The 57,671-nt window shown below is 62.7% G+C and carries 41 protein-coding genes and 1 pseudogene (1 of these 42 only partly in view); 16 read left to right on the top strand and 26 right to left on the bottom strand.

Annotation, left to right across the window (positions count from 1 at the left end; translation table 11 throughout):
- Positions 1–351: 351 nt before the first annotated feature.
- Both DX905_RS13610 and DX905_RS13605 read right to left on the bottom strand, forming a co-directional pair.
- Complete coding sequence (locus tag DX905_RS13610; protein ID WP_162875641.1) at positions 352–963, bottom strand: Crp/Fnr family transcriptional regulator; 612 nt, start codon at positions 961–963, stop codon at positions 352–354.
- 303 nt (positions 964–1,266) lie between these two features.
- Positions 1,267–1,989: a Crp/Fnr family transcriptional regulator gene (locus tag DX905_RS13605; RefSeq protein WP_240320851.1), complete on the bottom strand. Its 723-nt coding sequence runs from the start codon at positions 1,987–1,989 to the stop codon at positions 1,267–1,269.
- A gap of 173 nt (positions 1,990–2,162) precedes the next feature.
- Here DX905_RS13605 and DX905_RS13600 point away from each other — a divergent pair, with 173 nt between their 5' ends.
- Positions 2,163–2,450: a hypothetical protein gene (locus DX905_RS13600; protein ID WP_116091827.1), complete on the top strand. Its 288-nt coding sequence runs from the start codon at positions 2,163–2,165 to the stop codon at positions 2,448–2,450.
- 46 nt (positions 2,451–2,496) lie between these two features.
- On the opposite strand, the gene DX905_RS13595 is transcribed toward DX905_RS13600, so the two are convergent.
- On the bottom strand, positions 2,497–2,772 hold the full coding sequence (locus DX905_RS13595) for a DUF6894 family protein (RefSeq protein WP_162875640.1): 276 nt from the start codon (positions 2,770–2,772) through the stop codon (positions 2,497–2,499).
- Positions 2,773–3,031: 259 nt separating this feature from the next.
- Between DX905_RS13595 and DX905_RS16465 the strand changes: the two genes are divergently transcribed.
- Together DX905_RS16465 and DX905_RS13585 are read left to right on the top strand one after the other, a co-directional pair.
- Positions 3,032–3,274: a DUF6894 family protein gene (locus DX905_RS16465; RefSeq protein ID WP_116091825.1), complete on the top strand. Its 243-nt coding sequence runs from the start codon at positions 3,032–3,034 to the stop codon at positions 3,272–3,274.
- A gap of 536 nt (positions 3,275–3,810) precedes the next feature.
- Complete coding sequence (locus DX905_RS13585; protein WP_116091824.1) at positions 3,811–4,008, top strand: hypothetical protein; 198 nt, start codon at positions 3,811–3,813, stop codon at positions 4,006–4,008.
- 289 nt (positions 4,009–4,297) lie between these two features.
- Here DX905_RS13585 and DX905_RS13580 read toward each other — a convergent pair whose 3' ends face one another.
- Complete coding sequence (locus DX905_RS13580; protein ID WP_116091823.1) at positions 4,298–5,164, bottom strand: SDR family oxidoreductase; 867 nt, start codon at positions 5,162–5,164, stop codon at positions 4,298–4,300.
- Positions 5,165–5,269: 105 nt separating this feature from the next.
- On the opposite strand from DX905_RS13580, the gene DX905_RS13575 reads away from it, so the two are divergent.
- Positions 5,270–6,157: a LysR family transcriptional regulator gene (locus DX905_RS13575; RefSeq protein WP_116091822.1), complete on the top strand. Its 888-nt coding sequence runs from the start codon at positions 5,270–5,272 to the stop codon at positions 6,155–6,157.
- 195 nt (positions 6,158–6,352) lie between these two features.
- Here DX905_RS13575 and DX905_RS13570 read toward each other — a convergent pair whose 3' ends face one another.
- The 9 genes and pseudogenes from DX905_RS13570 to DX905_RS13535 form a co-directional block, all read right to left on the bottom strand.
- Positions 6,353–8,770, bottom strand: coding sequence for a S9 family peptidase (locus DX905_RS13570; protein ID WP_116091821.1), 2,418 nt, complete (start codon positions 8,768–8,770; stop codon positions 6,353–6,355).
- 113 nt (positions 8,771–8,883) lie between these two features.
- Entirely contained in the window at positions 8,884–11,529 is a 2,646-nt protein-coding gene (locus tag DX905_RS13565) for a TonB-dependent receptor (RefSeq protein WP_162875638.1), read from the bottom strand.
- Positions 11,530–11,672: 143 nt separating this feature from the next.
- Positions 11,673–12,722 carry a FecR family protein gene (locus DX905_RS13560; RefSeq protein ID WP_116091819.1) on the bottom strand — a complete coding sequence of 350 codons (1,050 nt, stop codon included), beginning with the start codon at positions 12,720–12,722 and terminating at the stop codon, positions 11,673–11,675.
- The gene (locus DX905_RS13555) at positions 12,719–13,252 is read right to left on the bottom strand and encodes an RNA polymerase sigma factor (protein WP_240320966.1); all 534 of its coding nucleotides are present in this window, start codon (positions 13,250–13,252) and stop codon (positions 12,719–12,721) included. The genes DX905_RS13560 and DX905_RS13555 overlap by 4 nt, the downstream gene beginning before the upstream one ends.
- Positions 13,253–14,617: 1,365 nt before the next feature.
- Positions 14,618–17,209 (bottom strand): S9 family peptidase, encoded by a 2,592-nt coding sequence (locus DX905_RS13550; protein ID WP_162875636.1) that lies wholly within the window; start codon positions 17,207–17,209, stop codon positions 14,618–14,620.
- Positions 17,206–19,821, bottom strand: a complete 2,616-nt coding sequence (locus DX905_RS13545; RefSeq protein WP_116091816.1) for a TonB-dependent receptor — start codon at positions 19,819–19,821, stop codon at positions 17,206–17,208. Before DX905_RS13545 ends, DX905_RS13550 begins: the two co-directional genes overlap by 4 nt.
- Before the next feature lie 74 nt (positions 19,822–19,895).
- Positions 19,896–20,783, bottom strand: coding sequence for a FecR family protein (locus tag DX905_RS13540; protein ID WP_240320850.1), 888 nt, complete (start codon positions 20,781–20,783; stop codon positions 19,896–19,898).
- Positions 20,784–20,936, bottom strand: a pseudogene (locus DX905_RS16460) (FecR/PupR family sigma factor regulator); the annotation flags it as partial. It lies immediately after the preceding gene.
- Positions 20,933–21,616 (bottom strand): RNA polymerase sigma factor, encoded by a 684-nt coding sequence (locus DX905_RS13535; RefSeq protein WP_240320849.1) that lies wholly within the window; start codon positions 21,614–21,616, stop codon positions 20,933–20,935. The pseudogene DX905_RS16460 and the gene DX905_RS13535, both read right to left, overlap by 4 nt.
- Before the next feature lie 352 nt (positions 21,617–21,968).
- On the opposite strand from DX905_RS13535, the gene DX905_RS13530 reads away from it, so the two are divergent.
- The 4 genes from DX905_RS13530 to DX905_RS13515 all read left to right on the top strand — a co-directional run bounded on the left by DX905_RS13530 (position 21,969) and on the right by DX905_RS13515 (position 28,318).
- Complete coding sequence (locus DX905_RS13530) at positions 21,969–22,550, top strand: RNA polymerase sigma factor (RefSeq protein ID WP_116091813.1); 582 nt, start codon at positions 21,969–21,971, stop codon at positions 22,548–22,550.
- Positions 22,547–23,512, top strand: coding sequence for a FecR family protein (locus tag DX905_RS13525; protein WP_116091812.1), 966 nt, complete (start codon positions 22,547–22,549; stop codon positions 23,510–23,512). Before DX905_RS13530 ends, DX905_RS13525 begins: the two co-directional genes overlap by 4 nt.
- A 79-nt stretch (positions 23,513–23,591) precedes the next feature.
- A complete protein-coding gene (locus DX905_RS13520) occupies positions 23,592–26,198 on the top strand; it encodes a TonB-dependent receptor (RefSeq protein ID WP_162875635.1) in 2,607 nt (868 codons plus the stop codon).
- Positions 26,199–26,203: 5 nt separating this feature from the next.
- A complete protein-coding gene (locus tag DX905_RS13515) occupies positions 26,204–28,318 on the top strand; it encodes an Atxe2 family lasso peptide isopeptidase (RefSeq protein WP_162875634.1) in 2,115 nt (704 codons plus the stop codon).
- Between the two features lie 354 nt (positions 28,319–28,672).
- Here DX905_RS13515 and DX905_RS13510 read toward each other — a convergent pair whose 3' ends face one another.
- From DX905_RS13510 to DX905_RS13490, 5 genes are all read right to left on the bottom strand, one after another.
- Positions 28,673–30,889 (bottom strand): TonB-dependent receptor, encoded by a 2,217-nt coding sequence (locus tag DX905_RS13510; protein WP_162875633.1) that lies wholly within the window; start codon positions 30,887–30,889, stop codon positions 28,673–28,675.
- 128 nt (positions 30,890–31,017) lie between these two features.
- Entirely contained in the window at positions 31,018–31,764 is a 747-nt protein-coding gene (locus DX905_RS13505) for an ABC transporter ATP-binding protein (RefSeq protein ID WP_116092559.1), read from the bottom strand.
- The gene (locus tag DX905_RS13500) at positions 31,761–32,609 is read right to left on the bottom strand and encodes an ABC transporter permease (protein WP_116091808.1); all 849 of its coding nucleotides are present in this window, start codon (positions 32,607–32,609) and stop codon (positions 31,761–31,763) included. Before DX905_RS13500 ends, DX905_RS13505 begins: the two co-directional genes overlap by 4 nt.
- Complete coding sequence (locus DX905_RS13495; RefSeq protein ID WP_116091807.1) at positions 32,610–33,650, bottom strand: ABC transporter substrate-binding protein; 1,041 nt, start codon at positions 33,648–33,650, stop codon at positions 32,610–32,612.
- Positions 33,637–34,695 (bottom strand): ABC transporter substrate-binding protein, encoded by a 1,059-nt coding sequence (locus DX905_RS13490; RefSeq protein ID WP_162875632.1) that lies wholly within the window; start codon positions 34,693–34,695, stop codon positions 33,637–33,639. The genes DX905_RS13495 and DX905_RS13490 overlap by 14 nt, the downstream gene beginning before the upstream one ends.
- A 266-nt stretch (positions 34,696–34,961) precedes the next feature.
- Between DX905_RS13490 and DX905_RS13485 the strand changes: the two genes are divergently transcribed.
- Positions 34,962–35,453: a MarR family winged helix-turn-helix transcriptional regulator gene (locus DX905_RS13485; protein WP_162875631.1), complete on the top strand. Its 492-nt coding sequence runs from the start codon at positions 34,962–34,964 to the stop codon at positions 35,451–35,453.
- 133 nt (positions 35,454–35,586) lie between these two features.
- On the opposite strand, the gene DX905_RS13480 is transcribed toward DX905_RS13485, so the two are convergent.
- The gene (locus DX905_RS13480) at positions 35,587–36,894 is read right to left on the bottom strand and encodes a dienelactone hydrolase family protein (protein ID WP_116091805.1); all 1,308 of its coding nucleotides are present in this window, start codon (positions 36,892–36,894) and stop codon (positions 35,587–35,589) included.
- 22 nt (positions 36,895–36,916) lie between these two features.
- On the bottom strand, positions 36,917–40,021 hold the full coding sequence (locus DX905_RS13475) for a TonB-dependent receptor domain-containing protein (RefSeq protein ID WP_116091804.1): 3,105 nt from the start codon (positions 40,019–40,021) through the stop codon (positions 36,917–36,919).
- A 572-nt stretch (positions 40,022–40,593) separates the two neighbouring features.
- Here DX905_RS13475 and DX905_RS13470 point away from each other — a divergent pair.
- Together DX905_RS13470 and DX905_RS13465 are read left to right on the top strand one after the other, a co-directional pair.
- Positions 40,594–41,538, top strand: coding sequence for an amidohydrolase family protein (locus DX905_RS13470; protein ID WP_116091803.1), 945 nt, complete (start codon positions 40,594–40,596; stop codon positions 41,536–41,538).
- A 53-nt stretch (positions 41,539–41,591) separates the two neighbouring features.
- A complete protein-coding gene (locus tag DX905_RS13465) occupies positions 41,592–42,707 on the top strand; it encodes a pectinesterase family protein (protein ID WP_116091802.1) in 1,116 nt (371 codons plus the stop codon).
- 109 nt (positions 42,708–42,816) lie between these two features.
- On the opposite strand, the gene DX905_RS13460 is transcribed toward DX905_RS13465, so the two are convergent.
- Positions 42,817–45,798, bottom strand: a complete 2,982-nt coding sequence (locus DX905_RS13460) for a TonB-dependent receptor domain-containing protein (protein WP_116091801.1) — start codon at positions 45,796–45,798, stop codon at positions 42,817–42,819.
- Positions 45,799–46,419: 621 nt separating this feature from the next.
- On the opposite strand from DX905_RS13460, the gene kdgD reads away from it, so the two are divergent.
- The 5 genes from kdgD (at position 46,420) to DX905_RS13435 (ending at position 52,993) form a co-directional block, all read left to right on the top strand.
- Positions 46,420–47,367 (top strand): 5-dehydro-4-deoxyglucarate dehydratase, encoded by a 948-nt coding sequence (gene kdgD, locus DX905_RS13455; RefSeq protein ID WP_162875630.1) that lies wholly within the window; start codon positions 46,420–46,422, stop codon positions 47,365–47,367.
- A 67-nt stretch (positions 47,368–47,434) separates the two neighbouring features.
- Positions 47,435–48,328 (top strand): LysR family transcriptional regulator, encoded by an 894-nt coding sequence (locus tag DX905_RS13450; protein ID WP_116092556.1) that lies wholly within the window; start codon positions 47,435–47,437, stop codon positions 48,326–48,328.
- Between the two features lie 233 nt (positions 48,329–48,561).
- Complete coding sequence (locus DX905_RS13445) at positions 48,562–49,899, top strand: MFS transporter (protein ID WP_116091800.1); 1,338 nt, start codon at positions 48,562–48,564, stop codon at positions 49,897–49,899.
- A gap of 27 nt (positions 49,900–49,926) precedes the next feature.
- On the top strand, positions 49,927–51,864 hold the full coding sequence (locus tag DX905_RS13440) for a DUF8034 domain-containing protein (RefSeq protein ID WP_205412259.1): 1,938 nt from the start codon (positions 49,927–49,929) through the stop codon (positions 51,862–51,864).
- Complete coding sequence (locus tag DX905_RS13435; RefSeq protein ID WP_116091799.1) at positions 51,851–52,993, top strand: L-talarate/galactarate dehydratase; 1,143 nt, start codon at positions 51,851–51,853, stop codon at positions 52,991–52,993. The genes DX905_RS13440 and DX905_RS13435 overlap by 14 nt, the downstream gene beginning before the upstream one ends.
- A gap of 248 nt (positions 52,994–53,241) precedes the next feature.
- On the opposite strand, the gene DX905_RS13430 is transcribed toward DX905_RS13435, so the two are convergent.
- The 5 genes from DX905_RS13430 to DX905_RS13410 all read right to left on the bottom strand — a co-directional run.
- On the bottom strand, positions 53,242–53,610 hold the full coding sequence (locus DX905_RS13430; protein WP_116091798.1) for an alpha/beta hydrolase family protein: 369 nt from the start codon (positions 53,608–53,610) through the stop codon (positions 53,242–53,244).
- A 116-nt stretch (positions 53,611–53,726) separates the two neighbouring features.
- Positions 53,727–55,712, bottom strand: a complete 1,986-nt coding sequence (gene rlxS / locus DX905_RS13425) for a relaxase/mobilization nuclease RlxS (RefSeq protein WP_116092555.1) — start codon at positions 55,710–55,712, stop codon at positions 53,727–53,729.
- Between the two features lie 320 nt (positions 55,713–56,032).
- Positions 56,033–56,575 (bottom strand): hypothetical protein, encoded by a 543-nt coding sequence (locus DX905_RS13420; protein ID WP_116091797.1) that lies wholly within the window; start codon positions 56,573–56,575, stop codon positions 56,033–56,035.
- A gap of 20 nt (positions 56,576–56,595) precedes the next feature.
- The gene (locus DX905_RS13415) at positions 56,596–57,258 is read right to left on the bottom strand and encodes a lytic transglycosylase domain-containing protein (RefSeq protein WP_116091796.1); all 663 of its coding nucleotides are present in this window, start codon (positions 57,256–57,258) and stop codon (positions 56,596–56,598) included.
- Positions 57,246–57,671: the 3' portion of a S26 family signal peptidase gene (locus tag DX905_RS13410; protein ID WP_240320848.1), read on the bottom strand. It continues 84 nt past the right edge of the window; only the last 426 of its 510 coding nucleotides appear in the window; its start codon lies off the right edge, out of view; the stop codon is at positions 57,246–57,248. Before DX905_RS13410 ends, DX905_RS13415 begins: the two co-directional genes overlap by 13 nt.

Below are 57,671 nucleotides of genomic sequence, written 5' to 3'. Positions count from 1 at the left end.
ACAGTGCCCACACGGCGAGGGTCGCAGGGGCCGGTTACAGAGAATTCGCGTGACCGCGATCCGCCGCCTTCCCCAATGCGTAAGGCGCCCTGAAATTGGCGCCCCGGTAGGCTGCACGCTGTCGCCGTCGTATCGGGGGGATGCCGCGAGGCGAATCGTTGCCCCTGACCGCTACCGCTTTGCATACCGCGCCTGCTCGTCGCCGTGCCGCAAAAGCACGCTCCACGAAATGCCTAACCACCAGCATCGTCAAGCACGCCACGGGTAAATACCACTTCGTCAGCGGTCCAAAGAAGAGTTGCCAATATACGTGATATCAATCGTGATAGAGATCCCTGGCGACCTGGGTTTTTACTGAAGGTTCAGATAGGTCGGGCTGAAATGACCGGCATCCTGCAAGGCCTGCCAATTGAGAATGGTGATCGAACTCAAGTCTGTTTCGATCAAACCGGAAGACATCAAACCGTGGATCGTCCGATTGACGTGGACGGGCGTCAGCCCGGTCGCGTCGCCGACCTGCTCTTGGCTAAACGGCCATTGGATCGTCAGCTTCTCCCGTTGCTCCACGCGTGCTTGGCGTAACGCCACTTCGCAAATCAGATGTGAAATGCGCTGGCGAGCATCCCGCTGTCCGACGTTGGCTATCCACTCGCGTGCGATCGAAGCTTCGACCAGCGTCTCGCGCCAAAGCGCTCGACCGACGTTCGGATACTGAAACGCAAGGTCGAGCAGGGCCTGATTGGACACGAACGCGACGTCCGATAGCGAGAGGCTCCGGACGCTATAATCGACCGTTTGGAGCAATACGCAATCGAAGCCGAGAAGGTCGCCTTGGAAATGCACGGCCAGGATCTGCCGCGATCCCAGGTTCGCAGTCTTCTCGCGACATCCGGCCCCGGATAGCAGCAAGCAGGCATTCTCGGGCGGTTCCCCTTCCTGTATGAGGTAGGCGCCGGCCGGCACGGTCTCCGCGCGTACAGGCAGAGCAAGCACCGCGGCACCCTCTTCCTGAGTAAATGTCGAACAGAGAGACAGCTTGGCAAGTAGCGGCGCTAGGCTAAAAGGCCGGGATTGAAGCATTAAGCTCACCCATTTTTTGAGGGAGCAGGCGTCCCTTTGCCGCCGCAACTACAGCGCTGAGACGTTGGCTCTGTAGGGGAGTAATATGGCGGGATGTGCAACATGGATCACTGTTTTCGCACTCAGGCGCGATAAGTAACGGAATATGCGTCCGAAATCTCAGGAGCAGCGGGCCAGTGCGACCGTCTAGGCTGCGCTTCGCAGCCGACGATGAAGGTAGTTCTCGTCGAACCCCGCGATCTGAACGAGCTTGCCGGTGTCTGTGATGAGGAGGCTGCCACGCTGCAGGGTCATGGCACCGTGCATGCGAAGCTCTTTCAGGACCCGGTTTAGATGGACCGGCGTCATGCCGAGAGAGTCGGCCAGCAGCAGCTGCGAAAGCGGCAACTTGAGGCTGACCTCGTCCGCGAGACCGATGTTCCGGGCGCGGAGATACAGTTCGCACATCAGGTGGGCAGCGCGTTCGATGCTGCTGCGCCGGCCCATGCTGGTGATCCAGGCCCGCATTGTACCCTCGTCGATAAGCTGCCCCCGATACATCGCCCTCGCTACCGCGGGGTGATCATCCATGATCCTGTCCATGTCCTCGCGCCCGACCGTGGCCACCAGCGCGGGCGTGACGGTCTGTATGCTGTGATCCATTTCCGCGAGCAGGCCGACATGGAGATCGCACGCGTCTCCGGGCATGAGGTAGGCCAACACCTGGCGGGTACCGCTGGGCAGAATCTTGTAGCGGCATGCCCACCCTTCGAGCATCACGAAGACCGGGCCCGGCCGATCGCCCTCCCGGATTAGATCCTGCCTCGCCGCCACTCTGCGCGGCGCCGAAGTCGCCGCAGTCAGTACAGCAACATCTTTCCCGCTGAGGTTGGCCAGCGCGCCCAGCTTGTCGATGAATCGATTTTCCATTCTCGACGCGTAACACAGGTTACTATTTTAACATATTGTCCAAAGTTATAGTTGAAAGTTGATATGGTTGATGGTTTCGCGGGAAAGCCGTCCTACTCAAACACATCGTCGGCGGATCTTCAGGCTCCGGCGGCTGAGAGACATTGCGCTCTCGCCTGACTGGAGTTTTCGCCATGACCGACGTTTCCAATGATAATGCCTCGCGAGTCCCGAGCGAGGCGCAGCGCGAGCCAGACGCCCATGGTCAGTCTGCCATGCTGCTAGTGGAAAGCCTGATCCATGGCTTGGTCGCCCGCTCCTCGATCAGCGTGGAGGATGCGGTGGAGATTGTTAGCGTGGCGATCGACGCGAAGGAGGCCACGGGCGCTGAGCTTGGCGATACGCAGGCCACGCTGGAGAAGTCACTTCATATCCTCGGTGCGGTCCGCGCGAGCCTCAGCCTGGATTTATCTCGAAATTAGAACGGCGGTGGAACGCGCCGCGCATTATGCGGCGTCAGGCACAGCCTCAATAGCTAATCGAGACCGCGTCGCGGAACGTAACGACGAAAAGCACATCGCCATATTCGTCCTTCACCACGATCCGGTGCCCGAGGTTTAGGTGGCCGCTTTTGACGTCGGCGGCGGCGAGCTCGCGAGCTTCGGCGATCGCCCGGTTACGTGCGGCAGCGACGGTCGCGCATTCGTGACCTTCCAGGTCGCTCAACTCCTTGTTGTCGAAGATGTGTAAAAAGAAGCGCGGCACGGTACGTAAATGTCTGGCGTCACATCCGGTTGCTAACACGGGGCCTAGCCCGCAACCTAGTCGAGGCAGGTCCACAGGCCGGTCATGGAGGCGCTTCTGTCGCCGAACTACATGGAGCATCGTCGGTCTCGGCCAAGGCGGTGCGATAATTGCCCGACCAAACATTCTCAGCCTGTTTACGCCACCCGAGGAGTGAGCCAAGCACAGGCGCGGGAGCAGCAGTGGAGAGGGGATAGTTGCGACTGACCGCCTGATCTATTGCTATGGAAAGGGCCCGGTAGACGTGCTCTATTTACACATGCCCCAATACTATTTTGACCTGCATGAGTGCGGCACAGTCTTAGAAGACGACGAGGGTCACGAGCTGCCTGGCACAGATGCGGCGCGGGACATGACAGTCAAGTTCGCGCGATCGATTATGGCGGCGGAGGTTGTGGAGGGCCGGCTGTGCCTCGGCTGCCATATCGTCGTCAGAGGCGAAAACCGCGATGTGCTCCTGCAGGTGCCATTTCGCCAAGCGGTTCACCTTGCCGGGATCTGACGTAGCCCAATGATCAATCGGAAACGGCATATGCCATGTTTGATTATCGAGGAATATGGATTGATTGCCGTGACTTGCAAGCTCTGCTGCAGCGTGAGGCAGTCGGGCTCAATGGAGACGATAATCGCACTGCAGCGTTTTATGACGCCGAAGCGAACCCTCCGCAGGCCACGGCTATGATTGGCGATGCGGCACGTCTGCACAATCATCGTGTCATGGGGCGCTCGCGCCGGTTATATGGAACAACCGTTCTGATGAAGCCCCGCCGAGCCCAACCCGGCGCCGGCGGGACTTGCACCCGGACCGCCAGGCAGAGGTTCAAGCCACCTGGTTATGACCGCAACGGAGGTGATGAGCGCCTGTTCCCCTAACTAATTAAGATTAAGATGATTTTTAGCGATTGATGTCAATTTTCATTCAGGGTTGACCTAGATCATCCATATGATGAATCGTTAATGCTAGCGTAGCTTATCGCTAGCCGGACATTCGGCGCCGGCGACCGAGAGCACTGGAAAGCTCCCGCGAAGGAGTTGGACATGCAATTGCAAGAAACTTCAGAATTATCGTATTGGCTGCGTCGTGAAGCCGACGAGCGCACGCAGGCCGCCAGTGCGACCGATGTGCCGAGGCAGTTGCATACCCAATTGGCTGACAGCTACGCCGCGCTCATCGGTGAGTGGTTGGGTGACGCGCATTTCGAGCGAGCGAAACAGCGAAGCCAGGATCGGCAATGACCGAAGGCACGCTGCCGCTGCGCAATTGGACGACTACCCTACCGTACTCGACATGTTAGGTCGCGCGAGGAAGAACGGTGACGACTATGCGACACGATCGCGGTTGAGTCGATTAAGCCAGTACGCCGCTTTCGGCCAAAAGTCAGAGCATGAATGAGTGTCCGAAGTTGGATAGCGCAACGCGGGCGCTGAGGGTCTGCAACTGGGTCCTCGCTATCGCGAAGCGGCGGACAGGGGCACGAGGCTGACGGGCAGATCGCCCGCCGGCCTCCGGCCCTCCGCCCAAGCCTTACGCGCCGGCGATGCTGCCCGCGAAATCGCGGTAATCGTGCAGAGGGCGGCCGAGAATGGCAGTCAGGCGTTCGCGGTCCCCCTCGTCGGGGATCATGCCGTCGCTGACGTAGCGCTCGGCCATGAGACGCATCTCGTATGCCATCCACTTCGGCATGAAGCTCGCCATGTTCTGCTCAAAGCCGCTGGGATCGTCGCCGCCATACGCGATCGGACGGCCGAGCACGTCGGACCAGATCGCGGCGACCTGCGGACCGGTCAGCGTGTCGGGACCGACGACGTTGATCGTCTCAGATGGCAGCTTGCTCGGCGCGGCCTCGCGGCGGATCAGTTCGATCGCCGCGACCTCGGCGATGTCGCGGGTGTCGACCATGGCGACACCCTTGCTACCGATCGGCATCGGATAGACGCCGTGCTGAAGGATGACGTCCTTCACCATCACCTCATTGTCGATGAAGTAGGTCGGGCGCAGGATCGTGGCGCCGAAACCCATCTGCTCCAGCATTCGCTCGGCGCCGGACTTCACCGCGAAATGCGGCACGTTTACGGCACGATCAGCTTGGAAGACCGACAGGTAGACGACACGCTCAACGCCTGCTTCGCGCGCGACATTCAGGGTGATGATCGCCTGGGTGAACTCGTCACCGGTCACCGCATTGAGCAGGAACAGCGTGCTGACGCCAGAGAACGCCGCGCGCAGCACGTCGATGTCGAGCAGGTCACCTTGCATGACGTCGACGCCAGCGGGGAAGTCGGCCTTCGCCGGATCACGGGTCAGCACACGAACGTCGGCGCCGCGACGCACGAGCTGGTCGACGACGTGGCGGCCGACACGTCCGGTGGCGCCGGTTACGAGAATGGTCATGGGAGTCACTCCTTAGCTGTGCCTGATTGGCAGGACTAAGTTGAGTGATCCATGTCCATCCAAATAGATGCTATATCTGGACGCGCTGTCTCACAGGTGGAACAGATGGACCTGCTAGCTCTAACAGATTTTACGCTGGTCGCCCGGCATGGCGGGTTCGGTAAGGCCGCTCGTGCCGCCGGTCGGCCCAAGGCGACCCTGTCCCGACGTGTCGCTGAGCTGGAGGCGAGCCTCGACCTGCGCCTTTTCGAGCGCGGCGTACGCGACCTGAAGCTGACGGAGGAGGGCCGGGCTTTGTTCGAACGCGCCGGCGCGCTGCTCACCGAGCTTGAAGAAACAGCCGCTTCAATTGCGTCCGGTGGAGACCGGCCGCGCGGGCGGCTGCGGATCAGCGCGCCTTTGCTGTTCTCGCAGACCGCGATGGGCCGGCTGGCCGCTAAGTTCTCGCTTCTATATCCCGAGGTCAGGCTCGAGGTGACGACCGAGGACCGGCCCGTCGACATGATCGAGGAAGGCTACGACCTCGTGATCCGGGTCGATCCCGATCCTGACGAGACGTTGGTCGGCCGTCCGTTTCTCCACGATCGGCTGGTGGTCGTGGCAAGCCCGGATCTGCCACGACTGGCTGACGCGGCCGTGCCCGCAGTGGTGCGCGGAAACGATCGAACGGGAAGCTGGACGGTTAACACAGCTGCGGGACAATCGAACGTCGCGGTCGATCCGGTGCTCAGGCTGTCATCGCTGGTTATGATCCGCGATGCGGTGCTGGCCGGCGGTGGTGCGGCGCGCCTGCCCGTGTCGCTGGTCAGCCATGACCTGGCGGCAGGCCGGCTTGCGCATTGGGGCGACGTAGCGGGATCAGAGATCGCCCTATGGGCACTCTATCCGTCCCGCAGACTTCTGAGCGCCCGGGTCTCCGCGTTCCTAGATCTGCTGAAGCGAGCCTTTCCAAAAGCTGCGCCCGAGGAGCTAGCAGCTTACCTTAATGGATAACTGTCGCGCTGCTCACCTTGGTGAACATCTAAAGCTGGGAAGCAGATAGCGCAGCCCGAGTGACCACAATTGGAGCGTCACTGCCGTGCCGGTGACGACAGCTTCTAGTCCATAGAAGCTTCGCGCGTACGTCGGCTCGTGGCGGTAAGGCGCAGGATCGCCAACAGCTCGGATCCGTGCTATGGCCCTGCCTATCTACTTCGAACCTTTCGCTGCCAAATATCTATCTAGGAAAGCGAGCATGCGCATGGCCTGATCCTGCGCCTGCGACGCTTTAAAGTTGGAGGGCGAATGGCCAGCGCCATCGTACAGCGCCAGATCGACAGTACGATCCAATCGGCGCAGCGCAGCGAACATCTTGGGCCCCTCAATAAATCCTGCAAAGTCATTTGTACCCTCGAGGATCAACAGCGGCGTGTGGATACGGTCGGCGTGATAATATGGGGAATTGTCTATGTAGCGCGCCGGATCATCCCAGAGCGGGCCGCCCAGCCGCGGTTGCCCAGATTCCAGCCAGTCACCGTTGTCGATGAGCTGCCCGCGCACAAAGGATGTCTGCCCATAATAGCCTCCCAGATCGAACAATCCGCCGCTGGCGATCGCAGCGCGGAACAGATTGGTGCGCGTTATGATGGCAGCGGTTGCAAAACCGCCGAAGGACTGGCCGCGTAAGGCCAGACGGTAGGGATCGACATAACCAAGATCGATTGCCTTACGGATCTGTGGCATAAGATCGTCCATAATCTCGTCGATCACGTTGCCTTTTTTATCACCGGCACCGAGCGGCATATCGACTAACAGGACCGCATAGCCCCGCGCAGTGAAGATGTGGGCAAGGTCGTCGGCAGCGGGCGTCGGGGCGCCATAGTGCGTGACGACCCGATTGAAGTTGCTGGAGGGATAGAACCACACGATCGCCGGAAGCTTGTCGCCTCGCTTGGCGCCCGGCGGCAGGATCACGCTGCTGTGAACCTCCCGCAACGTCCCGTCGCCCTGCCCAATCGTCGACGTAAAGTTCTCGATCGTGCCTGGATGCAAAATGCCGAGCCCCGGGGCGACGTTCGTCAGTCTCTCGCCGAGGCGCCACTCGCTTGAAATTGTGTAGAGATCGGGTGGCGTCGCAAAATCCTCGTAGACGGCCAGCGCGCCGTTCGGGACCGGAACGAGCGCGCTCAAACCTGCCGTGCGATGCCATAAAGTCGTTGCCCGGCCCGCAGCGAAATCGAAGCCGAGCAGGATGCTATCGCCGGTGCGTTCGTCGAGCCCGCTCGCGACGATCGCGCCCTTGCGCGTCCGCCATGCGGTTCCGTCAATTGCGGCCGGCAACGACCGCACCGTCAGATCGCCGTCGCCGATGGCGATCTGGGTTGCGGCTGCGCCGTCCAGCGGTACGCGCGCGATAGCGATCGGCTTCGCCCTGTCCGCATCCGTAGCTCCAATGCCCACGATAACGTTTCTCCCGTCATCCGTGAATCGAAGGAGCGACGGTACGATCGGGCCGAGACCTTTGCCGACTTCCGTGGTCGTCCGTGGTCCGTCCGTACCGATCTGGACACGCCACAGCTTGCCGCCCTTGAGATAGACCAGCGTGTCATCGCGCGGATGCCAGCGATAGCCATAATCAAACTCCGCGCCGCCTCCAGCTGGGCGCAGTCCGGCCGCGACGCGAGTCGGCATGCCGCCCTCCGTCGGCACAATGTAGAGGTCGACGCTGGCCTTGAAACGTTCCCCGGAGACCGTGCAGCCGGTGCTGTAATAACTGAGCCATCGTCCGGACGGCGACACATTGAAATAAGCGGTTGGATGGTGGCGGACAGCGCCCCGACCGACGTCGCTGGCAGCTTCATCGGTGACTAGAATCTTCGTGGCGCCTGTCGCCGGCTGGACGGCTCCCAGGGACGCGGCCAGATAGGTTCCGTACGAACATAGCTCGTCGAACGATTGGTTGGGCGTCGCCATCGCGTCTTTATCCGCCGGATCATGCCTAAAAACCGTAACGCCGCTTGCATCGGCTTCGGGCGCATGGCCCATCATTGTGGGCTTGGTTGCGATCGACTGGACGCCCGGCCCGGTTGCCGGCCAGAAAGTGACGTAAATTGTCTTTCCATCTGGCGACCACCGCGGGTGGTCGAATGGAAAATAGGTGGATTTGATTGGCGCGTCGGTCGCCTGACGGCAGCGGTCCGACATAACATCATAGAGCCACAAACGTGCCTGCCCCGTCCGGTCCGAATAGAAAGCAAGCGTTCGTCCATCCGGCGAGAACGAGGGATCCCAATCGTTCCCACCGGCCGGGCACAGCGCATGCGATGCTTTGCTCGAGAGGTCGAGAATCCAGAGCCGGCTTCCGTCGCTGGTAAGCGGGCTCCCGTTTGCCAGAAAATAGCCGCGCTCACTCTCCTCGGGATTGCTGGTGACCTTGACCTCATAGACGGCGTTGCGGGCGTCAGGCGACGCGACGATAGGGCGGCCTTCCCAGTCTTCGGCGATGCGCGGATGATCGTAGGCGACCGCTATGTCGGGAGGGACGGCGGGGCCAGCCGCCCACGCTCCGTTGACGGCGAGGCAGCTGGCAATCGTGGCGGCGATGATCGCCTTAAAAAATGGCTTCATGGAACAACCTCCCTGAGTGCTGAGGGCGGCACATCTGCGCTGACCGGCGCTTTCAGATCGTGCTGCTGTGCGGCCGCGCGTTGCGATTGGCGGAGCCGAAGCGCCGCCAATCGCTAGAAACGTTTACGCAGTTCGATCGAGAGGTAGCGGCGAAGCGGATTGGCGTTGGATGGATCGTAGCCAATCGGCTCGCTGAGCCCGTCAGTAACGCCCGCCCCCAAGTCGGCCGCGAAGGGCGGATCGCGGTTGAGCAGATTTTGCACGGTCAGGTAGATGGCAAGGCCATGCAACGGTCCGGGCCGCTCGCCAAAGTCATAGGATGCGGTCAGATCGAAGGTTAGCTGGTCGCTTATCTTCGGATAGGCCGGCACGTAGGGATTCAGATAAGCACCGACATAATTGCCGGTGAGCCGTGCGGAGTAGCCACCGGTCGCCAACCCGACGAAGGCATTGCCGCGGAAATCCACCGGACGACCAAGAATATTGGACTGAGCGATGACCTGCGAACTTGGGGTCGTACGTGTCTCGGATGCGAGGATGTAGGTAGCATTGGCACCGATCGAATAATCGATCGTCCCGCGCTTGAAGGCGTAGCTTGCGTTGATATCGACCGCCTTCTGGCTGGATTTGGAGATGTTCCGCAGCCGGTTGTCCAGGATGTAACCAACATTGGCGGCCAGCGCGTCGAGATTGGTGAGATCGAAACTGGTGACATTGTTGCCGATGCCAAGGGTCGCATTGCCCAGGATCGACGCGATATCCGCCTTAGTCGGCGAGAAATTGAACAATTCTCGGAAAAGCTGCGGCTGAAAATAATAGGTTCCCCGGCCCGGATCGCCGCGCGCGATGCGATTTTTATAATCGATCGAGACGTAGGTGAAGCTGAAGTTCAGACGTGGAACGCTGGGTGGCCGCAAGTCCATGCCGAATGTTAGGAGATTGGATGTCTCCGGCCCCAGCTTGGGGTCAACACCGTCGTCGATATAGAGACCTATCGGATCGCCGGCGGGATCAGGCGTGTGCAGGCCGAATCCAGCGAGATCGAGTATCGAATAAACGCCCGGTCGACCGATATCGTCGAGGTAAGGCGCGCGGAACGTGCGGCCGTAGCTGCTGCGCAGGTTGAACCCGGGCGTTATCGACCAAAGCACGCCGATCTTCGGACTGAAATTCTTGCCGAAGTCGGAATAGTCGGAATAGCGCGCGGAAATATTCGCCTCAAGCTGATTGATGCCGGGCAGGCCTGTGGCCGGCCCGATGAACGGCAGATTCAGCTCGCCGAAGGCATAACGCGTGGTCCGCTTGTGGTCGTCCAAAACCGACGACTCATAGCCGTCCGTGTTAGAGGCGATCCTGCTTGTCGATAGCGTCTCGCGAGTCACGCCGACACCGAACGAATAGGCTAAGTTGCCACCTGGAAGCGCAAAGAGCCGCCCGCTCGCCCGCGTCGTGGCATCCCATGCCTGCGACAAGGAACCGTTATGCTGCGTTACCGGAGAGGTGACGGTCGACATCACGTCGTCGGAAAGCGCGCCTTCCTTGATTCGCGAGTAAGAACCGATCGTGTCGATCGTCAGCGCGTCGCTGACCCGCCAGGTCGCGCCGAGCGAGCCAAACCAGGAATTGCTCACCTGATGGTATTCGGTCAGCAATAGCCGAGGAACGCCACCCGAAAGGCCAAGGTCGCGGAAGAGGGAGAAGAATCCGGTGCGCCGATTGTAGAGGCCGTCGACATTGAAGGTCAGATCGTCGCCTGCCTCCTGTCGGGCGGTGAGGAACAGGCCGGTGCGCTTCTGCGGCTGGACGAGGGTGTAGGCGCCTTCGACGTCTCGCGAGAAAGACCGCTCGTCGGCTGTCAGGGCCGAGCGGTCGAGATAGCTTGCGCTGATCACCGCATTGCCCGTCGACCAATTAAGGCCACCGGTGAGCGATCCACGATATTCACCCTGCGCGCCATCATCGGTCGTGCCATAGCCGGCGCGCGCTTCCAGCCCGTCGAAATGGTCGAGCAGGATGAAATTGACGACGCCGCCGACCGCGTCCGAGCCGTAGACCGAAGACGCGCTGTCAGTCAGCAACTCGACGCGCGACACCGCCGTCAGCGGAATCTGCGAGATGTCGACCGCGCGCCCGTTTGCCGACCCCGACAGCCGGCGGCCGTTGAGCAGAACAAGGGTCGTCCCGGGCCCGAGGCCGCGCAAGTCGACGCCATTAGTGCCCGTCTGATTGAAGAAGCCGGCGCGGTCCGCCGACGTAGTGTTGCCGCTCACCGAATTGAAATTCTGGGTGAAAGTGTTGACCGCCTGTTCGGCGGTGGTTGCGCCACGCGCATCGAGCTCGCGCCGATCCACTATAGTGAGCGGTGAGGATCGCGGGACGATGCCGCGGATATTGGTGCCCGTGACGACAACCTCAGCGCTCTCGTTTTCCGCCGCGGCGCCCCCGGCGTCGGCTCCCCCCGACGGGTGTTCGATCACGATCGCGCCGCTGCCGTTGATATGGTAGGCGAGGCCGGTGCCCGCGAGCAGCCGGGTCAAGGCCTCGTCGACCGTCAATTCGCCCTGCAGCGCGGGCGCGGTAAAGGGGCGGGTGAGGTCGGCGGAGAAATGAATCTCCCGATTCGCCTGGCGCGCGAGCGCCATCAGCGCGCCGCCCAGGTCGCGTGCCGGCACGTCGAACGTCGGACTCGTCGCCAGCGCGGCGCTGGGCATGGCGGCCCCCGCCGCACAGGCCGCGAGCAACAGCGTGCGGCAGCTCATTCCAAATCGTCTTTTCATCATGTCCCCCCGATCCCCAACGGGCCAGCCGCAAACGCGGTGACTTCCATGCCAGGGACGGGTAACCGAGCGATCACCGCAAATTTTTCACAAAATTGTAGTATCACAATCCGGATTAGGCCCAATCAGGGCGCTTGCCGGGCGCGGAGCGAAAGCACGCCGTCGCCGTGCCGGACGAGATCAACCGGTAGCACCTCCGTAATCGCTTGCGAGAAGCGCTCAGGATCGTTGGTCCGAAACACGCCACTGATCCGTAGGCCAATAATCGCGTTGCTTTCGATCCGGATAGGCCGGCGCGTGTAACGGTTGATCTCGGCTACGGCATCGGCAAGCTTGGCATCGTTGAAGACGAGGTCGCCCCCGCGCCAGCTCGCCACCTGCCCGACATCCGCCGGTTGGACAGCGACGCGGCCGGTGGCCGAGGCCTGCAGCGTCTCCCCGGCGTGCATCGTCACCTCGGCCGCGGTTTCGCCGGATCGGTCCGTTGCCGGGCGCACCCGCACCGTGCCGTCCAGCAGCGCGACGCGCACGTCCGACCCCTTGATACGCACGTTGAAGACGGTGCCGACCGCGACGATTTCGCGGCCACCCGCAGCTACGCGGAACGGCGTCGGCCGGCCGTGCGCGACCTCGAACAGAGCCTGGCCACGCGTCAGGGTCAAGCGGCGCTCGGTCGCGGAATAGGCCACGCGAAGCTCGCTGTTGGTATCGATCGTCGCGAGCGATTGGTCCGGCAAGGTCACCGTCAGCCGTTCGCCGATCTGCGTACGATAAGTGGCGTTGTTCGGATCGCTCGCGGCGATGTAGCTGGAGGCGTTGTGCGGCCTTTGGGCACCCGGCAGCCCGAGGAACAACCACAAGGCCGCCAGGGACGCCGCCAGCGCACCACCGGCGGCGCTCAACCAGCGGCGCGGCCTGCGCGCGTCGCGTGCGGCGAGCGCCGCGTCGCGCATCTGGCGGATGGGCGCCTCCCCCGCATGATGCGCCGCCGCGTCGAGTGCCCAGATGGCATTTTCATAAGCTTCCACATGGGCGAGGTCTTCCGCGAGCCACGCGGCGAAGCGCTCCTCCTCCAACTCCGACAGGGGGGCACGTTCCTGACGTAAAACCCAGAAGGCGGCTGTCTCGGCGGTGGCGCTCGCGCTGCCGGTTCGCCGGATCGATACGATACTCACGTTACGCGCCTCCTGTGATCGGCCAGACAGGCGGTCGCCGTAGTCACCTCATATTGAACGAGGCGTTTGGAGACGCCCAGTCGCGCGGCAATCTCTGCATGGGTGAGATTCTCGACCCGCGCCAAAAGGAAGATGTGGCGCATGCGCTCGGGCAGTTCATTCAGCGCGGCAACGACCATATCGAGCTCCTGGCGGCCTTCGAAAAGGCGATCGGGGGGAAATTCTTCGCCGCGCTGGACGGAGGTGACGATGTCGGCGACCGGGTGCGCGCGGCGGACTTGGCGATAGCGGAAATATTCGACCGCCAGATTGGCGGCGATGCTGAACAGATAACCTTCGACGCGGCCGATCCGTTCGCGCACCTCAGGCCGGGACAAGCGCTCGAACACCTCCTGCGCCAGGTCCCGCGTGTCGGCCAAGTCGATCCCGCGGCGACAGAAATAGCGCACGAGCACAGCCTGATAGCGGCGCGAAAGCTGATCGACTGACCAGCTTTCGTCGCTGATACGTCCCTGATGTTCCGGCTCCACGCGGCCCAAGCCCAGTCCTCCTTGCACATCTATGACGGTTGAGATTGGACAAGGCGCAAAAAATAGGACGAGCGGGCAATTCGCCCTCGCATGCCGGGCGTGACGGCGAATTGATGCTAATCGAGCGCCACCAAGCGATGTAGGCGTTTGCCAACCTATGCCATCGTCAGACGTTGGGAATGGGCGCCCCCTAGCTGCCGCAGTGGTGGGCTGAACGAACGTCGGGAGTTGGTAGCCGGTGGCTAGGTTTCAACGTCTGCTTCTGGCTCTCTCGGATCCGGCAGCTGCCTGAACACAGCTGCTTCCTCAGGCTTGCGCCCAGCCGGTTTCAGATTTTGAGAGCGACATACCTCGTGTGGCGTTTACCGCATCCGGTGCAAGGCTCTGCCCGCCACATAGGGTCGTCTCGTATCTCGCACAGCGACTTTGGCGGAGCGGCTAGGCCAAGGAAGCGCTTGAGATCCAGAGTTAGCGATAAGCCGCACTGAGCGCAGTCCAACTGCAGCGTAAGTTGGTCTTCGATAGCTTCGGAGACCAAGAAGGGCCAAATCCAACTGGCTGGGATGCCCTCGCGGGCAATATCTGGCGCATGTGCTCGCTGCTCCGGCAAAAGATTTGCAATGTCATACCCGCGCCTGACGCAACGCCGCGCCCAGTTCGTCTCTGAGATAAGGGATGTCAGTCGCGTCGGGGTACGCTCCAGCACTTCGTAAGGGGCAACCCAGCCCTCATGCAGTAGGTCCGTCACCCTGCGCTCAACACTATCTTTGGCCGTCGCCGCTTTCTCGCATTTATCGAAACGTGACCGGACGCGCGTGCCAAACTCTTTGCTTTGTCCTACGTAGATTGGTGTCCCCTTAGGATTGCCGAGCTTGTCAGGGAATCTAGGGTCGCGGATCAAGTATGTAATCCACCCTCCTTCAGCCTCGGCAGCACGTGCGCGCGCCACTTCTTCGTCGATTAAGGCAGCCACGCGACGACGTTCGGGATCGGCTTGATAGCGTGCCATGGAGAGAAATTAGGAGAAGAACTGCGAGATTTATAGATCACGAATTGACATCGGCATTAGGCGTGGAGCGGCGGCTGAACGAACGTCCGGTTTCGGGAAGCCGCACGGACGGGGTGAATGTCTCCAATTGGGTCTTCGCTATCGCACGCACGCATACCTCTGGTCCCTAAGAAGCTTCGTCGCGAACGTGAGCTTCTGGCCCTCAGGCGCATGGCCGCCTCAGCTGTACCTTACCTGAAAAGCGGCTGTCGACGACTAGAACACGGCCGAGGGGTCTTTGCCCCGCATCTTTGCCGATCGTGCCGTCGAAGCGTGGTCCAAAGCGGTCTTTCGCCTAGCTGCCGGAGGTGCGATGGTCATGGCCGCGTAGCAGTCGAGGGAGCCCATTCCGAACCCGATGCTCGCCCGCGGCCAAGCGGCCCGCCAGCCCTAGCTGGAGCAACATATTTGTCGAACCAGGCCACGGTCCGCTGCGTAAGGTCGCGTACATTGGCGAAGCTTGAGGGGCCGTGCCACTCCCCCCAATATTTCACATAGTCCACGGTTTTTCGTAGGCGGTGGAGCGCGACGAACATTTCGTCATATTGCTCGGAAATTCCGCCACTATCCATATCGGTGCTTACCAGCAGAACAGCTGCATCGATCTTATCCGCGTAAGCGACGGGACTAGCCTTCCAATAAATCTCCGGGCTCTCCCAAGGGGACGCCTGAAGCGTGAATTGGTCGCGCCCCTCATATCGCTGCGCCTGTCCGTTCCATGGCACCAGTTCAGAGTAGAAAAGCTGATCGATTCCATGAGAATAGTAGTGCGTGTGAGCGTCGGCGATTCCGTTTATCGACACAATCGCCTTGAAGCGGTTGCTGTGCCCCGCCAGCCAAAGGCCGCTATATCCAGCCCCACTGGCGCCAATCAGCCCTAGCCGCTCCGGATCGACCAATCCTTCCGCGACCGCGGCATCGATCGCCCGATCGGTGGCCTCAACAATCCCGCCCAGCGGTCCACCCTCACGGGTGGCGATCCCGGGATTTGCCACACTAAGGAAAGCGTAGCCGTGCGCCAGGAGGATATTGTGATTTTCATATCCTATCGGCTGCTGAAGAAGAGGTTCAGCCGAACAGGATGGCGTGCTCTCAGGATAGACATACACGATTGTCGGGTAGCGATGGCCCGCCTGATAGTTTGCCGGCAGGGTTAAACAACTTGTCAGCGCTTCTCCGCTGCGCCCCGCATAGCTAATCGCCCACGACAAAGGTTTGCCGACACCCGCCAGAAACTTGTTGATCCGGAAGACCACTCTTGCTGCTTGTTCGCCGGCTTGGATGGCGACGTCCGTCCCGTTCGGAAGGATTTTCTTAAAAGCCACGCTGCCGGATGCAGGCCCGAACGCCATCAGGGTTACAAGGCCCGGTGGGAAGGACAAATCCCGTTCCGCACCGCGCGCGAGATCGAAGGCAAGCAATTGATGCTGGTTTGCATCCGCGGAACGGAAAATCGCGGTGGAGCCAAAGGGCTGGCGCCCTTGCACGGCCGGCCCGCTGGCTTCCGGATAGGCTGCCACCCTTCGACCAGGTGCGATACGCGAGGCGGTCCCGTCCGCTGCCATTCGCATCACTTCGCGATCGAGTATGAGATAAGCGCCCGACCTCGTCTCCCCGGCGACCCAGGGCGACACCGTTTTGTACGTGGAAGTCAGGTTGCGGATGCTCCCCCCGTCTCCCAGCAGATACCAGTCGAAACGGCCGGGGTCCGCGTTAAGGTCGCGGCCAGTAACGCCGCGCTGGGTAAACCGTGGCGTCTGGTCGCCTCCCGGATTTTGACGAGCCGCCACGGCGATATCTCGACCAAGCCACAGGAAGCGCATTGGCCGGCCCGGTGGGCCAAACTCCCGTTCGTTGACGAGGTCGAGCCCGCGGTGAGAGAATTCGCGAAGCTGATGGAGGGCAAGGTCGAAGGAATAGAAGCGTCCCTGCCCCGCCGCGCCGCCATTGGGCCAAGCGAAGAAACCGATCCGGTCGTCATGGGGCGACCATTCCATCGTTCCCGGCACTATGTCGAGCGACGGGACTGCCTGAACGGACTTGCCGGAATGGAGATTGAAGAGCGCGAGGTGCGCGCGACCATAGGTCCACGCCGTGGAGGTCACGTCCGTCCCAAGCTGGTCCTTTTCATATTGGCGAAGGCCGGAGAGATATTTCCCATCGCGGGAGACCCGCAAATCCGAATAGAGACCGTCGGCTATTTTGTGCGATTTTCCCGTCGACACATCGATTCGCAGCAGGATGCCTCGAAAGGGCGCATTCTCGTTGGATGGTCGGCTGCGATAGAGGCCGTAGGACGCTGTTCTTCCCACCCAGGTCGCCTGCCAGGCCTTGTGCAAAGCTTCCCCCGTCGCGCGGCGGAAGTACGGCATGTAAGCGGCCAACTGGCCCGGTTCCTGAGCACTGAATGCAAGCTCGTGGGTCCCAAGCCAGATGGGCGTCAGCTCATGGTAGTAATCCTGGGCCGGAGCATCGTTTAAAATCCGCTCTCGCCCGGTCCGTCGGTCAAAAACGCCGAGCCGTAGCTCGCCGCGGCAAGCTCGAAAATAAGCGACGTAGCGCCCATCCGGCGACCGACTGATGAGAGCATATAATGCCCCTTTGCTCTTCCGGAACAGAGGCTTCGCGTCGCCGCTTCGGGCGTTTGCTGTCATCAGCTCGCCAAAGAATGGGCCGAACGGCGCGAGGCTATAATCGGGAAGGTCGCTAAACCGCGGCCTTCGAACAAAAATCAGAGAGCTGCCATCGGGCGTGAAAGCCCCCGGCCCAATGTCTTCGAGCTTGGCCATTTCATCGAAGGTGAATGGCCGCGCCGCGGTGTCGGTCGGGCTGCGGGACCAACCCGCCTCGCCGATCCCACAGGCGAAGATGAGAGCCAGCCAGATGAGCGGCCGCATCGCGACGGTCACCACATCTTTGTAAGTGTTAAACGGGAAACGCGGCCGATCACCGAGGCATTGGACGGATCGTAGCTCGCATATGTTGCGCTGATGGGCTGCACATAAGGAGGCGCTTTGTTGAAGGCATTCGTGACGTCCAGGCTGATCTTCAAACCTGTTCGGGCATTTCCCAGCAGCATCCCAAGATGCAAATCCGCCGTCGTATAGTCATCGATGTGGTAAGTGCCTGCAGGACGGCCGGCGACGACCCGCTTGTCGTCCATCGACGGTGTGTATCTCAGAAATGCGGCCGCTTCGAAGCGTTGCCCGACATAAGCGAGACCGCTTCTCACCCTGTAGCGCGGCGCAAAGAAAGCCTGGCCAGTGAACTCCTGCTCGGGGGCCGCGGGCTGCGCTCGTACTTTGAAGCTCAAATTCAACGTGGCATCGGCGGTGAATGTCAACGCACCGGTGGATGTCGGCAGATTTGCGTGGAAGAGGAAATCGATCCCTTTTGCGGTCGTCGAGGCGAGATTGACCGAGCGGTCGTCGATGATCACACGAACGTCTGACGGCGTCGTGGTCGGACCGGTGGTACTGAGGAAGCCGGGCAGCGCGAAGAACGACGTCACGCTGGATAGAGCGGGCGAACGGGTGAGGAAAGGCTGCACGAGGGGATCGGCGAGGTTGAACAAGGTGGTGACGGCCGTATCGGGCGCTGCGATCCGGTTGCGGAATGCCACGTCGTAATAGTCGACGGACAGGCCCATTCCCGGCAATGCCTGGGACGTGAAGTCAAATCCAAGCGTCAGGTTGCGTGCGGTTTCCGGTTTCAGATCCGGATAGGCCCCATTGGTGACGAGTAGTGCCGTCACCAATCCGCCTTGCTGCGGGTCATTGGCTTTCACCGTAGCGGCAAGCAGGCCGGCCGCGTTTTCGTCAAAGAGCGTTGGGGCGCGGAACGAGGTCGACCGCGTCGCGCGCAGCCGGATGGAAGAGTTGACGCGCCAAACGAGCCCGACGCGCGAATTGGTCGTGCCTCCGAAATCGCTGTAATGATCGTATCGGACTGCGGCTTCGAGGGTAACACTCTTGGCAAGCGGCGCATCGCGAAGGAGGGGCACCGCGATTTCGCCAAAGGTCGCGGCGACCGTCCGATCGAGCGACGCCCCCGCAGCACCTTGGGTCACGAACTCGCGCTTGCTGTAGCGGTAATCGATGCCAAGCGCCGTTCGTACGGGGCCGGCCGGCAGCGAGAATGGCGTTCCGGTAATCGTCGCGCCGGCGCCGACCTCATGCCCGCGATAGTCGGTTCTCGAGTAAACCCCGGTTAGTGATTGCGCCTGATTGATCAGATGGTTCGCCGAGAAATCCGCATTGACGCTTACGACCCAGCTATCCGGCAGGCGGAAGATGCCGGATGCCGACACATATCCAAGCTTCGTATTTCCACGTGAAAAATCGAGTACGGAAGAAGGGCTGGAGAATTTTCGCTGCGCGCCGAGGGCTTTTAGCCTTAGCTCGTTCGAACCGCCCACATCTTGGGAGAGGCTGCCGAAGATCGAGTATTGATGTTGATCGGGTAGGATCGATGCCGGCGTGATGCGCGACGTTGGCGCACGGTCCAAGGTGCTGAGCCTATCGCTTTTATCATATTGCGCCGCCAGGACACCCGATCCGCCGTTCCAGTCCAGGCCCTGGATATGACTCGCCTGGTACGTAGCGTAGCCACCGTCCGCACCCCCGTAGCCGACAGATGTCATCGGCTGATCCTGGTGGGTCTTGGTAATGAGATTGACGACACCCGCGACCGCGTCCGCTCCATAGACCGGCGAGGCGCCGTCCCTGAGCACTTCGATCCGATCCAAGGCAACGAGCGGCATCATCGAGACGTCGGGCGCGGCGCCTTCCGAGCCGATCGGAAATCGGCTGCCGTCGATTAGAGCAAGCGTGGCAGCCGAGCCGAGGCCGCGCAAATTCGGCGAATAGCCTTTGCTGCCATTGCTGCCGCGGTCCGAGCGAAACCCGTTGGATTGCTTGCCGCCGGCCGTCTCGGGATTGATGTCACCGGCGAAGGTCTGCGAGAGCGTTGCCAAAGCCGCCTGTACGGTTTGAGCGCCCGACAGTCGAAAATCTGTTCTGTTCACGGTGGTGGATGGCGAGGATTGCTCATTGATTGAGAGCAATCGGCTGCCTGTTACCGTGATTTCCTGGCTCGTATCGGCCGTGGACTCGTCAGAAAAGCCGCTCCCCGCTCGGCCCGGCGCGCCCGCATTGAGGGAGGGTTCCTGAGCTTCGGTCCGGCCGTTTACCGGCGCGGCGGCGGGCTTAATGACGATAATGCCGCGTGGGCTGCGCCCTGCCTGGAGCCCTTGACCGTGGATCAGGAAGCCTATCGCATCGTCGATGCTATAATTGCCCTTCAACGCGTTGCTGCGCCTTCCGCGGACAGACGCGCCCTTGAAAACTACTTGCTGACCGGCTGCGCTCGCCAATGCTTTGAGTGCGCTGCCAAGATCTTGCGCCGGTATGTCGAGCTGGAAACTGCTTTGTTGCGCGCACACCGCGATCGGAGTCGCCAGCGCGACGCTGGCGGCCGCCCCATAGATTAAGCGGTTCATCGTACGAAAGCGAAAGAGCATCGGACCCCCCTTGAGGGCCGCCTCGATCTCGCGCGGCCCATAAGGTAAGACGCGGAAAGACCGATATTGCGAAATTATGACGGTCGCTTGACCGTCAGCGCGATCACATTGCCCTTCTGTTGGACATTCAACGGGTAAATTGCCGACACGCCGTCGACAAAACCGCTGCTGTCGCCCGCGTTAAAGGCGCCGCTAACCAGCATGCCATCGGCATTTCCGCGCAGGACGATCTTCGTATCGGAATATCGATTTACGCGCTCGATCGCGGTCGCCAGGAATTCATCCGAGAAATTGAGTTGGCCGCCCTCCCACAAAAGCGATCTCGGCAAGTCGATAGCCTCGATCGCCGCGACTGGCCGATCGAGCGAAGCAATCATGATCCTGCCGGGTTTCAGGTCCTGATCGGCCGCGACCTTCCTGGCTATCAGCTGGACATGCTTGGGCGGCTCGTTGGACGGGCCGTTTTCAAGGACGGCGACATTGCCCTCGTAAAGCACGACGCGCATCTGCCGGCTTACCAGTTCGACACTGAAGGCCGTGCCTGTCGCGACGACCATTCGATTTCCAGCCGTGACCGTGAAGGGACGTCGCGGGTCCTTCGCGACATCGAACTTTGCACGACCTGAAAGCAGTCTGAGGGCGCGGCGCTCGTCATTATATGCGACCTGGACCCTCGTATCGGCATCGAGGGAAATCTTCGAACCGTCCCCCAATTTCACGACACGGCGTTCGCCAATGGCCGTTACATAGGTGTCAGGACGCACTTGCATGAGATGGAGGATGGCGGTTACCGTCAAAAGCAGACATGCAGCCGCTGCCACAAGGGGGCGCCAGCGACCGGCAAGTCGACTGGGCCAGCGCCGGTTGTTGGCCGCTCTCATTGCTTCGAGCGCATCCGCCCGCACCGCGATCAATTCCGGCTCGTCCCCCACATGTCCGGCCGCGCTCCACAGATGCGCCATCTGGGCAAACGCCTCGCGATGGCGCGGGTCGGCGTCGCGCCAAGTTTCGAAGGCGATCTGATCTTCCAGGCTGATTGACCCCTCCGCCAATCGCATACACCAACCGATCGCACACTCGCGGGCCTGTTCGAGTTCGGGGGCTGCTTCTCTCATAGATCGCCGCCCATCTTCTCGAACAACCTCAGCATCGCACGCTGCACATGCATCTCAACCATGCGCACCGACAATCCGAAGGTCGCGGCGATCACGTGCTTGTCGATGCTTTCGATACGATACAGCGTGAATATCCTTCTTGTTTTTTCAGGCAACTCGGCAAGCTCGCGCGCCATTACGTTCAAGCCCTGTCGCCCGGCTGCGATCCGGAACGGATCGAGCGGGTCCAGATCGACATAATCCTCCAGCCGCTTCGCTTCGCGGTAATCGGCGCGCACTTTTTCCCTGCGCGCCCGGTCGCGCAACAGGTTCGCCGCGATCTGAAATACGTAGGCATCGGGCGCGATGATCTGATCGCCAGCGCTCCGCGCAAGGCGAATGAAGACCTCCTGGGTCAAATCTTCCGCTTCACAAGCGTTGCCGACGCGGCGCGCAAAAAAAGATGTCAACGCCGAACGCATCCGGCGATTCAGGGCTTCCAAATCCTTATGCGCAGGCTCGATCACACCACCATGGTTCTCATCCTTACGATGAATAAGACGCGCTTCTTCAGCAACTGCGAAACAATGTGAGAAAGTTTGGGAATTCGGTTGAAGTTGCGCCTCGTCGATCTGCCGTGACCTGTGGCTCAGAAGGACCAACCGGCGGCCGGGATAGACCGCTTTTGCGATGTGCTCCAAAGCAACCGGCCACATTCGGCCAGACAGAGCCGAGCATAGGCACATGAATAATTGTCTGGAGTTGAGCAGCGACCGGCCCGGATGGCAGCTGCTGGGTCAGCTTGTAGACACAAGGGACATCCAGCTGAGAGTTGCTCGCGGGCAGCTTCGCGCCCGATACGCCGTAAAAATGGCGGAGGCCGAACGCAAAAGTGTTCCTGCTGCTCCATTACGTGTGCGCGATTTTTGGCCCGCCATAGTCCCTCGCCAACGTCGACCTCCGGTGTGCGCAACCGCATTACGCTCCAAACGGAAAAGCTTTCCCCGGCTGTCTTAGGTCATATGCTGGCGCGCCCAGCGGCTTGGAACGCGGATGAAGGAGGACGACAGACGCCGGAAGCTCGTCGTGTGGGTGGCCCAGAAGGTCATGCCTCACGAGCCTGCGGTGCGCGCGTGGCTGGCGCGATCTATGGTCGCGCGCGAGGATATCGATGATCTTATCCAAGAGGCCTATTGCCGCATCGCCGCGCTGGACAGCGTGACACATGTCGAGCGGCCCGACGCCTTTTTCTTCCAGATCGTACGCAACCTGTTGATCAACCAAATTAGACATGCGCGTGTCGTGCGGATCGATGCGGTGACCGAGGTAGAATTTCACGAACTTCATGACGACGCACCCTCGCCGGAGCAGCTTGCCGGAGACCGGCGCGAATGGACACGTGTGCGACGGCTGCTCGATCGGCTGCCGGGTCGCTGCCAGCAAATCTTCGAAATGCGGAAGCTCGAAGGTCGATCGCAGCGCGAGATCGCTGCCGCGCTCGGCGTTTCCGAAAACGTTGTCGAGAATGAGAGCTCGAATGGATTGCGAATGCTTTTAGACGCGCTTCGACAGGAAGGTGAGCAGGTTGCGGGCGAATATCAGGCGCGCCGCGCGCGCCGGGTTCATCACCCATGACCCGCGAACGCGCCACGGATATTGAGGCGGAGGCCGCCCGCTGGGTCATGCGGCTCGATCGCTCGGGCCGGACACCCGAACTCGAGCAAGAGGTCGAGGCGTGGCTCGCCGCTGATAGCCGACGCCGCGGCGCGTTCCTTCAAGCCGAAGCCGCCTGGGCGCGGCTCGATCCGGATTTGTCGGCGCCTGAACTGGTGGCGCCAAACCCCACGGCCGGCATCGCGGCTCGGCCATCGCGGCGCTGGCTGCTTGGGGCCGGAAGTGCCGCGCTCGCCGCTTCGCTTGCTGGCGGGTTTCTCCTGCCGAGGCGGGGGGACCGCTATCGCACCCGCCTGGGCGAGATACGACATGTGCCGCTCGATGATGGCTCGGTCGCAACGATCAATACCGGCAGTGACATCGATGTTGCTCTCGAAAAGGTGACCAGACGGGTTCGGCTCGTCAGGGGAGAAGCATGGTTCCAGGTCGCCAAGGACCGCGACCGGCCCTTTCTGGTCGAGGCTGGTCCAATCCGGGTCCGCGCGGTCGGCACGGCCTTCTCCGTGCGCCGGCGCGACAACGGCGCAGACGTTCTCGTGACCGAGGGCGCGGTCGAAGCGTGGGTGAACGGCGCCGAGGGGCATCGGGTGCGATTGACCGCCGGACAGCGCGCTTTCGTCGCCGATAATGCCTCTATAACGGAGAAACAGCAGGCTCCATCCGAAGTCGATCGCGCGCTGGCGTGGCGCGGGGGAAAGATCGACTTGGCCGGTGAATCGCTCAGGGCGGCGGCAAGCGAGTTCAACCGGTATAATCAGCGCAAGATCGTGATCGACGATCCGGCGCTGTCACAGGAAGGTTTTTATGGAATTTTCCGCGTGGACGATCCGGTCGGGTTCGCGACCGCAGTCCAGCGCAGTTTCAACACGCCTGTCCTGCTGGACGATCCGGGGCTGATCCGGATTGGCCACGCAGCCGGCTAACGGAAAATTCCAAACGGAAATTCACGCCCCGCCTGTCTAAATCCCAAGGCCGCGATGGCCTGCGATGAAGGGGGAAATGATGACGATGGTTCGGGAAAACAGGCTGCGACACGCGGTGTTCACGGCCGCGACGGTCTTGATCGCGGTTCCGGTAGCTGCCGCGGCACAGACCAAGTCGTTCGATATACCAGTCCAGCCCGCCGCTCTCGGCGTGAGCACCCTCGCCCGCCAGGCGGACATCCAACTTCTCATCTCTACCCGGGACGCGCGCGGCAAGCGGACGAATGCGATCCACGGCGTGATGACGATCGACCAAGCACTCCAGATGCTGCTCAAGGACACCGGACTGCAGGCCCAGAAGACCGGGACCCAAACGTGGACGATCGTCCCTTTCGGCGTCGCCCTCGCTAGCGCACCTGGCGAGCCAGGCAACGCGGGCGATTCGGCCGAGAACGCTGCAGGTGCGGATATCGTCGTCACCGGTTCCAGGATCCGCGGGGCGCCGATCGCGTCCCCGGTCATCCGCATCGACCAGGAGGATATACGCAACGCCGGTCAGTCTAATCTCGGCGATGTGGTACGCTCCATTCCGCAAAGCTTCGGCGGCGGGCAAAATCCTGGCGTCGGGTCAAACGTGCCAGCTAACAGCGGGTTCAATCTTGGCAGCGGCTCTTCGATCAACCTTCGCGGCATCGGCAGCGCTGCGACGCTCACCCTGCTTAACGGTCACCGGCTGTCGTACAGCGGATCACGGCAGAGTATCGATGTCTCGGCCATCCCACTCGCCGCCGTCAGCCGGATCGAGATCGTCCCCGACGGGGCCTCGGCACTTTATGGTTCGGACGCGGTTGCGGGCGTCGCGAACATCGTCCTGCGTCGCGACACCGAAGGCCTTGAAACCAGTGCGCGGATCGGCACGTCGACCGACGGCGGGGCTTTCGAGCAACGCTATGGCGCTTCTGGCGGTTGGCGTTGGAATTCGGGCGGGTTCATCGCGAGCTATGAGTTTGCGCGCACGACCGGCATTTTCGGACGGGATCGAAGCTATGCCGCCGACAAGAGCCCCGCGCTGTCATTGCTGCCGCCGATCAAGGATCATGACGCGGTATTGAGCGCGCATCAGGATCTCGCACCCGATCTGACGCTGGAGTTTGACGGGCTCTATAACCGTCGCTGGAGCACCAAGTCCGTCGCGAATAACATCGCGGGGAATGTTATGCTCAGCGGCAATGTCACCGCTTACTCCGTGGAGTCCTATGCGCTCGCGCCGACATTGCGCCTGACGCTCGGACATGGCTGGTCGATGTTCGCGACGGGATCCTATGGCCGCGACCTGACGCACTACACCGTCACGAACTATGCGAATGGAACAGCCCCCGCACCGACGATCTTTTGTTATTGCAACACTGCGGCGTCGGCAGAAATCGGCGGAGACGGAACGATCTTCGCCCTGCCGGCCGGCCCTGTGAAACTGGCGCTGGGTGCAGGATATCGCCGCAATGCGCTGTTCAGGAGCCTCGGCCCCGGCAACGCCCAGAACATCGACCAGCGCCAAGACAGCTATTATGGCTATGGCGAGCTGAGCATCCCGATCATATCTCCTGCTGAGGAGATCCCGCTCATCAGCAGGATCGAACTCAGCAGTGCTCTGCGATACGAGGATTACCGCGGCATCGGTGACATCGTCACGCCCAAGCTTGGTATCATCTACGCGCCGACGCCCGATTTCGACATCAAGGGCAGTTGGGGGAAATCGTTCCGCGCGCCGACCCTGCTTGAAAAGTACCAGGCGCGGACGCTTGTCCTGGGCGGACCGGCGGCGTTTGGCGGCACCGGTTTCCCCCCGAACAGCACGGACCTCTTCGTCCAAGGGGGCAATCCCAACCTGAAGCCGGAGCGCGCGACGACTTGGTCAGCCACGCTTGCGATTCATCCGCGCGTGATTGAGGGGGCCCATCTCGATCTGACCTATTTCCACATCGATTACCGTGATCGGGTGGTGACCCCGATCGCATTCATCGGCCAGTCGCTCAGCAACCCGATTTATAGCGATCGGCTGACGCCCAATCCGTCGGCAGCGCTGCTCGCCGCCGTCATAGCGGGTGCCTTCAACTTCGCGAACATCAGTGGCCTTACTTATGATCCAGCCAATGTCGCCTTCCTGATCGACGACAGTAACGTCAATGCCGGCCGTCAGACGATCCACGGGGTAGACGCCTATTTTCGGTATCGCGCGGTTTTTCCCGGCAAAGCAAACAGCCTGACCGCCAGCTTCAACGCCAGCTATCTCGAAAGCGAGCAGCAGATCACCAGCTCGCAGCCGGTCACGCTCCTCGCCGGGCAGTTGTTCAGTCCGGCGCATTTTCGGGCCAGAGGCGGCGCGAGTTGGGATCGCGGCCCCTTCAACCTCACCGCAACGCTCAGCTATATCGGCGGCGTGGACGATCCGCGTGCGACGCAGGTCGTCCACGTCGGATCGATGACCACGCTCGATCTGGCGACGCATTACCGCACCCGGGCCGGCGGGCTGCTCGGACGCCTCGATATCGGTTTCTCGGTCTTCAACGTCCTGAACGACAAGCCGATGCAGATCGCGACGACTCAGTTCTCCGACACCCCCTACGATTCGACAAACTATTCGCCGCTCGGGCGGGTCGTCAGCGTCTCGATCAGCAAGCAGTGGTGAGACGCGTGAAAAGGGGGCGCTCGGCCCTCGGCCGCACGTTGCGGCTCGCTACAGTTTGCGGGGCGATCTCGATCTCCACGCTCGCCCACGCGCGTTGCGAAGATCTAATCCCCGATACGCGTCGCGGCGCGACGCCCTCGGTGCCCCGCCCGGTCACGGCAACGGATCTCGTTCGTCTGAGAGACATCGGATTCCCGGACGCCACCAATCCGGACCGGCCCAGCCCGCTGGCGGTCTCTCCGGACGGGAAGTCGGCCGCGTTCATCCTGATGAGGGCGGACCCGGTGGCCAACGACTATTGCCGTGCCCTGTTGGTCGTCCCGCTCCAGCCAAACGCCGCACCGCGACTGGTCGATCGCGGCGGCGATTACATCATGATGGACGGGCCGGTACGCGGGCTGCTGGCGACGCTCGGGCCGCCAAGGACGATCACGCCGGTATGGTCGCCTGACGGGCAATGGATCGCATATTTGAAGCGAGAGCACGGCGTGACTCAGATCTGGCGTGTGCGTGCCGATGGCGGCGGCGCGAGCCAGGTGACCCATTCCCCGGTCGACATCGAATCCCTGCTTTGGCCGGCGGACGGGAAACTGCTCTATACCGCCCGCCCGGATCGACTGGCGCGGGAACGCGCGATCGACACGGAAGGCCGTTCCGGGTGGCTGTACGACGCGCGCATCACGCCGAATGCCTCCGCGAGGCCGCGGCTGCGCATGACCGACATACCGATCCACCTGTATTCGATCGATCCGGTCAGCGGGATCGTCGCCGAGGCCGACGCCGCGCAGAAGATCTCCTATGCGGGCGCGCAGCAGATATCCGAAGGCAGTCTCGCGGTGAGTGCTGCCGGGGCCCGCGCCTGGACCGAGGCCATCAGCCCCTCACCGTTGAGCGATCGGGTGTTGCGCACCGCCCCTGCAAGCGGTCGTGCGGTCGCGTGCACAGCCCTCGCGTGTCGTGGACGTTTGGACGGACTTTGGTGGCAGGAGGATGGACGCACGCTGATCATCTCGCGCCGGGAAGGCTGGAAGAATAGCGTTACCGCCTTCTACATGTGGCGGCCCGGACACGGGCAGCCGCGTCGCGTGCTTGCTACGGAGGATGCCGTCCAAGGCTGCGTGCCTGCCGAAAACGGGCTGGTCTGCACGCGCGAAAGTGCGGCCCTGCCCCGCCATGTCGTGCTGCTTGATCCGGCCAACGGCACCTCGGTCACGATCTTCGATCCCAACCCGGAGTTCCACGATATCGCGCTTGGGTCAGTGCGTCGCCTGAAATGGCGCAACGATCATGGCTTTGAGGCATGGGGCGATCTGGTGCTTCCACCAGGCTATCGTCGCGGCGAAAAACTTCCGCTGGTCGTCGTCCAATATCACAGCGAGGGTTTCCTGCGCGGCGGCACCAATGACGAATATCCCGTCTATCTATTCGCTGCCGCCGGGATTGCCGTGCTGAGCCTCGAGCGCCCGACCGTCGTGGCCGGGCTCGATCCCAAGGCCACAACAGGCGATGCGATGCTCGCAGCTAACTATGCCCATTGGGCCGAGCACAAGAGTCTGCTCTCCTCTCTCCTCACCGGTGTTGACGCGGCAATCGCGACCGGAGCCGTCGATCCTGCCCGGATCGGCCTGACCGGCCTCAGCGACGGTGCAACGCTCACGCGGTTCGCACTCATCAACAGTCACCGGTTCGCCGCGGCCGCGATCAGCACCTGCTGTATCGAGCCACACACCGCGAAGACCTATGGTGGTATCGCGATGTCAGACTTCTTCAGTAGGATGGGGTTTCCTGGCGTGGAGCGGCCCGACCCGGCGTTTTGGGCTGAAATGTCGCTCACTCAAAATGCAGCGCGGATCCACACCCCGTTGCTCATGCAACTTGCCGATGACGAATATCTTCTCGCTCTCGAGGCGTTCGAAGCCTTACGTGAAAATGGCCAGCCAACGGAACTGTACGTCTATCCGGACGAGCATCACGGAAAGTGGCAGCCGGCGCACAGGCTGGCGGTCTATTCCCGCGACGTCGACTGGTTCAGCTTCTGGCTTCAGGGACGTGAGGATGTGAGTACGGCGAAACGGGCACAATATGCGCGTTGGCGTATGATGCGAGACCCCACGGGCTAGGCCCCGCCGGACTACGCGAGGACTGGACAAATCACCCGAGCGCCGACGATGCCGATGAACAGCGCTCATTAAAGCCTGCTGTTTCGACCAAGCGTTGGGACCGCTCGGTGTCTGCTTGTGGATCTTTCGGCCTCCGCTGGCTTCGCCTCGTGAGCGGCATCCGTCGCAATAGCAAAATGGTTGCGTTGGACGGATCCGCATCAAACAGCGTAGCGGCGGTAACCCGAATTGGTCTTCGCGTTGGCATCTTCACGGCCCGCTATCTCTTGGTTTCTTGTACACCCGCCGCACCCGTCTGTGCCGGGCCAACATATCTCACGAACCAGCCCAAGAGCTCCGCACCGCTGGTAGCACTTAGAATTCTTTTCGAAGCGATAACCCCACTGTCCTGGGATCGCCGAGATAAGCTGTCGCGACCCCGTAATTGCCCGGCAGGCCACTCGAGCGGAAGCGCGTGTTCGCAATGTTCCTGACGTAGACCGACAGGCGCAGTTGCGGTCGCGCCAACGTCAGCGCGATCTCCGCGTTACCCAGCCAATAACCGTTCTGAATGAGCCGCGGATCCGTCTGATTTGTCAGGTTGAAATATTCACGGCTGCGATAGCTCCAGTCGGTGGCGAAGACGATCGCGTTGTCGGATGCGGGCAGCTTGGCGGTGTACTGCGTGCTGAGGGTCGTCGAGAATTCCGGCGAGCGCTGGAAATGATATCCCGTCAGATCGACCGTCGCTGAGTACGGGAATGACGAGAAGCGATTATTCGAATAGCCGAAATTAGCGCTGACTTCCCACTGGCGCAGCGGGAGCGCGTCGATCTGAAGCTCCCCGCCATCGACCTTGCCCGTCGCAGCATTGGTCAGCAGGTTCGACTGGCCCGCGACGACCGAGTTTACCTGCATGTCCTTATAGTCGTAATGGAACAGGCTGGCGTTCACGCGCAGCCGGTTGTCCAGCCACTCGGTCTTCGCGCCGATTTCATAGTCCACCAGATATTCCGGCTTCACGACCGAGATCGCCGCTGTCGTGGTTGCCTCAGCGTTGTAATTGCCCGAGCGGAAGCCCTTGGCGTAGCGGGCATAAATCTGCGCCTTTTTGGACAGTTCGTATTTCAAGGTCGCATCGTAGGTGGGCGAGCGCCAGGTCTTCGCAAGGTCGACATCTGCCCGCGTCGCCAGCGTCGAGCTCACCGAACTGCGTAGCCACCACAAGGTCTCGTTGCCGAACGCAACCTTGCCCGTGCCCGTGACGGTGGTGTCGTCCAGCGATTTGCGCTCAATCGTCTCGCGCACCCCGGCAGTGAGGCTCAGGGCATCCGTGAGATTGTAGGTCGCACTGGCGAAGGCGGCGTAGCTTCTCGACGTGAGCCGGTAGTCCGTGTTCGAGAAGCTGGTCGCGGTAAGCGTATTCGGCAGGGTCGCGCTCGTCAGGTTCACCTTGAGCACCTCGCGGAAATAATGCGCGCCCACAATCCAGTTGAAGCGATCGGAGCGGGGCGAGGCCAAACGGATCTCCTGCGATATCTGGTCGGCACTGTGGCGGTTGAACGATCGTGCACCCGACGTCGCGCTGACGCCGAGTTCCAGCGGTGATCCGTCGCTATCGGCCGTGCTGCGATAATCGAAGCCGTTCCATGCGCTGACCGACGTGAGCTGCAGGCTGCCGACCGACCCGTTCAGGGTCAGCGTCGCGTTACGGTTTTTGGCCCATTCGTCATAAGGAGCATTAATGCCGACGGTATCGCGGTCGGTCGGAACCACATAGCCGAAGCTGTTGGCGCCACTCGGGAGGGTGCTGACGATGTGGCTGGAAAGCGCCGGTCCATTGAACTTACGCCATCCGCCCGACAGCAAGGCCGTCCAATTGTCGCTCAAGCGGCCGAACAGCTGCAGGCGTATGGCGTTATCGTCATAATCGTCGACCCGCTTGCCGGTCACACTGTTGCGCGTGAAGCCGTGACCCCCCTCCACATGCCCCGCGGCGCGAAACGCGAGCTTGTCGCCGATCAGGGGGCCGCCATAGGCGCCATCCAGCACATATTGCCCATGGTCACCAACGGTAGCGGCGAGATTGCCTTGAGCCGAGAAACTTGGCTTGCGCGTCACGAACGAGACTGCCCCGCCCGTCGAATTCTTGCCCCACAACGTCCCCTGCGGGCCGTAGAGGACGTCGACCGCCTCCAGGTCGAAGAGCGGGCCGCCCGCGGCGTCGGTGCTGTTGATGTAGACGTCGTCGATATACAGGGCGACCGGGCTGACGATGTAATTTGCGGCGCTGGACGCCCCGACGCTCCGTAAAAACCATTTGGGCTTCACGTGAGCGTCGATCGTGTCGGCGCCCAGATTGGGCACGAAGCGGATGATATCCCCGGCAAGATGGACCTGGGCGTTAGCCAGCGTGGCACCTGACAGTGCCTTGATCGCGATCGGAACATCCTGATTGCGCTCGGGCCGCTTCTGGGCCGTGACCACGATGTCGCCAAGCCCCTGCTGATCTTCCGACGCCGCGGACAGGCCAGGTGCGTCGCTTTGTGCCCATGAAGGCGCTGCTCCGGTGGCCGCCGCGGTGAATAGCACAACGAACCTAGCCGAATGGCGTAAGCGGCGGGAGGGCGCAGAACGACGCGTAAAGGACTTCTTCATGTGGGTTCCCCGTTGATTCCATGAATTGCTCGGCACATTGAGGCCGGATTGTTGTGAGCCGGTCAGCCGGTCAGTTCGGGCACGCCCAGCGCGACCAACAGCCCTGCCCGCAGCTCGTCGAACTGGGCGCCGGCGCGCCGGCGCGGCCGCGCTATCGTCACCGGCAGATCCAACGATATGCGCCCCTGCTCGAGCAGGACGATGCGATCAGCCAGGAGGATCGCCTCCTCGACGTCGTGCGTGACGAGAAGGACGGTCGGGCGGTGGCGGGCGCACAAGTCGGCGACGAGCGCCTGCATCTTCAATCTGGTCACCGCGTCGAGCGCGGCGAACGGCTCGTCGAGCAGCAAGAGTCTCGGTTCGCGCAGCAACGCGCGCGCGAGCGCAACCCGCTGCGCCTCGCCGCCGGAAAGGGTTCCGGTCCAACCGTCGGCATGGCGCTCCAGGCCAACTTCCGCCAGCGCAGCGACCCCGCGCGCGCGATTTTCTCTAGTCTTCGGCAGGCCGATCAGGACATTGTCTATCACGCGTTTGGAGGGGATCAGGCGCGGCTCTTGGAAGACCACGCTCTTGGCGGCCGGGACCAGAACCTCGCCCTCATCGAGCGGCTCGAGCCCGGCTAGGATGCGCAGCAACGTCGTCTTGCCGCTGCCGCTCGTGCCGAGCAGCGCGACGAAGTCGCCGGCGTGCAGATCGAGGTTGAAATGGTCGAGCACAACATGCTGCCCGAACCGCTTGCCCGCGTCGCGGAGGCGGCCGCGCAGTGCATCGCGCTCGTTCGGAGGATCAAAGGAGGCCAAGGCGTTCATGCGGCCCGCACGCGCCGCCACGGCATCAGAACGGCTTCCAGGCTCCGCACGATCAAATCGGTGGCTACCCCGAAGATCGCGTAAATCACGATGCAGACGACGATCGTATCGGTTTTGAAAAATTCCTGCGCCTGCAACATCAGGAAGCCCAGGCCGCGCGAAGAATTGATCGCTTCCACCGCGATCAGCGCGATCAGCGACAAGGTCATTGCCAGCCGCAAGCCGACCATCAGCGACGGCAATGCGGCGGGGAGATAGATTTCCAGGATTTCGCGAAGGGGAGAAAGGCCAAATATCCGCCCGGCTTCCACCAGTTTTGGATCCACATTGCGGACACCGCCATAAGCGGAGAGGTAGAGGGGTTTTGCCGCCGCGGTCGCGATCAAAAGGATCTTTGCGCTCTCGCCGATCCCGAACCAGACGATGAACAGCGGAACGAGCGCCAGAAAAGGGAGCGCCCGGATCATCTGTACGCTCGGGTCGATGAGTTCTTCCGCCACGCGGCTCAAGCCTGCGGAAAGGCCAAGGACGATCCCGACGCTGCCGCCCAGGACAAGACCGACAAGAGCGCGCGTCAGCGATACGGCGAGATGCATCTGCAGCACGCCGGATCCCCACAGCCGTACCGCGTCGCGCAGCACGTCCTGGGGCGCTGCGAACACATCCGGGGTGATGAAGCCGCTGTTGGTGGCAACATACCAGAACAGTCCGAGCAGGGCCGGCACGGACAGGCTTGTGGCGACGCTCAGCGCCCACGGCCGCGGCCGCCGGTAGAGCAGACGCGGCGGCGCGAGATCGCCGGGCGTCTGCCCTACCAGCACATCATGGAACGGCTGGGTCGACATTCAGGCGGCTGCCAGCAGGCGCCGCAGGTCGCCGCGCCGTGCCAGCTCGCGCGCCTCCGCCAGCGGCCCGCCGTCGATCCAGGCGTCGATGTCGATGTCGGCGTCGATCAGGCTCCAGTCGCGCAGGAAGTCCTTTTGCAGGCGCAGCGCCTCGATCCGATCCACATCCAGGTTGAGCGACAGGTTGAGATGCAGGTCGGGGCCGTAAGCGGCGAGTACGCTAGCTTCGTCCGATCCGGTCTCGCGGGCGAGCGTGGCACGCGTCTGCTCTGGATGCGACAAGGCCCACTCGGCCGCCTGCAGAAGCACCGCCAGATAGGTCACCACCACGTGTCGGTGCCGCTTCAGGAATTCGCGGTGGAAGGTCACCGGCCGCGGCGTGCCATTGTTGATCCGCAGCTTGGGATCGGTTTGCGCATTGATGTCGGTCACGACATCCAGCTTGTGCTCGCGCTCGATCAGCGCGCCCTGCGCACCCTTGGCGTAAATCGCATCGACTTCGCCCCGCAACAACGCGTCGAGCGCGCCGTTGGGCCGCGAACGATCGTTCCAGCCTGCCAGCGGAGCGGCAGGATATTCGACGATCTCGACCTCATCGCGCGTCACGCCGCCGATCGACAATGCGGTGGCGAGACCATGAAGCGCCATGGCGCGCTGGAAGTCGGTTGCCGGATCGTCCGTGCGGACGAGGCCGAAGCGCTTGCCGCGAAGATCGCCAGGAGAGACGATGGCCGCGTCCGGCCGGGCGAGGATCGCCTGCCGCTCATCGACCCAGGTCAGCGCCACGACAACCGTATCGGCTCCATCCGCCCGCGCCCACAGCGGGGGAATATTACCGCCTTCGCGTACCAAGCCGACCAGATCGTGCCGGAAATGGGCGAGACGAAGCCCCGAATTCCGTTCTTCTTGAAGCGTCTCGACCGTCCACCCCAGCGACGCGAGCGCGGGCTCGAACCATCCTTCGCCGAAAGCGAGGCCGGTCGTGGTCGGCACCGGACAGCGTGTGATCCACAAGATCTTGTCATCGTCATTTACGGACATTGTCGGCTCCTGCTGAGAGGGTAGGCCCGGTGGCCCAGTCGGCTACGGAAAAGGACGAGTTCGCCAGGCCGGTCCTGATTTGGAAGGCGAGCAGGCGCTGGAGCGCATCCACGCCTTCTTTCGGAAACGGCGTGTCGGCATAGCGTTCGGCGGCCGTCGCGCGGACGGTGGCGATGGGAACGCCGGTCTTGTCGGACACCCAGCGATAATAAGCGTCCGGATCCTTGCGGATGGCGTCGATGCCCGTCTTCAGGCCACGCCAGAAGGCACCGGCGAAGGTCGGATGCGCGGTAAGAAAGTCGCTCCGCGCCGTCATGACGCTTACGCCCTGCAGCTCGGGATGCTCTGTGCCGATCTTGGCGATGATCGGCAGGCCGAAACGGGCGCGCCAGGTTTCGGCGGTGACCGCCTGGCTGGCGGCGTAAGCGTCGATATCGCCCCGCTTGAGCGCATGGAGCGCGACGGCCGGCTCCAGCTGCGCGTAGCTGATGCCGGGAACGCCCTCGACCTCTGCGGCGCGGCGCATGATATAGTGGGCGGTCGATCCGAACAGCACGCCCACCTTTCGGCCCGACAGCTCGCGGATCGATTGCGGGCCGTCCTTGCGGCCCACCACCCAAATGTCTCCGGTCGGCAGGCCGATCCAGATCGCGCGCTGTTTGTCGCCACGGGCACGCGACAGCACTGCTGGCGAGTCTCCCGTGCTGGCGACCTGAACTTGGCCCGAGCCGAGCCCGAGCAGGGAAGCAGCGGTGCGTGGGTAGCCGACCAGTCCCTCGTAGGCGAAGCCCGCCTTGCGCAACTCGCGCTGGAAACCACCGGTGTGGATCGCATAGCCGAGCGCACCGCTTGGCTCCGGCTCGCTGGCGGTAGGTTGATCGGGATTGACGACCGCAACGCCGCCGATGCGGAACTCGACGAGGCCATTGGCCGACGGCTTTCGGTGACAGCCCGAGGCTGCCAGCCCGCAGAACAGCGTGAACGCCGCCAGCAGTGCCCGCTGGAACTTGCGGTCAATATTTCGTCCGACCTTGTTCGAATGCACGTCAGCCGCCTTTCGGCCTGGATCGCTTTCCCGCGACGTTGCGGTTGGCACCCGGACGGTTCCCATTATAATTCCCTACCTGGAAGGTAGAAAATTTGTTTTGGTAGTTAGGTTTCCTATCTTGTTTGAAATTCACGCATCAGGCGGAGTAGCCGCGGCACAGGCAATTCTACGCCGCGGCCGCGGCTTTACGATGGCGGGCCGGCCAATTGACGACGCGCGCGGACGCCGCGAAGGCGGCAGGACTAGACCATAAAGAGGATGCCATGACCGACAGCGCCCCGCCGGAGAACGTGCACGCGCTCGCGGCTGAGCTGCGTCAGGTCGTATTGACCTTGTACCGTCAGCTTCGGTGGCAGACCCAGGGTCTGGGGATGGCCGCGCAGGATCCGATCATCATGGAGACGATCCGGCTCGCGCCGGGCATCGGCGTCACGGAGCTTGCTCAGCGCGAGCATATGCGCACGCCGACCATGACGGGTCACATCAATCGGCTGCAGCATCAGGGCTTTGTCGAGCGCCATCAGGATTCGCCACTCGATCGGCGCCGCTTCGGTCTTTATCTTACGTCCGCTGGCATTCGCGCGCTTGCGCGGGTCCGCAAGCGGCGCACGGATTGGGTGGCAAATTCGCTCACCAAAACTTCGGCCACCGAGCGAGCGGTGATCGCCCAAGCCATAGAAATCCTAAAGACTTTGCGCAGCGAGGACGTCGTCGAAAACGACATCAGCTTGCCGTCGAACGCCGTCGGTCCATGAAGAAGAAGCGCTATAAGGCGGGCGGGAAATTACGCCAAGGCACCACCGCCGGCATACTATGACGCTGCGTAGGACGTAAGCTAGTCTGCCGGGACCGGCCGTCAGGTTGAGATGAACGGCAGGGATACGCGCCTTAACGACGGCGGGTTTGGGGCTGCAGGTGGCCGCTGGGCCTAGGGGCGATCGTGGCGCGAGGCCGGCGCCGGAAGGCCGCTTCTTTGTTGCCAGACCCATTGTGAGGAGCGAGCGTCTTCTGGAGCCACGCGAAGGCCGCCTCCTGCTCCTCAGCAATGAAGATGTGCGGCACTGGCCAGACACGCGTTTCGAGATTCTGTGGAGCACCTGCGGCGGCCCAGACTACCCGCATCGTGGTGAAAGCATGCTGGACCGAGGCTAGGGGAAACAGTCGGTCGACCTCGCCGGCGTAAAAGAGCATGGGCTTAGGTGCCGCAATGGCGGCGGCGTCGGGATAATCGAAATAGCGGGCGAAGCCGGGATGTAGCATGCTGAAGGCCGATTGGCCGCGCAGCTGGTTGTTGCCCGGGACCATCAGGCCGTCCACCGTCCCCATCCAGTTGATCGCTACGGCCGCCGCTACAGTATCGGTCAGAGCTGCGACCTGCCAGGCGCGGAATGCCCCCATCGAAAAGCCCAGGGCTGCGACGCGATGGCGATCGACGAAGGGCTGAGCGGCGAGGAACTCCGCCGCCCGCACGTCCTCGACAGCGATCAACCCGGCCCAGGATGAGCCGAGATTGAAGAGGTTTGACGCGAGCGCCTGTTGCGACTCATAGTTATTGAGCATGCGATCGCCCCAACCAAGGGCGTCGGTCGCAAGTACTGCAAAGCCGCGCTTCGCCAGCTCGTCGCCGATATAGCGGCCGCCATAATATTTCTGGACCCAGGCCTTCCCGGACTCCGCCCGCGGCGTCGGCCCGAGCGGAGCGATCAGCTTCTCCTTCCCGATGTCGAATTTGGCGCCGTGATCATGCAGCGCCAGGACGGCGGGGAAGGGACCCTCACCCTTCGGCACGAGCATCAATGCGGCGGTACGGCTCGCGCCGGTGACGTTGAAAACCACCAGCCGCGCCGTATAGCTGCCGCGATCCTCCTCCGCGACGACCTGCGGCGCGAACGGGGTTTGCTCCTCCGGCTGGAGCAGCAACGCCCGCAGCTGCGCCCGTGCCGCGCGCCGCCACTTTGGAAACGGCATATGCGCGTTAGCGAAGGCCAGGCTGTGGGGAGTCCTGCTCTTCAGCTTCCCATAAAAGACCGGAAGATTGTCCGGAGTGACGCCCGTCGTCTCATAATCGCGGCGCGCGGCCGTGGCTAACGCTTCGTTCGAAGCAGCGACGGCCGGCGCTGGTTGCTGCGCCGCACCAGGCCCGCATACCCCGATCAGGGCGACGAGCCCGATGAGCCTTCGTGCGCCGGCGCTCATCCTGCGCCCTCCCGGCCCGCCTTCACTGCAATGCCATGCGCACACCCACGCGCCATTGGCTGCCAAGCACATCGTACACGGCCGAGCTACCATCTTGCGGGCGGTGGACATTCGTCACGTTGTCGATCGCACCGTAGAGCTGGAGTTTCTTGTTCAGCTGGTAGGAAAGGCGCAAGTCGAGGTAGCCGACCGCGTTGACGCGATTGTCGTCGATCAGGTCGCCGTTGCCGACCCCCTGCGTCAGGACGCCGGTCGGCGAGAGCGACGCCCGCACGATATTGGCAGGCAGATTCTCGACGCCGTTCGTGAGATTGGCGGCGCCAATGAACCGTCCCTGGATCGTTCCCGACCACGGGCCCTTCGCATAGGTTGCCGACAGCGTGCCGCGCAGCTTGGGAACGCCACTACTGGCATAGGCGAGCGGGCCGCCCAGTGCACCGGCGCTGTCGTAGGTCACGCCGATGGCGGTTTGGGTAAGCTCGTGGGTATAGTTGCCGAGCAGCGCCCATGAGAGCGAGCCATCGAACACGCGCATCCGATAATTGGCCTGGAAGTCCAGTCCCGACGTCTTCAGCGATGCCGCATTGGCCGGGATCTGATTGATGAGACTGGGCTTGGTCCCGCCAAATTCGGTGGGGCTGAATACCAGAAACTGGCAATAGACCGTTTCACCGAGCAGGCAGCGGTTGATGATTGTCTGGAAGCCGGTCGAGTAGATCCCGCCATGGATGTTGATCGAATACCAATCGAGCGACATCCATAGCCGCTTGATGAACTGCGGCGTGAATACGACGCCGACCGATTTCGTGACCGCTTTCTCCGGCTTGAGCGCGGGATTTCCGCCCGCCGAAGTCTTGACCTGATAGCTGTCTCCGCCGGTGGGATATTGGGCGGTACCGATACCGATGTTGCCAGGAGAAAAGAGGTCGGAAATCAAGGGCGCGCGAATGTCGAGCGAGCGCGTCCCGCGCAGCCGGATATTGTCGTCAATCTGGGTGGTCAGGCCCAGTTTCCAGGTTTTGACAAGGCCGCTGGTCGAATAATCCGTGATGCGTCCGGCGGCGTTGAAATCCAGCCTTTTGACGATCGTGTTTTCGAGGATGGGGGCGTTTACCTCAAGGAAGCCCTCCTTGACGTCGTACCGGCCGGAATAGGCCTTGAAGTTTCCAGCCGGCCACGGATTGGTCGCGTTGACCGGATCGATGTCGCCCTGGCTCGCCTTTTCACGCCGATATTCCCCGCCAAAAGCCACCGCTATCTTTCCTGCGGGCAGGCCCCACGGCAATTCTCCCTGCATCGAGGCGGAGACCACGTCCTGCTTGAGGAGCACGAGCTCCCGGTTGAGGATACCGGAATTGGGGTTCTGACCTGGGTTGACGTAGGTAATGGCATCCTGGGAGGCCACGCCATTGCCGAAGATATTGAGCGGGACGCACCCGGCGGCCGACGGATTGCCCACCAGCAGCGCCCGGCATTGAATGCTTCCGATCGGAAGGTTCGAAGCGCCCCGATTTTCCGCCGTCACCTTCACCGCGTCGACCGCGAAATTGTAATAGGGGCCGTAATTGTCCTGGGCCGCGATCTGCCGCTCTCGCACTTCGCTATGTTGGCCATAGACGGTCCACGACCACGTATCGCCGAGCTTGCCCTCAAGCGTGGCGACACCGCGGATCAACCGCCTGGTCAAGCTCAGACATGGCTCGCCGACGGTGTTGCAAACGTCCTTGAGGTTGAGCGGCGAGGTATCATCGATGTTATTGGTGTTCACGGTCCCGAGCGTGATCGACTGGGTCGGGACGGCGGCGGTTCCACCCCGTCCGGTCGCGGCATTATAGCCGTTCGACAGTGTTCCGAATTGCGCCGCGACGCTTGCCGGCAGGAATGCATTGTCTGCGGCAATCGTGAGCGTGGAGGTTCGCGGCTGCCCTGTCGTGCGCCCCGAAAAACGACCATAGTTTAGCTGGAGCGACGCCGTGACGTTCGACGTGAGATCGTAGCTGGCATAACCGAATAACGTCGTCGTATGATAAGGAACGCCAAGCATTACCAGCGAGGGCACATAGTTCTGCGCGTTGCCGGAGCAGCCCGCATAGCAGATGTTGGGATTGGCTTTGTTCACGGTTCCGAAATTGAACGGAACAATCGAACCGTTGCCCACGAATTGCATACCCGCGAGGGAGTTGGCGGTCAGGCTGCTTCCAGCGCCGCCGGCGGTATTGCCGCGGATTAGGCCACCCTGCGTAAACTGTGCCGTGCCGGCATTCGGAACGTGAATGTAGAAAGGTAAGCCGTTCGTCGCGGTTGCCGCCGGATTCTGAACAATCTGAGTATTGTCGTACCAATCGGCGTCGCGAATAAAGACCGCCTTGGGGCTCCGACTGTATTCGCCGCTGACGATGACATGCCCTCTGCCGGACGCGAAATCGTGGCCTGCGGTAACCGCGACCTTCGTTTGCGGATACGAAACAGTCGTACTGTTTCCGTACGCGACGTCAGCCTTCAGGCCAGTGAATTTCCTATCTAAGATCAGGTTGACGACGCCGGACACCGCATCAGAGCCATAAGCCGCGGACGCGCCGCCCGTGACGACGTCGACGCGCTTTACCAATTGGGAAGGGATGGTGGTGAGATCGACACCGCCGCTCAGGATGTTGGACGATACGACCCGCTGCCCGTCAAACAAGATGAGCGTTCTGGCGATACCGAGGTTGCGCAGGTTGATCGTGCTGAGCGCGGCGTCGCCCTGGGTCACGTTGCCAGCGCTAATGCCGTTGCTCGGCGTTGCAGATATGCCGACGGACGGCAGCGCGTTTATCGAATCCGCGATGTTGAGGTTTGCGTCGCGTTGAAGATCCGCCTCGCTAATGGCGGTAACCGGAGTCGGCGCGGTATAGCCCCCAATCGATATTCGCGAACCGGTTACGATGATCTCCTGGGAATTATTGGGAGCATCCGCAGCGTCGCCGGGAACAGCGCCAATGGCGGGTTGCGCGCCGAGCCCCGGATTGGCCACTGGCGCGGTCTGAGTGCCCCCGACGCTCTGCGCTGCGGCAGCAGTGCCCAGCATAGAGGCGAGCGCCAGCGCGGTCAGAGAAACCTCCAGGCGAATTCGAGCGCGATCGATCATGTCTTCCTCTTCCCTGTGCCCGCCGGCTCGTGATGGCCGGTCAGACGACTATTCCCCACATCGCGCCACGCGGCGTGGGCTTCGTCGTCCCCGCCGCAAGTCCGCTGGCTGCTTGCGGCGAAACTGGCGCAAGGCGGGCGGGAGGTCCAAGTCAATTAGTCTATGGGCCGATCCAGGATCGGTATCGATCAACGCCGCCCGCACGATTTCGACAAGAAGAACACGCCGCAGGTCGTGAGCGGCTCGCATCGCGAAAAACGGATATCACGGGATTTGCCAACGGTCGCGTGGGGCGGGTCGGGTTCCACGTTATGGGGACGCCAGGAGCGATAACCCCGCGATGCGGGCCGCTTATATCCATTCCGGAGCAAGACCTGGCGGCATCGATATCAGGCATGAATTGATTGATAGAGTATTGGACTTAGACATGCCGGGCGTGCGGACCTAGCCTTGGTGGAGCCGGCGCCGGAGAGCCGGGCCGATCGCTGACAGGCGGCAGGCCGAACAGAGGAGAGTGCGAATGGCTGCAGGATCGTGACCTATCCGCGCGCCCTCCGGCCGGAGCTTTAGAGATGGCTCTTCTTCCATGGAGCCGCCGGGAGGCCTTGCTCGCGGGCTTGGCGGTGGCAGCGCCGGTATGGGGAGCCGATGACCGGCGGAGCTTCGCGATGCCGGACGGAGCCTGCGACGCGCATCACCATATCTACGATCCCCGATTTCCGTATGTGCCGAACCAGCACGCGACGCCGGACGCAACCGTGCCCGATTACCAGGACTTCCGTCGTCCGCTCGGCCTTTCGCGGGACGTGATCGTGCTGCCTTCTGCCTATGGCACGAACAACGATCCGCTGCTTTTCTTCGAAGGCCTGATGGGACAAGCGGACACGCGTTCCATCGCGGTTTTGCATGCTGACGTCGGCGATGCGCAGTTGAAGGATCTTCATGCCATCGGCGTGCGGGGCGTCCGCATCCAGTATTTTGATGACCCCGCCCGTGGTCTGATCAGGCCGGAAGAGATCGTGCCCGTCGCAAAGCGCATTGCGCCGCTGGGTTGGCATATCCAGTTTCACGTGCCGGGCCCGCTCCTGGCGCAGCTCGAGCCCGTCCTTCTGTCCCTGCCGACCGCCGTCGTTATCGACCATATGGGGCACGCCTCGTCGGTCGATCAGCCGCAATATGCGACCGTCCGGAAGCTCCTCGATACCGGCCGCGGCTGGATCAAGGTCTCCGGCATGGAGATGGACTCAAAGGTCGGCCCGCCCCTCTACAGCGATACGGCCGCGGTGACGGGAGCCTATATTCGCGCAAATCCAGATCGTGTCGTCTGGGGCACCAACTGGCCCGTCACGAAGTCGAACCAGTTCGACCTTCTCAATGCCCTGGCCGTGGCCGCGGGGTCGCCCAAACGGCTTCACCAAGTCCTCGTGGAGAATCCGGAAGCCTTGTACGGGTTCGATCCCAAGCGGCGTCCAGCGGCACTCAAGTCCCGGGCTTCGAAGATCCGCGACGAAGCCTGAAAGCGGCGGACGGCAGGAATTTTCCTCCCCTCACCTACTGACGGAGATCGCATATGACATCCGAGATCGATCGGCGCGCGGTGCTCGCGGGAACCGTGGCGCTGGCAGCAGCCGCGTCCGCTCCCGCCTGGGCGGCGCCCGGCCCGTTCGATGCGGTACTGTCGCGAGATGGCAAGCAGCGTGGGCAGATTCCCGGCTATCGCACGATTGCCGATGCGATGGCGGCCGCGCCCCAGCGCGACGCTGGCCTGTTCCGTATCCTGGTTCCGCGAGGCGAGTGGCGTGAGCGGATCGTCGTGACGAAGCCGAACATCTGCCTGATCGGCGAAGATCGATCGGCAAGCCGGTTGGTGAGCAACAGCTTGCGCAAGGACCGGCGCCCGGGCGAAGCGGCCACCGCGACCGTTCTCGTGCGCGCACCTGGGTTTCAGGCCGCGCGCATGACGATCGCGAACGATTTCGACTACAATGCGAATATGCCGGCCGAGGTCGACTTCGACCGTACAGGCGCGAGTGGCGCGCAGGCCCAAGCCATCATGCTCGACATCGGATCGGACCGCGCGATCTTCCACCGTGTGGACATCACGGGATTTCAGGACACGTTGTGGGCCGAAGTGGGCCGCGTGCTGTTCCGCGCATGCCTGATCAGCGGGAACGTCGACTTCATCTATGGCGGCGCGCGCGCGCTGTTCGACCGATGCACGATCGTGTCGCGATTGCGGCCGAACAAGGACTTCAATGGCTTCATCGCGGCGCCCAATACGAACGTCCACCAGCCGTTCGGGCTGGTCTTCATCGGCTGCCGGTTGACGAAGGAGCCCGGTGTGGCGCCGCATACGGTGGCGCTCGGCCGCGCCTGGAAGCGTCAACGAACCTTTCCTGACGGCCAATATGCCGATCCGGACGCGGTCGGCCAGGCGGTCTATATCCGCTGCTGGATGGACGACCACATCGTCCCCGAAGGGTGGTATCGCATGCACTATTATCCGAAGGGAGGCGGGATGGCGTTCATCGAACCCGAGGCGGCCCGCTTCTTCGAATATCGCAGCTTCGGTCCAGGAGCGGGGCCTGCATCACCGCGCCGCCGCATGCTGACGCCCCAGCAGGCAGCCAAATTCACCGAAAAGGCGATTTTCGATGGGTGGCATGCTCGGCCTGCTTCCACCTGAACCACTTGGTGGGGAAGCGGGGAGCAGCGGCAAGCTTGTCGCCGTCTTCCCTGCACCAATCCAGACAAGCCGGCGCTTGGTCAGGCCAAGGTCGAGCACCGGCATCATACTAAAATTTGATCTGCGCCCCGACCGAAATCTGGCGGCCGAGCACGTTGGCGACATAGCCGTCATAGCCATTGCTGGCGTTGTAGAAGGGTGCCTTGCGGTTGAACATGTTTCGCACGTTGAGCGAGATCACTTGCCCGTCGAGGAAGCCGCCCGAAAACGTATAAGCGAGGTTTGCATCGAAGGTCGTATTGGCGCGCACAGGATCGCCACCGCCGTCGGGATTGTTCTGCGCGTTTAGCGTGACGGGCGTTACCGCACTCGACGACCAATTCTTGTAATGGCCGGTATAATTCATAAACAGATTGGCATTGAAGCCGCCCAGCTGCCAGCCGAGATTGGCACGCATTTGCAGCTTCACCGAAGGAAATACGCCGTTTGCGCCGGTCGTATTGAGCACGCTGTAAGATACGCCGTCAGTGCCATAGGACTGGTCGAACTTGGTGAAATAGGTGATCGCGTCTCCAATCACGAAGGTGCCCGCCCCACCCGTGTGCAATGTGTAGGTGACCGACGCGTCGATGCCCGACACGTTGAGGTTCAGATAATTGGAGTTGATCACTTCCAGAATATAATCGGTGCGCGAAGGGAGCGCGCCGCCGGCGGGAACGTGCGCGGTCGCGGCGTTGATCTGGGCGGTCGTGGCGCCGCCCGGATAGAAGGTCAGCAGATGCGCGAGCGATGCGGTGTTGACCACGAAGCCGATCTGGGGGCCGGTGACCGCGCCGCGCAGCCGCTCATGCCAGAAAGTGACCTGGCCACTCAATCCGCTGAAGAAATCCGGATGGAAATCCAGGCCGAACGAATAGCCGCGTCCCTTCTGCGGCCCGGCATTGTGATCGCCGGTATTCACCCGCAGGCCCTGCAGCGAGGAGATGTTGCAGGTCACCGAGGTCGCGGTGCAGCCGGCAATGCCCATCTGCGGCAAGGTCGGGTAGAGTGACACCGGCACCGCGACATTGTTGGTGAAGGTGGTGTAGCGCGAATTGACGTAGGTGCCATACTGATCGCCGACGATGTCGAGCGGCGGCGCCACGAATGAGGTCGACCAATTGCCGCGCAGCTTGAAGCCGTGCCCAATCGTCCAGTCGACCGCCACCTTGGGATTCGTGGTCGTGCCGAAATCGTTATAATGATCGTAGCGCCCGGACAGGTTGAGGTTGACCGTCTCCACGAACGGTATGTCCATGTCGGCGCTGATGATCGGGATGCGGATCTCGCCGAACGCCGATTTGACGACGCGGGTGAAGCCGAGCTGGATGTTGTTCGATCCCGCGCTCGCTGGCCCGGTATTGTTGCTCTGGACCTGCAGCTCGTCGAGATGTGTGCGCAGATATTCCGCGCCGATTGCGACGCCTACGTCGCCGGCGGGCAGCGCGAACAATTTGCCGTCGGTGCTCAGTCGCGCCTGACGGACCGCGAACACTTGGCGCAGCAGGGTGGCGTTATCGAGCAGTAGAGAGCGGACCGCGCTCGACGTCCGGTTGGTCGAGCCGCCGTTCCAGACGTCGAGCGCGTTCGCCGTCGTCAGCGGAAGCTGCGTGATGATGCCGGTGGTGTTGGGGATGGATGGCTGGGTCAGGCTGCCAGCGGTATTGGTGGTGCCGTTGAGTGCGAGGGTGGCGACGCTCTGGTTGGCGACACCGTTGGTGCGATCATAGCTGTCGTCATGTGCCGCTAAGACCAGCAGATTGACCTCGAAATTGCTGCCGACCTTATAATTGAGGTTGCCGTCGGCGTAGAAGCTGTCCGAACCGGTACGCTCCTTGGCGCCGCGTCCGAGCAGGTCGTCGAAATCGTAGCGCACCGTCTCCCGCGTCGCGGTGCCGGTATAGCCGGCCGGCGTGATATAGAATGGATTGGCCTGCGTGCCGGTGGCGAAGGCGGTTGCGGTCAACGTGCCGCGCGAAATGGCGCTGGTCGTGCGGCGCACGCCGTAGACGACGTCGCCGCTCAGGGTGAGCTTGTCGCTCAGCTCGATCCTGCCTTTGGCCATGACGTTGTCGCGCTGCTCCCGGGGCAGCAATGTCGTATAGGCCCAGGAACTGCAGGGCGAGTTGGCGGCCGAATTGGCGACGCTTGTCCCGGAAGTCGCGCTCAGGAAGATCGGTCCCGATCCGCCCGGCTGCAGCGTCGCCGGCCCGCAGTTGAAATTGTTGAAATTAGTTCCGCCGCGGCTGGTCTGGTTGGGGTTGGTGTAGGGCCGCTGGGTCGCATCCAACGAGCTCTGGCTGGTGTGCGAATAAGCCAGGATAACCGACGCGGCGTCCCACGTCTTGCCCGCCAGGGCCGACGCCTGCCATCCGCGCGTCCCGTCGGCATAAGTATATTGCCCGCCGACCTGGACACCATCGAACTTGGTCCGGGTAATGAAATTGACAACACCGGCGACCGCATCTGAGCCATAGGTCGACGATGCGCCTTCCGGCAACACCTCGACCCGTTCGATCATGTTGATCGGCACGATACCAGGATCGGTATTGGTATGGTTGGTGCCGCCGGGCGAGGTCCGATGGCCATCGATCAGCACCAAGGTGGAGGAGCTGGCGCTGCCGCCGAGCTGGTGGATCTGCGGCTGATAATAAGAGCCTTTGACCTCACCCTGGCCGGCATTGCCCATGCTGGAGAGCGCGGGGACGGTCGCCAAGATCTGCGTCAACGTCTGCGCGCCGGTCGCGGCGATCTCCTTGGGACCAACCGAGATGAGATTGGCGCCGACCGGCTGAACGCCGCGGATGCTGGTGCCGGTTACAACGATCTCGTCTTCGATGACGTTGGGCTGGGAGGCGGCGGTGAGCGAGGGTGCCGCGTTGGCTGGCGGAGCCTGGGTCGCAGGCGTGTCAGGGCCGGTGGCGTTGGTCATCGCCGGCTCGGTCGCGCCGGTGGAGGGCGGCGTCTGGGCGTTGGCGGATGCGGCGAGCGCGACACCGGCGGTCAACGCAAACGCCGAAGCGCCGAGCTTGAAACGAGACGGGTTGGTCATATCCTCTCCCCTTCCTTCGCTCTCGAGACGGGTGCTCGCCGAGCATATGCCGCATCGCGGCCTTATCTTTCCGCACTTCCGCTTGCGCTCGCCAGCAGGCGGGCGGACGAAGGTGCATTGTTGAGGAAAGTTACAGCCCCGGGTCGCGTCGGTCTAAATCAAATCGACTATCGATCGATCCAACTCTGATATCAGACGCAGGCTATCGTCCACATATCGCAGGGAGGCAGGAACTCACGCAAACCCCGCAGCATCCTTCTGAATGTCGCTCACGCTCACCCCGCCCGCAGGCCAGAGCCGTCCGGCCGTGCCCTAAATATCTGACATTTCACCTATAAATCCGCCCACGTGCGGGGCATGCGCCAATCTATTCCGACCTCCGCATTAGACTGAAGACTTGAGGCGCTAGTTATCCTTCAGCAAGATCAAGCCAGATATCGTATCGATCGATAGCATCTTTGGCTTGGACCATTGGCCGAAGGCTGGGTTAGCTCGATCGGACAGCGGCGGCGCCTTTGGTGCCGTCCTCGGCCACGCGCCGGATGATTACATGCTACGCTTGGGCTTGCTGGCCGGGCGGGCGCGGCAAGAAAAGAGGTTGAGCGGGGGATCATGACAGGCATGACCAAGATGACGCCGAACGAGATGGCCCAACGGCTCGCGAAGGGCCTGCTGTCCTTCCCGGTCACGCATTTCGAAGCCGACCTCGCGTTTGCGGAAGGACCGTACCGCGACCATTGCGCATGGTTGCTCGAACGGCCGCTTGCAGGGCTGTTTGCAGCCGGCGGTACCGGCGAATTCTTCTCGCTGACGCCTTCGGAAGTCAGCATCGTCGTGCGTGCCGCCGTCGCGGAGACGGCTGGCAGAATCCCGGTAATTGCGGGCTGCGGCTACGGCACCGCGATCGCCACCGAGATCGCGCGGGATGCAGAAGCCGCGGGCGCCAACGGCGTACTGCTGCTGCCGCCATACCTGATGGTGCCGAGCCAGGAAGGATTGATCGCGCACGTGGAGGCGGTCTGCAAGGCGACCTCGCTCGGGGTGATCGTCTATAACCGCGACAACGCCGTACTAAACGAGGATTCGCTCGCGCGGCTGTGTGATCGCAACCCCAATCTGGTCGGTTTCAAAGACGGTGTAGGCGACCTTGAGCTGATGATGCGCATCCATGCACGGATGGGCGATCGTCTGATCTATGTCGGCGGTCTGCCGACTGCGGAGACGTTCGCGCTCGCCTACGATCATATCGGCGTTACGACCTATTCGTCCGCCATCTTCAATTTTCTGCCGGACTGGGCGCTCGCTTTCTACGATGCCATCCGCGCGGGCGATCGAGCCACGGTGATGAAGGGTCTAACCGAATTCGTGCTGCCTTATATCGCGCTGCGCAACACGACCCGCGGCTATGCGGTGTCGATCGTGAAAGCGGGCATGACGGTGATCGGACGTTCGGCGGGGCCGGTGCGGCCGCCGTTGACCGATCTGAGTCCCGAGCATTTCGAGGCCCTGGCGAGCCTGATCGCCTCGGTCGACCAGCCGGCCCGGCAGTCCGCGCGAGCATCCGCCTGACACTGCCTGCGCAACACAGCTACCCTTCTCTGCGGGAAGGATGTAGCTCCGTGCAATGGCGGGTTTCTTGTTCGAGCTGAGGCAGCTGCGCTGCTTCGTGGCGGCGGCGGACGAACTTCATTTCGGCCGCGCTGCGCGGCGGCTCAACATGACGCAGCCCCCGCTGAGCCGGCAGATCCAATTGCTGGAACATGCGCTCGGCGTACGCCTGTTCGAACGCAGCAGCCGCAATGTGGCGCTGACCTCGGCCGGCCGCGTCTTCCTGCTCGAGGCACGCCGCATTCTGCGTTTGTCGGAAAGCGCCGCGCTGGCCACGCGCCGCGTTGCGTCGGGCGAAGCGGGGACCATCACGATCGGCTTCACCGCCGCCTCCGGCTATTCCTATCTGCCGCGCCTGATCACTTTGTGCCGCGCGCGGTTGCCCAACATCACCATCCAGTTGAAAGAGATGGTCAGCGGCGACCAGATCGAGGCGCTTTTATCGGGCCGCATCGACATGGGTCTGCTGCGCCCGCCGATCGACCGCGTCGAATTCGCAACCCTGCGCGTGCTGGTCGAACCGCTGGTGGCGGCATTGCCGTCGGGCGATGCACGGGTCGCCAAGGCGGTTCTGGCGCTGGACGATTTCCACCAGCAGCCGTTCATCATGTATGCGCATGAGGGCGCCAAATATTTCTTCGATATGCTGAACCTGATGTTCGAGTCGGCCCAGGTTGTGCCGACTGTCGTGCAGAACCTCAGTCAGATCCACTCGATGCTCGGCCTGGTCCGCGCCGGCATCGGTGCGGCCGTCGTCCCCGAGGCGGCGACCAGTCTTCATCTGGAGGACGTCGCCTTCCGGCCGCTCGGCACCACACCGGCGAACCCCGTCGAACTGTTCGCAGTGTGGCGAACCGACAATGATAATCCCGCATTGCGGCCGCTTGTCGCGATGTTGGAGAATGAGCTTGGACGGGCCTGAGTGGCCTTGATCGATATCCAGACTGGATCGATCGATAGAGCAATAGACTTAGACCTCCGACGGCGCGCCGCTTATCCACTCGAGCAAGTGGCGCTGACTGCATCGTCCGTCGCCACGACAACGAATACCGGGCGAACGTCCGGCGGGAATTGCGTGGTCATCATGGCCAATCGATACCCGGACTGAATGAGGCAACCGCAAGAGCGGGGCCCCGGGGAAGGAGAGGGATGCAGATGGCAACCGCCAGGGCCGGATCGAAGGCGACCCACGTCCGCTATCTGATCCTGCTGCTCCTGTTCGTTATCACATCGATCAGCTACGCTGATCGCGCGACGCTGGCGATGACCGGCCCGGCGATAGCCAAACAGCTTGCGATGAGCCCGGTGGCGATGGGCTATGCCTTGTCCTCCTTCGCCTTCGCTTATGTGCTGGCGCAGATTCCGGGAGGCTTGCTGCTCGATCGCTACGGCTCGAAGCTGGTCTATATCGCGGCGCTGCTGCTGTGGTCGTTATTCACATTGCTGCAGGGGGCGGCGGGTTTTCTGACCGGCCTCTCGGCAGCAGTGATGCTGTTCGGGCTGCGCTTCCTGATGGGGGCGGCCGAAGCCCCCTGTTTTCCTGCAAATGCGCGGATCGTCGCCGCGTGGTTTCCAACGGCCGAGCGCGGCACTGCGTCGGCGATCTTCAACGCCGCGCAATATTTCTCCCTGGTCGCTTTCGCCCCGCTGATGGGCTGGTTGGTCCACGACTTCGGCTGGGAATCGGTCTTCTACGTGATGGGCGGCCTTGGGCTCCTGGCAGCGGCGGTTTTCGCCAGCGTCGTGCGCTCCCCGCGCCACCACAAGGGCGTCAATCCGGCCGAGTTGAACGTGATCGAAGCCGGCGGCGGCCTGGTCGACATGGAAGAGACGCGGGGCGCGGGGCCAAGCCAGTTCACCTGGCACAATGTCCGCCAGGTGCTGGCCAACCGCATGCTGCTCGGCATCTATCTCGGCCAATATTGCATCAACGTTCTGACCTATTTCTTCGCGACCTGGTTTCCGATCTACCTCGTCCAGCAGCGTCATATGTCGATCCTGCAGGCCGGCTTCGTCTCGGCGGTCCCGGCCATCTTCGGCTTCATCGGCGGCGTGCTGGGCGGCGTCATTTCGGATCTGCTGCTGCGGCGCACCGGCTCGCTGACGTTCGCGCGCAAGACACCTTTGCTGCTCGGCATGCTGCTGGCGATGGTCATCGTCGCCGCCAATTATGTCGACAGCCAGGTGATGGTGATCGTGGTGATGACCGCGGCCTTCTTCGGCAAAGGCGTCGCGTCGCTCGGCTGGGCAGTGATCGCCGATACCTCGCCCAAGCAATTGCTCGGCGTAACTGGCGGCATTTTCAACATGGCTGGCAATACCGCCGGCATCGTGATGCCGATTGTGGTCGGTTATATCGTCAAGGCGACCGGCTCGTTCGATGGCGCGTTGATCTTCGTCGGCGCCCACTGCCTGCTCACCATCTTCGCTTATTTCGTGATCACCCAAAAAATCGAGCGACTGGAACTGCGGCCGGCAACGCCCGCGGCCTGAACAGTCGCACCTATCGGAGAGGATTGCATGAACACGTCCCGCAGAAGCTTCCTGATGGCCGGTTCCGCGCTGGCTGCCGGCGCTTTCGCCGCTCCCAAGGCGCTTGCCGCCCTGCCCGCGGCGGATCGTCCGATCTTCGAACTGGCGGTGCCGATGGCACCGCCCGAATGGGCATTGCTCGAACGTGCCGTGCTCGATGCGCACACCGCCGCGTGCGAAGCCTTCTTCGATCGCTATTTCGACGAGCGCGGCTTCCTGCTCGAACATGAACGCTGGGGCGGCGACGACGGCCCGGACGACGCGATCGAGAACGTCAACGACTGGCCCCAGCTCTATGCGCTCGGAGCGTCCGAGCGCGTCCGCCAGATGTATGAGAAGGCCTATGAGGGCCATGTCCGCCAATATACGCTGGCGCACACCACCGAGGTGCCGTTCGCACGCGATGGCATGTATTTCCGCGAATTCCCGGTCATGATGGACTGGCAGCACAATGGTGAGGGGCTGACCGTCTTCAACAATATGGGGCTCGGCGACCCTTACAACAAACGCTACCGCGATCGCGTCCGGCGCTTTGCCGGCTTCTACATCGGCGAGGATGCCTCCGCGCCCAATTATGACAAGCAGCACAAGATCATCCGCAGCATGTTCAATGGCAGCCGCGGGCCGCTAATGCGCAAGGCGACGGGGCTGGACTGGGCGGGCGATCCGATCGACACCTCCGGCGTCGACCAGAATTCGCTGCTCCACGGCGAGCACAGCTACGAGCAGATGGTCGCCCACTTCAAAGATTATAACGACACGACCGGGGACAATCCGCTCAACCTCGAAGCGACCGGGCTCGCCCTGAACGCCTATATGCTCGAACATGAGCCCAAATATCGCGACTGGATCATCGAATATGTCGATGCTTGGGTCGATCGCGCGCGCCGCAACAACGACATGATCCCGACCAATATCGGCTATGACGGCACGATTGGGGGCGAGGCCGGCGGCAAATGGTATGGCGGTGTCTATGGCTGGGCGTTCAGCCCGGTCGTGCCGCAGACCGGCAAGCGCGATGATCGCAACCGTATTCCCTTCTGCCTGCTCGGCTTCCTCAATGCCTATATGATCACCGGCGATGACAAATATCTCGACGTCTGGCGGCGCATGACCGATCACATCAATGCCAACGCCAAGGTGATCGACGGCAAGTTGTCGGCGCCGACCATGTATGGGGACAACGGCTGGTATTCGTACAAGCCCGGCAAGTGGCTGATCGGCAGCCAGGACATCTATTATCTCACCATGAAACCGTCGGACCGTGCGCGCGCGCCGGACAATCCGTGGCTGTCCTTCATCGAGGGCAAGAACCCGGGATATCCGCAGGTCGCGCTGCGTTCCGCGCTCGAGCGGATCCGTAATGCGCACGCCGCCTTGCTGTCCGATCAGACCACGCCCGACACGCGCTTCGCCGACACGATGATGGATCAGAATCCGGCCAGCGTCACCGCCTTGATCGAGCTGATGGAGGGCGGCATCCATATCGGCCGTCCGGGCTGGTCGCGCCTGTCACCGGGCGTCGGCGGCGCGCTGCAGTTCACGCGCTTCCGCTACTTCGATCCGGTCGCGCGGCGTGCGGGTATCCCGCAGGACGTCGCGGCTCTGGTCGAGACCCTCGCCGCCGACGGTTCGACTTTGACCTTAGTCAATACCAACCAGAGCGAAGGCCGCACCGTCGTCATCCAGGGCGGCGCTTATGGCGAGCACCAGATCGTCTCGGTGTCGGACGGTAAGAGCACGCAGCCGGTCAGTCAGCGCTTCTTCACGGTCCGGCTCGCGCCCGGCGCTGGCGCGCGGCTGTCGGTGCGAATGCAGCGCTTCGCCAACCAGCCGACGCTCGACTTCCCGTGGGCGCCGCCGATCGTCGACGGTAGCGAGCAGTATCGTCGGCTGAGCGCGCAGGAGCAGCATGATCTCCTCTGAACTGCCCGCGACCGGGGACCGCATCACCGCGGTCACCCTGTCGCTGGCATTCCTGCCGCTCGCCGTGCCGGTAAGCGATGCCAAGGTTCTTACCGGCCGTCAGAAGCCGCTTAGCGAAGTCGCATGCCTATTCGCCGAGATCGAGAGCCGCGACGGGCACAAGGGCATTGGCTTCAGCTATTCGAAGCGCGCTGGCGGTCTCGGCCTTTACGCTCATGCCAGGGAGGTCGCGCCGGCTTTGATCGGTGAGGATCCCAACGACATCGCCAAGGCCTGGACCAAGCTGGTCTGGGCCGGCGCGTCGGTCGGGCGGAGCGGGCTCGCCACGCAGGCGATCGCCGCGATGGACATCGCCTTGTGGGACATGAAGGCAAAGCGGGCGGGGCTGCCGCTCGCCAAGCTGCTCGGCGCGCATCGCGATGCCGTGCCTTGCTACAATACGTCGGGCGGCTTCCTCAATGCGCGAGTCGAGCAGATCCTCGACAATATCGACAAGGCGATCGCAGCCGGTATCGGCGGCATCAAGATCAAGGTCGGCCAGCCGGACCCGGCGATCGACCTGCGGCGCGTCGGGGCTATCCACAAGCATATCGATGGCCGCGTGCCGCTGATGGTTGATGCCAACCAGCAATGGGATCGCCCGACCGCGCTCCGTGTCGGCCGCAGCCTCGAAAGCTTTGGCTTAGTGTGGATCGAGGAACCGCTCGACGCCTATGACGCGGAAGGCCATGCGCAGCTCGCCGCGGCACTCGACACCCCAATAGCGACCGGTGAGATGCTGACCAGCGTCGCCGAACATTGGGAGCTGATCCGTCACCGTTCGGTCGACTTCATCCAGCCCGATGCCGCGCGCGTCGGCGGGATCACGCAATTCCTCAAGATCATGGCAATGGGCGATCAGGCGCATCTTGCGATGGCGCCGCACTTCGCGATGGAGATCCACGTCCACCTGGCCGCCGCTTATCCGCACAATGCCTGGGTCGAGCATTTCGACTGGCTCGATCCGTTGTTCAACGAAAAATTGGAAACTCGCGAGGGACGCATGATCGTGCCTGATCGGTCAGGACTAGGATGCTCATTGAGCGGGCAGGCAAGAGCATGGACTGTGGCGCTCGAGACGTTCAGCTAGTCATCGCCTCTAATCACGGCTTTTCGCCGCTGGACAAATAGAATATTGGTCGTCCCGTGGCGATTGGCGGCTTTTTTTGGTCGCTGCGGCGGCCGCGCCTGCCGCTGGGCTACTAGCTGGAACGCGCTCCGTTTGCCAAAAAGCCTTGGGTGGACGTAGAGATTCCAAGCGGTCGTCCGCCTGATCAGGCTGCCGTGACGATTAGAGCATACCGTAGGTTCACCCGCCTGAAAGGCCGCTCGCCAACGCTAGGGAGGCGTTCTGCGATCTGTTACCGTCTGCTTCGAACCTTTGGTGGGCATATACCTCTCTAAGAAGGCCAGCGTTCGCATAGCCTGATCCTGCGCCTGCGATGCCTTGAAATTGGAAGGCGAGTGACCGGCGCCATCGTATAGCGCCAGCTCGACGGTTCGGTCTAACCTGCGCAGCGCGGCGAACATCTTCGGCCCCTCGATAAATCCGGCAAAGTCGTTTGTACCCTCGAGGATCAGCAGCGGCGTGTGGATGCGGTCGGCGTGATAATAAGGGGAATTGTCTATGTAGCGGGCCGGATCGTCCCCCAGCGAGCCGCCCAGCCGCGGTTGCCCAGTTTCCAGCCAGTTACCGTTGTGTCGCATCTGAGGACACGAAGCCCGTGTGCAGCCGCCACCCCAGCATGCCTCGGGAGGCGATGAACGATACAACAGCCCTATTTCAAAATCGTGCGGGGTACTCGCCCAGGTAGCATCCGGCCCTAGGAAATGATTGGGCCCTGCCGGCCCCGGATCGACCAGCTCACACCATCGCGGCGCACGGTGCCGGTTACCTGCTTACCGATCTGCGGCTGCAGCGCCGGGCGCCATGGCACGAGCGTGAATTCGCGCGACATCTCGACAAGCGCGAATCGCCCGCTGACCAAGTCAACACGTCGCCGCAATATGCCATCGATGCGCACGCCGGGTGCGACCTCGGCAAAGGAAAGATATAGCTCTCCAGAAAGCTGCCCGGCGACGCGTAAGAGTTCGCGGCGCTGGAGGGTTGCGAGCAGGTCGGGCCGGTAGCTGGTCCGCGCGCCGACTTCTTCGGCAAATTGGTGGGTGACGAGCCATTGCCGACGACGCTCAAGCGCATCGCGAACCTCAGTCCCGAACCCCGTATCGCGCGTGACCACCGGTTCGGTCGAAAGAAGGTCACGATCGAGCCAAGTCGCAGCATCGGCGTCAATTAGCTGGGCCAGCGGCCGGGAGGATAGTAACGCGATCGCCACCGGCCGGTCGCGCACCATTCTGGCCTCATGCGCGGCGGCGCGTTCAAGATGATCGGTCGAGATGATCCATTGCCCGGAGGGCTCGCGGGTCGCGCCCCCGCTCAGCCGGCGCATCGCTTCGAGCCGCTGGACGTGCGCCTCGGCATAGTCCTGCGTCGCGCTCGGATCATGGCGTAGATGGGCGTCGATATCGTAACGTCCGCCATTGGCCGCAGCGACCGCCGCGATCGTCCGATCGGCCTCCCGCACCTCGGCGCGAAGCGGCTCGATCCGAACCACCGCACCCTCAAGCATCGTGTCGAGGCTGGCGCCCCTGCCGATACCAACGAAATGGCTGCGGCCGTCGATGCCGTCGACGATCAGATAATGGCGATCGCCATGTTCGTCGGCAAGGCCGCGTCCTACCACGCGGCCCACCAGCGGGCAGGTGTCACCCGCCGCCGGATCATAGATCGCCTGGTCGGCCTGTGCGCGTGTGATCCCGCGGCGTGTGAATTCGCGCTGCATCGTACGAATGATGTCGCCGCGTTCGCCCATCCGCCGCAGCGTGTCTTCCACGCCGTCCGCTAGCCGCCACTGCCCGCCTCTGATCGGCTCGGCGAGGCCCAGCCGTCCGAGCTTGGCGAGCCGTCCCGTGCGGATGGCCTGCTCGGAGGCGTCCCCGGCGGCGGCCGACACGATGCAATCGCGGTCTGCGTCGTGCAGCAAAGCGCGGTCGAGCGAGGTTAGTCTTTCCTGCTCGATCTCGGCGCGCCGACTAGCCTCGATTTCCCGCGATGAGCGCGGTCCCAGATCGAGATCGAGCAGCTCGCTCGCGCGCCTTCGCATGCCCGTGGTGAGATATTCACGCGCGATGACGAGGTCGGCGCCGCGGTCATCCTTGCCGCGCATGATGATGTGCGTGTGGGGATGGCCGGTGTCGAAATGGTCCACCGCAACCCAATCGAGCCTGGTGCCGAGATCTTCCTCGGCCCGCGCCATCAGCCGCCGCGTCAGCGGTTTCAGATCCTCAAATTCAGCACCGTCCTCGGCCGAGACGATAAAGCGGAACTGATGACGATCGCCTTCTGTCCGCTCCTGAAATGCCCGGCGATCGGCCGCATCAGATTCGGCCCCGTACAAGGTACCGCGTTCGCTGGTGCGCGTGGTGCCGTCGCGCTCGAGGTAGCGCAGGTGCGCCGCCGCACCCGCAGCGCCCTTGCCGGCGAGCCGGACGATGCTGGCCTTAATGACGACGCGGCGGCTTCCCAACAGACCCGCCGTGCCGCGTCGCGCGAGTAGCCGGCCGACACCGGCGCCGCGCCCCATCCGGCTGCCGCTAAAACCGTTAGCTGAACTGTTTACTAGCAGTGGTCCGCCGCGAGCAAGATTGGCCGCAGCGAGGACCCGCCCGGTATAGCGGCGGGTGCGCGCCGCGCCGCCGTTTTTGCGCATGCGGCCGAGCCGCGGCTCGAATTCGTTCTCGCTCGTCATCGGTGGATCCGCACACGATTGCGCCGTCACCATGATCCGACTTGCGATCCAACAAAAGCGGTGCCGGCAAACCCACGACGGTCCGCCAAAAACCGGCAGCCGCGGCACTGTCGGAGCGGAGCCAGTGCCTCCCCGCAGTTGGAAAAAGGATGTGCAGACAAGGGCTTGCAGCGCCACCGGTGCCGCAGCTTTATCTTGCCTTCGCCCGCCTTTGCTCGCCTTTCGCGTCGCTCGACCTGCCCTCCCCCACGGCGAACCGCCGCATCCCGAAAATCAACACGGCGCGAGACCAGCCCCGCGCCGTGCCCGAAAAACCGTCACTATCGCGGCTGCTCGAACGCCTCATAGGCATCCCAGGCGCTTTCCAGCCGCTGCCTGCCGCTCAGAAATGCCGGTTTGCCCTCCCGATCAAGTCCGATCCTCGCGACAAACCAACATCCCGCGAGATAACCGAGTACGAGCCAGACTTCGTGCTCGCCGTCCTCCTCGTCCAACGGCTCGGCGATACCGAGCAGGCGCGCATCGATGCGCGCGTCCCAGTGAAAATCGGCCACCTCCCCGGCCACGATCCGCTCGGCGGACGCGGCGTCGATCCCGCATGCCATGTCGGTGGCAAGACTGGCGATCAGCGCCGGAAGCGGGTCGTGCGCGGCGGCTTGAAGGGTCGTGATATCCATAGCGGCATGCTCCTTTGAAAGCTTCGTTCCCGACCTTGGGAACAGCATGTCGTCGGCGGGCACCGGCGCGGCTGTCAGGGCCGCCGCAGCGCAGCGCAGGCGCCGCGCCAGCGGCGGCGGAGGAACCGATTTGCGCAGCAAATTGGAGGGGCCGCCGGCCTTGAGAGCCGCGCCGGTGCCGGCCATCCTGGGACCTGCAGAAAGTCCTATTCCCCACCCTGCCCCGGCACCGCCGGCACACGCTCCGCCGCGACATCATGGCGAATCGCGAACAATGCCGGCTGGATGCGTTCGACCGGACCATCGGCTGGCGTATGACCGTCGAGCGCCACGAACAGGGTCCGTCTCGGCGACGGCTCGATCCTGGTTCCTAACGGTCGATTGGCTGGCCGCCCCGCCGCGCCGGATTCAACAATCTGGGCAATATAGGCGCTGGTCTCTGCCGGCAGCGGCGCCCCCAAAAGGTGCGCGCGATAGCGGTCCGGCCCGGCATTATAGGCGCCGAACAGGCCCGGATAACCGAAGCGGTCATACATCATCCTGAGGAAGCCGGCGCCGGCGAGGATATTGTCGCGCGGATCATACGGGTCACGGCCAAGCCGCATCCGCGCGCGCATCTCCACCCAGGTCGCGGGCATCAGCTGCATCAGCCCCATCGCGCCTGCCCGGCTGGTGATCGGCCGTCCGCCGACTAGGGTTCGGCCCGCGCTTTCGACACGCATTACGCGGCCGATCCAGTCGGCCGGGATCCGCGTGCGCGCGGCGGCCTCCTGGATGAAGGCCCGCCACCTCGGCGGGCCCTCTGCGCGCGCCGCGACCGCGCCCGCCGCGAATATCACCACCACGACGACATGCCTCAGCGCGGCCATGTCAGCTGTGCCTCGCCGAGGATGTCGCCGACATCGCTCGGGCCAAAATAGCGCCCGTCGAAAGAACCGGGCACGTCCGCCATCACCAGCAGATAGCGGTCGCGCGCGAGTTGGCCGCAGCCACGCCAAAGCGGCATCGGCCGGCCGGCACGGTCCCGCCGCAGGCGCGCGACCGGCGGCTGGCCTGGCAGAATGAGGCGCTCGCCGCGCGTACAGATCCGGTCGCCCGGCACCGCCGCGATCCGCTTCACCAGCGGCACGCCGAGCGGCAGGTAGCGGCGCGCCGCTGCCAGCCGCGCGAACCGGGCCGGCAGCCGCGCGATCACCATGTCGCCGCGCGCGATCGCGCGCGGCGCGGCGACGACGTAAAGCCCAAGCGGCGCACTCCGGCTGACGTTCCAGACGAGCAGCGG

This window comes from Sphingomonas crusticola (assembly GCF_003391115.1).
Lineage (GTDB): Bacteria > Pseudomonadota > Alphaproteobacteria > Sphingomonadales > Sphingomonadaceae > Sphingomonas_I > Sphingomonas_I crusticola.
The sequence above is the reverse complement of the archived record's forward strand: the minus strand, read 5'-3'. Positions and strand labels throughout refer to the sequence as shown.

Excerpts from the sequence above, each read along its gene's own strand:
- DX905_RS13605 (WP_240320851.1), bottom strand. The coding sequence starts at position 1,989 with ATGGAAAATCGATTCATCGACAAGCTGGGCGCGCTGGCCAACCTCAGC.
- DX905_RS13600 (WP_116091827.1), top strand. The coding sequence starts at position 2,163 with ATGACCGACGTTTCCAATGATAATGCCTCGCGAGTCCCGAGCGAGGCG.
- DX905_RS16465 (WP_116091825.1), top strand. The coding sequence starts at position 3,032 with ATGCCCCAATACTATTTTGACCTGCATGAGTGCGGCACAGTCTTAGAA.
- DX905_RS13585 (WP_116091824.1), top strand. The coding sequence starts at position 3,811 with ATGCAATTGCAAGAAACTTCAGAATTATCGTATTGGCTGCGTCGTGAA.
- DX905_RS13580 (WP_116091823.1), bottom strand. The coding sequence starts at position 5,164 with ATGACCATTCTCGTAACCGGCGCCACCGGACGTGTCGGCCGCCACGTC.
- DX905_RS13575 (WP_116091822.1), top strand. The coding sequence starts at position 5,270 with ATGGACCTGCTAGCTCTAACAGATTTTACGCTGGTCGCCCGGCATGGC.
- DX905_RS13570 (WP_116091821.1), bottom strand. The coding sequence starts at position 8,770 with ATGAAGCCATTTTTTAAGGCGATCATCGCCGCCACGATTGCCAGCTGC.
- DX905_RS13565 (WP_162875638.1), bottom strand. The coding sequence starts at position 11,529 with ATGAGCTGCCGCACGCTGTTGCTCGCGGCCTGTGCGGCGGGGGCCGCC.
- DX905_RS13545 (WP_116091816.1), bottom strand. The coding sequence starts at position 19,821 with ATGCTCTTTCGCTTTCGTACGATGAACCGCTTAATCTATGGGGCGGCC.
- DX905_RS13540 (WP_240320850.1), bottom strand. The coding sequence starts at position 20,783 with ATGGCGCATCTGTGGAGCGCGGCCGGACATGTGGGGGACGAGCCGGAA.
- DX905_RS13530 (WP_116091813.1), top strand. The coding sequence starts at position 21,969 with ATGAAGGAGGACGACAGACGCCGGAAGCTCGTCGTGTGGGTGGCCCAG.
- DX905_RS13525 (WP_116091812.1), top strand. The coding sequence starts at position 22,547 with ATGACCCGCGAACGCGCCACGGATATTGAGGCGGAGGCCGCCCGCTGG.
- DX905_RS13520 (WP_162875635.1), top strand. The coding sequence starts at position 23,592 with ATGACGATGGTTCGGGAAAACAGGCTGCGACACGCGGTGTTCACGGCC.
- DX905_RS13505 (WP_116092559.1), bottom strand. The coding sequence starts at position 31,764 with ATGAACGCCTTGGCCTCCTTTGATCCTCCGAACGAGCGCGATGCACTG.
- DX905_RS13500 (WP_116091808.1), bottom strand. The coding sequence starts at position 32,609 with ATGTCGACCCAGCCGTTCCATGATGTGCTGGTAGGGCAGACGCCCGGC.
- DX905_RS13495 (WP_116091807.1), bottom strand. The coding sequence starts at position 33,650 with ATGTCCGTAAATGACGATGACAAGATCTTGTGGATCACACGCTGTCCG.
- DX905_RS13485 (WP_162875631.1), top strand. The coding sequence starts at position 34,962 with ATGACCGACAGCGCCCCGCCGGAGAACGTGCACGCGCTCGCGGCTGAG.
- DX905_RS13480 (WP_116091805.1), bottom strand. The coding sequence starts at position 36,894 with ATGAGCGCCGGCGCACGAAGGCTCATCGGGCTCGTCGCCCTGATCGGG.
- DX905_RS13475 (WP_116091804.1), bottom strand. The coding sequence starts at position 40,021 with ATGATCGATCGCGCTCGAATTCGCCTGGAGGTTTCTCTGACCGCGCTG.
- DX905_RS13470 (WP_116091803.1), top strand. The coding sequence starts at position 40,594 with ATGGCTCTTCTTCCATGGAGCCGCCGGGAGGCCTTGCTCGCGGGCTTG.
- DX905_RS13465 (WP_116091802.1), top strand. The coding sequence starts at position 41,592 with ATGACATCCGAGATCGATCGGCGCGCGGTGCTCGCGGGAACCGTGGCG.
- DX905_RS13460 (WP_116091801.1), bottom strand. The coding sequence starts at position 45,798 with ATGACCAACCCGTCTCGTTTCAAGCTCGGCGCTTCGGCGTTTGCGTTG.
- kdgD (WP_162875630.1), top strand. The coding sequence starts at position 46,420 with ATGACCAAGATGACGCCGAACGAGATGGCCCAACGGCTCGCGAAGGGC.
- DX905_RS13445 (WP_116091800.1), top strand. The coding sequence starts at position 48,562 with ATGGCAACCGCCAGGGCCGGATCGAAGGCGACCCACGTCCGCTATCTG.
- DX905_RS13440 (WP_205412259.1), top strand. The coding sequence starts at position 49,927 with ATGAACACGTCCCGCAGAAGCTTCCTGATGGCCGGTTCCGCGCTGGCT.
- DX905_RS13435 (WP_116091799.1), top strand. The coding sequence starts at position 51,851 with ATGATCTCCTCTGAACTGCCCGCGACCGGGGACCGCATCACCGCGGTC.
- DX905_RS13430 (WP_116091798.1), bottom strand. The coding sequence starts at position 53,610 with ATGCGACACAACGGTAACTGGCTGGAAACTGGGCAACCGCGGCTGGGC.
- rlxS (WP_116092555.1), bottom strand. The coding sequence starts at position 55,712 with ATGACGAGCGAGAACGAATTCGAGCCGCGGCTCGGCCGCATGCGCAAA.
- DX905_RS13420 (WP_116091797.1), bottom strand. The coding sequence starts at position 56,575 with ATGGCCGGCACCGGCGCGGCTCTCAAGGCCGGCGGCCCCTCCAATTTG.
- DX905_RS13415 (WP_116091796.1), bottom strand. The coding sequence starts at position 57,258 with ATGGCCGCGCTGAGGCATGTCGTCGTGGTGGTGATATTCGCGGCGGGC.